This window comes from Alistipes shahii WAL 8301 (assembly GCF_025145845.1).
Lineage (GTDB): Bacteria > Bacteroidota > Bacteroidia > Bacteroidales > Rikenellaceae > Alistipes > Alistipes shahii.
Genome location: NZ_CP102253.1, coordinates 3,510,800 through 3,568,470, shown reverse-complemented (window position 1 = coordinate 3,568,470; position 57,671 = coordinate 3,510,800). Strand labels below are relative to the sequence as shown.

The following is a 57,671-nucleotide window of genomic DNA, read 5'->3' as shown; positions in this document are numbered from 1 at the left end:
TGTCGAGCATCGACTTGGCGATCTCGGCCTCTGTGATGGTGTTGTACTCCGCCAGTACAACCAACGTGTCGTCTTGCATAATTCTTCGGTTTTTGGTTCGGTGTTTAAAGTTAAGCATTTTATCGGTAAAATGCAATAGCCCTGCCATGAATTCTTCAATAAAAAAACATTATCTTCGTCCGGAACCGGAGAGGGGCCGCATCCCGGCAAAACAAGTCGTCCGGCATTTGATTATACCCCCGATTTATATTATCTTTGTCGTAGCAAAATTTTGACGCAATGCCCCAATTCGTACACCTTCACGTACATACGCAATATTCGATCCTCGACGGACAGGCCAGCGTCCAGCGGCTCGTGGACAAGGCCATGGCCGACGGACAGCCCGGCATCGCCGTGACGGACCACGGCGACATGTTCGGCATCAAGGAGTTCTACAACTACGTCCAGAAAGTCAAGGGCAAATGCAAGGACAAGGCCGCCGAGGCGGAGGCCCGCATCGCCGCCCTGCGCGACGGCACGGAGACCTGCGCCGACCCTGCTGCCGAGATCGCCAAATGCGAAAGACAACTGGAGGAGTGCCGGCGCAAACTCGCCTTCAAGCCCATCATCGGCTGCGAGGTCTACGTGGCGCGCCGCCGGCTCCACGACAAGGAGGGCAAGCCCGACCAGAGCGGCTACCACCTGATCCTGCTGGCCAAGAACCTCAAGGGATACCACAACCTCATCAAGATCGTCTCGAAGGCGTGGACCGAAGGTTTCTACATGCGTCCGCGAACCGACCGCACGGAGATCGAGAAATACCACGAAGGGCTGATCTGCTGTTCGGCCTGTCTGGCGGGCGAGGTTCCGCGCGCCATCACGGCCAACGACCTCGAAAAGGCCGAGGAGTCGATCCGATGGCACAAGAAGGTCTTCGGCGACGACTATTACCTCGAACTGCAACTCCACAAGGCCACCGTCGAGCGGGCCAACCACGAGGCCTATCCCATGCAGCTGCACGTGAACAAGCACCTGCGCGAACTGGCCGCGAAGCACAACGTCAGAATGGTCTGCACCAACGACGTGCACTTCGTGGACGAAGACAACGCCGAGGCGCACGACCGGCTGATCTGTCTCTCGACGGGCAAGGACCTCGACGACCCCAAGCGCATGCTCTACTCGAAGCAGGAGTGGCTCAAGACGACGGCCGAGATGGCCGCGATCTTCGGCCAGACCGACCCCGAGGCGATGTCGACGACCGTCGACATCTGCAACCAGATCGAGTGCTACTCGATCGACCATGCGCCGATCATGCCTAACTTCGAGATCCCCGAGGAGTTCGGAACCGAGGCCGAATACCGCGCCCGGCTCACGGAAAAGGACCTTTTCGATGAATTCACGCGCGACGAGAACGGCAACGTGGTGATGTCGGAGGAGGAGGGACTCAAGAAGATTCAGAAATTAGGAGGTTACGACAAACTCTACCGCATCAAGTTCGAGGCCGACTATCTGGCCAAGCTGACGATGGACGGCGCGCACAGGCGCTACGGCGAGCAGCTGACCGAAGAGCAGGAGGAACGGCTGAAATTCGAGCTGCACATTATGAAGACGATGGGTTTCCCGGGCTACTTCCTGATCGTGCAGGACTTCATACGCGCCGCGCGCGAGGAGCTGGACGTGTCGGTGGGTCCGGGCCGCGGATCGGCCGCCGGATCGGCCGTGGCCTACTGCCTCGGCATCACGCAGATCGACCCCATCGCCTACGACCTGCTGTTCGAGCGTTTCCTGAACCCCGACCGTATTTCGCTCCCCGATATTGACGTCGACTTCGACGACGACGGCCGCGGAAGGGTCCTGAACTGGGTGACGCAGAAATACGGCAAGGAGAAGGTGGCGCACATCATCACCTACGGCACGATGGCCACCAAACTGGCCATCAAGGACGTGGCGCGCGTGCAGAAACTGATGCTCTCGGAGTCGGACCGCCTCTGCAAACTCGTGCCGGACAAGATTCCCGACAAGAAGCTCAACTTGCAGAACGCCATCGACTACGTCCCCGAACTGAAAGCCGCCGAACAGTCGGACAACCCGATTCTGCGCGATACGATCCGTTACGCCAAGATGCTCGAAGGAAATGTCCGCAACACGGGCGTGCACGCCTGCGGCACGATCATCTGCCGCGACGACATCACGGACTGGGTCCCCGTCTCGACGGCCGACGACAAGGAGACCGGCGAGAAGATGCTCGTCACGCAGTACGAGGGTTCGGTGATCGAGGACACGGGACTGATCAAGATGGACTTCCTGGGGCTGAAGACCCTTTCGATCATCAAGGACGCCGTGGAGAACATCCGCCTGACCAAGGGCGTGAAGATCGACATCGACGACTTCACGATCATCAACGACCCCGCGACCTACCGCCTCTACGGCGAGGGCCGCACCGTCGGGACGTTCCAGTTCGAGTCCGCGGGCATGCAGAAGTACCTGCGCGAGCTGCAACCCTCGACCTTCGAGGACCTGATCGCGATGAACGCCCTCTACCGGCCCGGCCCGATGGACTACATCCCGGACTTCATCGCCCGCAAGCACGGCCGCAGCCCCATCGAGTACGACATCCCCGTGATGGAGAAGTACCTCAAGGACACCTACGGCATCACGGTCTACCAGGAGCAGGTCATGTTGCTGTCGCGTCTTCTGGCCAACTTCACCCGCGGCGAGTCGGACACGCTCCGCAAGGCCATGGGCAAGAAACTCAAGGACAAGCTGGACCACCTGAAACCCAAGTTCATCGAGGGCGGCAGGAAGAACGGACACGATCCGAAGGTGCTCGAAAAGATCTGGGGCGACTGGGAGAAATTCGCCTCCTACGCGTTCAACAAGTCGCACGCCACGTGCTACTCGTGGGTGGCTTACCAGACGGCCTACCTCAAGGCCAACTACCCTTCGGAGTACATGGCTGCCGTGTTGAGCCGAAACCTCACGAACATCGAGCAGCTGACGCTCTACATGAACGAGTGCAAGCGCATGGGCATCAGCGTCATGGGACCCGACATCAACGAGTCGATGCGGACCTTCTCGTCCAACGCCGCCGGGGACGTGCGCTTCGGCCTCGCGGCGGTGAAGGGCGTCGGTGCGGCGGCCGTGGAGAGCATCATCGCCGAACGCAAGGCCAACGGGCCTTTCAAGGACATATACGACTTCGTCGAGCGCGTGAACTACTCGCTCGTCAACCGCAAATGCCTCGAAAACCTGGCTTACGCCGGGGCGTTCGACTCGATCTCGGATTTCGCACGCTGCAAGTATTTCGGCGTCGACCTGCGCGATTCGAGCGGCATCACCTTCATCGAGCAGCTGATGCGCTACGGGCAGCGGTTCCAGACCGAGCAGAACAACGCCCAGCAGAGTCTGTTCGGCGGCGGCGAGCACGTGGACATCCAGCGCCCGGTGCTTCCGGCCTGCGCCGACTGGAGCCAGTTGGAAAAACTCACGAAGGAGCGCGAAATGGTGGGCCTTTACCTCTCGGCGCACCCGCTCGACGATTACAAAATCATCATCGACCACATGTGCAAGACCCAGCTTTCGGAGCTGGAGAACCTCGACGCCCTCAAGGGGCAGGAGATCGCCGTGGCGGGCATGGTCGTGGGCGTGCAGAACCTGATGACCAAGACCGGCAAGCCGTGGGGCAAGTTCAAACTCGAGGACTACAACGGAGGCCACGAGTTCGCCCTCTTCGGCAAGGACTACGAGAATTTCCGCAAATACCTTTTCCCGGACTATTTCCTCTTCGTCCGGGGCCGCGTGCAGGCCAAGCCCTACAACGACAAGGAGCTGGAATTCAAGATCATTTCGATGGTTCAGTTGCAGGAGATGCGCGACACGATCAAGGAGATGATCGTGCAGCTGCCGATCGAGGAGGTGACCGAAGCGTTCATCCACGACCTGACGGAGAGGGTCCGCGAGTCGAAGGGCGACACGCTGCTGCGCCTGAACGTCTACGACCGCGGAGCGCAGGTCTCGCTGCGCCTCTTCTCGAAAAGCCACAAGGTGAGCCTCTCGCAATCTCTGGTCGGATATTTGGACGACAACAGCATCCACTACTCAATCGCATAAGCATACTTTAATTGATAATCAACAAAAAACTCAAAGCTATGGCATTGGCAATCAACAAAGACAATTTCGAAGCGCTGGTCGCAGGCGATCAGCCGGTGGTCATCGACTTCTGGGCCGAATGGTGCGGTCCCTGCCGCACGATGTCGCCCATCGTGGACGAACTGGCTGCGGAATACGAAGGCAAGGTCGTCATCGGCAAGTGCGACGTCGAGGAGAACGACGACATCACGATGAAGTACGGCGTGAGGAACATCCCGACGATCGTCTTCCTCAAGGGCGGCGAGCTGGTCGACAAGCAGGTCGGCGCATGCCCGAAGGATGCCCTGAAGGCCAAGATCGAGAAGCTTCTCTGATGCTGCGCGCCATCGACTTCCACGGGCTGAAAGGCGTGGAGTTCTCCAAGGGGGAGTATACGGCGCTGCTGATTCCGGAGATGGGGGCCAACCTCGTGCGGCTGGCCAACACCCGGCTGGGCGCGGAGATTCTGCGCACGCCCGGACCCGGGGAGATCGAGACGTTCCGGAGCCGTCCGCAGGTCTTCGGGCTTCCGATCCTGTTCCCGCCCAACCGCATCGCCGACGGCCGTTACGTCTTCGAGGGACGCACGTACCAGTATCCCATCACCATCGAGAGGGAACGGAACTACCACCACGGCGTCCTCAAGAGCGAGGCGTTCCTGGTGTCGAAGGCCCGCGAGACGGACAGGGAGGTGATGATCGAATGCCGTTACTACGCCAATGCGGGGAACGATGCCGTTTACCGCGATTTCCCGCACGAGTTCAAGTGCAAGATCACCTACCGGCTCACGGCCGAAGGGTTGGAGCAGGAGGTGGTGTTCTTCAACCGCAGCGAGACCCGCATGCCCCTGGGCGTGGGTTTTCACACCCCGCTGACGATTCCCTTTGCGGGCGGGACCGACGCCGACTACGTGATGCGCCTGGCTGTCGGGGAAGAGGTCGAACTCGACGGCCGCAACCTTCCGACGGGACGCAGGCTGCCGCTGTCGGAGCAATTTTCCAAATTGCGCCGCGAAGGGCTTCAGGTCACCGGCTGCGGGCCGATCGAGGCGGGTTTTACGCTGCGCGAGATCGACGTGGACGGCAAACCGTTCCGCGGCGCGCTGGTCGAGCACCTGCGCACGGGCGCGAGAACCTGCTACGAGGTCGACGAGCAGACGACCTACTGGACGCTGTGGAACAACGGAGGGCAAGTGCCCTACTGCTGTCCCGAGCCGCAGACATGGACCACGAACGCCCCCAACGCCGCCGATCCCGCGGCCGAAGGGTTTCGGGCCATTGACCCGGGCGAGTCGTGGCGCACGACTTTCCGCCTGTATGCGAAATAGGGGTAAAAAAAGAGGATCGCCAGTCGATCCTCTTTTTTGTCTCAAAACCTCTCGTGGAAGACCGTCGCGGAGAGCGGTTTGCGCAGCGTGTCGTGGCGGTTGGGATCGGCCGCCGGGCCGTCGCCGTAGCCGATCAGCAGGATGTTCACGGGTTCGACGTTCGCCGGAAGGGCGAACTCCTCGCGCACGGCTTCGGGTTTGAACATGCAGATCCACAGCGTGTCGAGGTTCAGCGACGCGGCGGCAAGCATCATGTGGTCGGTGACGATCGACGCGTCGATGTCCGAAATGTTCTTGCCGTCGTACTTGCGGGTCCACGCCTCGGAGGTGTCGGCGCAGACGATGACGGCCGTCGGGGCGCCGAAATCGCGCGTGCAGCGCGCAAGGCGTTCCATGCCCTCCTTCGACTGCACGACCACCAGCCGCTGGGGCTGGCGGTTGGCGCCCGTGGGGGCCACGCGGCCCGCTTCGAGGATCAGCTCCAGTTTCTCCGGCTCCACTTGCCTGGAGAGGTATTTGCGGCAGGCGTACCGCTTTTTCGCCAGTTTCAGAAAATCCATTTGCAAAGGTTTTAATTATATAAAGGTACGGACAGGCCGGGCGATTCGAAACCTCCCGACCGGTAAAAAGGGCCGTTACGCCTCCAAAGGTATAAAAATTCGCGCCGTTATACAACCGGGCGCTCCGTTTTGGCAGGTCCGGCTGACAGAATGGCAGAAAAAAAGTACTGGCACACCGTTTGTTGCAGGAAGGGCAGGAAATCAAATACAACAACAACGATAGCACTATGAAAAACGGAAAAATCGGAGTTACGACGGAGAACATTTTCCCCGTCATCAAGAAATTCCTCTACTCGGACCATGAAATTTTCCTGCGCGAGCTGATTTCGAACGCCGTGGACGCCACCCAGAAGCTGAAAACCCTCTCGTCGATCGGCGAGGCCAAGGGCGATCTGGGCGATGTGACGATCCGCGTCGCCGCCGACAAGGAGAAGAAAACGCTCACCGTGACCGACCGCGGCGTCGGCATGACGGCCGAGGAGGTGGACAAATACATCAACCAGATCGCCTTCTCGGGCGCCGAGGAGTTCATGGAGAAGTATAAGAACCAGGCCATTATCGGACATTTCGGACTGGGATTCTACTCGGCATTCATGGTGTCGGACAAGGTCGAGATTTTCACGAAATCCTATAAAGAGGGTTCTAAAACCGTACATTGGAGCTGCACCGGGTCGCCCGAGTTCGAGATGGAGGAGACTGACGAGGCACGCGACCGCGGCACGACCATCGTGCTGCACCTCTCGGAGGATTCGCTCGAATACGCCGAGGATGCGCAGGTCGAGGCCCTGCTGAAGAAGTACTGCCGCTTCCTGCCCGTGCCCATCGCCTTCGGCAAGGTCAAGGAGTGGAAGGACGGCAAATACGTCGACACCGACAAGGACAACATCATCAACAACGTCGAGCCGCTGTGGACCCGCAAGCCCGCCGACATCACCGAGGAGCAGTACAAGGAGTTCTACCGCGAACTCTACCCGATGAGCGACGAGCCGCTGTTCTCGATCCACCTCAATATCGACTATCCGTTCCACCTGACGGGCATCCTCTACTTCCCGAAGATTCACAACAACTTCGAGATCCAGAAGAACAAGATCCAGCTCTATTCGAATCAGGTCTATGTGACGGATCAGGTCGAGGGCATCGTGCCGGAGTACCTGACGCTGCTGCACGGCGTGATCGACTCGCCGGACATTCCGCTCAACGTATCGCGCAGCTACCTGCAAAGCGACGCCAACGTGAAGAAGATTTCGAGCTACATCACCCGCAAGGTCGCAGACCGCTTGCAGGAGTTGTTCTCGACCATGCGTTCGGACTACGAGGCGAAGTGGGACGACCTGAAAATCTTCATCCAGTACGGCATCCTCACCGACGAGAAGTTCGCCGAGAAGGCCGCCGGGATCATGCTCTGGAAGAACGTCGAAGGCAAATATTTCACCCCCAAGGAGTATGCGGAGAAGGTGAAGGAGAACCAGACCGACAAGAACAAGACGGAGGTGTTCCTCTATGTGGACGATCCCGTGGAGAAGCACACGTTCCTCGAAGCGGCCAAAGGCAAGGGATACGACGTGCTGGTGATGGACGGGCAGCTGGACAGCCACTACATCAACTGGTACGAGTCGAAGAACAAGGAGTCGCGTTTCGTGCGCGTCGACAGCGACGTGGTCGACAAGCTGATCCAGAAGGAGGAGAATGTCAAGATGTCGCTCACCGAGGGCCAGCAGGAGGTGCTGACGCCCGTTTTCGAGAGCCAGATGCCCAAGGACGACAAGATTCACTACAACATCTCGTTCGAGGCCATGTCGCCCGACGAGGCTCCGGTGGTGATCACGCAGAACGAGTTCATGCGCCGCATGAAGGAGATGGCCCAGACGGGCGGCGGGGGCATGAGCCAGTTCTACGGACAGATGCCCGACAACTTCACCATCGCGGTCAACGCCAACCACCCCATCGTCATCGACATCCTCGCCGACGTGGAGAAGTCCTACGGCGACAAACTGAAGTCGATCACCAAGAAGATCGACGCCGCGGTGGCCGAGGAGAAGCGTTTCGACGAGGTCGTGAGGGGCAAGAAGGAGGAGGAACTTTCGTCCGAGGAGAAATCCACGCGCGAGGAGCTGTCGAAGAAGATCGTCACCCTGCGCGACGAGCGCAACCAGCGTCTGCGCGAGATCGGCGGCGAAAACCGCCTCGTCAAGCAGATCATCGACCTGGCGCTGCTGACCAACGGCATGCTCAAGGGCAAGAACCTGACGGATTTCATCCAGCGTTCGATTTCGCTGATCGGAAAATAGTTTTTGAAGGGTTTGCAGAGAAGGGGCCGCACTTTCGGAGTGCGGTCCCTTTTCCGTTCCGGGCCATCCAACCGTTTTTTGCGGAAACAGTTGCAAAAACAGCAAAAAAAGACTACATTTGTTTGTCACTACAAACCCAACCAACCTGCCATGAGAAACCTTCTGTTCCTGATCGCAGCGGCGCTCGGTGCGCTGCTGCCGTCCTGCACCCCGGCCGACCGGGTCGTGGAAAACCCGCTGATCGAAACGGCCAACACCCGGACGCTCGACATCGTGAAAGTCGAATTGAGCGACACGGCGACCGTGCTCCACGTGAACGCCTACTACCGGCCCAAAAACTGGATCGTCATTTCGTCGGACAGCTATCTGCAAATCCCCGCCCGGAGATTCATGCTCACCGGGGCCGAAGGCATAACGCCCGACTCGCTGTTCTGGATGCCGAAGTCGGGCCGCGCGTCGTTCGTGCTGCGGTTTCCTCCCCTGCCCCGCGGAACAAAGTCGTTCGACTTCATCGAATCGGACTGCGACGACTGTTTCAAACTCTACGGCGTGGACCTGACGGGCAAAACGGAGTACCCCGAATTTCCCGAGGGGCTGCCCCGGGAGCTGCGCAAGGCCCCGAAGGACGGTCCGGTGCCCGATCCGATCTTCGCCGTCGGCGAAACGAGGGTCAACATCCACCTGTTAGGATTCCGCGAAGGGATGTACAAGGACATGACGCTTTATATCAATTCGATGCTGACCGGTCACGAGCGCAAAGACGCTCCCATCGACCCCGAGACGGGCGTTGCGACCTTTAAATTCGGGCAATACGGCCCGTCGCTGATCTATGGCAATCCGGCCGGTCCCGGCTCGATGCACCTGAATTTCTGGACGGCTCCCGGGGAAACCGCGGATATTTACGTTGACCTCACAGAGAAGGGCAAATCCATCGTCCAGCGCCGCGGCAAGGAACGAAAAGCCTCACACGACCGTAAGCTGTATGCGACGGGAACCTATGCCGACCTGAATATGCTGTACGACATGAGGGCCGAAAAACAGATCGGGTTCGATTTCTATACGGGCAAATTCGCGGATTACCGGATGACGGCGGACGAATATGCGCAGATGATCGTATCCAAATACAAAATGCTGACCGACAGCGTCGCCCGCAGCGGCATGTCGGAGATGATGAAGGAACTGAACCTGCTCTCGCTCAAGCAGGAGGCTCTCTGTGTCATGGTAACGTGCAGCAGTCTTCTCGAACACAACTACCGCTCGGTAAACAATCTTTGGGACCGCAATGCAAAGATCGACTACAAATTTGCCACACTGGAGCCGAAACATTATGCCGCTGTCTGCGGATTGTTCGACATCAATGACCCGAAACTGCTGATGGGCGAGTTCGAACCCGACTACCGGACAGCCATCAGCTACTCGGCTTTCGACTGGGCGGATATTATCCATGCAGAGAACGGTCTTGTCGTAGATCTGCGCAAAGCCGTTCCGATGGCCGCGAAAGCCGCGAACTGCGAACTCACCGAGGCTGACCTCGCCTCGCTCCGTTCGCTGAAGAATCCGTTCTACGCCGAGGCGTGCGAGGCTATTCAGGCCAGGGTGCGCAGGGAGCTGGCGGCGCTGGAAGGCAAGGTGAAGATCGAAGAGACGCCCGACGTGGCCCCCGACAAGCTTTTCGACGCCATCGTCGCGCCCTGCAAGGGCAAGGTCGTGCTGGTCGATTTCTGGAACACCTGGTGCGGACCCTGCCAGGCGGCGATCAAGGCCAACGAGCCGCTGAAAACCGGGGAACTGAAATCGGACGACATCGTGTGGATTTACCTTGCCAACGAGACCTCGCCGCTGGTGACCTACAAGACCCAGATCGGCAAAATCGCCGGCAAGCATTACCGGCTGAACGAGGAGCAATGGAAATATCTGTGCGAAAAGTTCAAAGTCGACGGCATCCCCTCCTACGTGCTCGTCGACCGGGACGGCAACAGCAAACTGCGCAACGACCTGCGCAACCACGACAAGCTGAAAAAGACGCTCAAAAAGATGATCGAATAACGGAAACGGCCGCCCCTTGCAGGGCGGCCGTTTTGTCTGCGCCAAGGACGGGCGGCACGGAATCCCGAGGGTCCGGGACTTCACAGGCGCGGCGTCTACGCCTTGCGCCGTTCGATTTCGCTGATATTTTCAATTTTCTTCTTCCGGAGGAAACCGTAGACCCCGTCGAGGTGCTCGGTGACGCGGCCGTGGGAGAATTCGTAGATTTTGGATGTCAGCCCGTCGAGAAAATCGCGGTCGTGGGAGACGACGATCAGCGTGCCGTCGAAAGCCATCAGCGCCTCTTTGAGAATCTCCTTGGTCTTCAGGTCGAGGTGGTTGGTCGGCTCGTCGAGGATCAGCAGGTTGACCGGTTCCAGCAACAGCTTGATCATCGCCAGACGCGTCCGTTCGCCGCCCGACAACACCTTTACGAGCTTCTCGCTGGCCTCCTTGCCGAACATGAAGGCCCCCAGAATGTCGCGGATACGGGTCCGGATGTCGCCCACGGCGATGTCGTCGACGGTCTTGAAGACGGTGATCGACTCGTCGAGCCCCGACGCTTCGTTCTGCGCGAAGTAACCGATCCGGACGTTATGGCCGATCCGGATCTCGCCCTCGAAGTCGATCTGCCCCATGATGGCCTTGACCATCGTCGACTTGCCCTCGCCGTTGCGCCCCACGAAAGCCACCTTGTCGCCGCGCCCGATGGTGATCGACACGTCGCTGAACACCCGGTGGTCGCCGTACGCCTTGCCCAGTTCGGAGGTGATGACCGGATAGGAACCCGAACGCGGGGCGGGCGGAAAGCGCAGGTTCAGCGCCGACCGGTCCTCCTCGTCCACCTCGATGAGTTCCAGTTTTTCGAGCATCCGCACGCGCGACTGCACCTGATTGGTCTTCGAATAGGTCCCCTTGAAACGCTCGATGAACTCGCGGGTCTCGGCGATCATCTTCTGCTGGTTGTCGTAGGCCGCCTGCTGCTGCTCGCGACGCTCCCTGCGGAGTTCGAGGTAATGGGAGTAGTTGACCTTGTAGTCGTAGATGCGTCCGCGGGCGATCTCGATGGTGCGCGTGGTGATGTGGTCCACGAAAGCCTTGTCGTGGGAAATGACCATTACGGCCTTGGCGTTGTTCATCAGGAAATCCTCCAGCCACTCGATCGACTCGATGTCGAGGTGGTTCGTCGGCTCGTCCAAGAGCAGCAGGTCGGGTTTCTGCAACAGCAGCTTGGCCAGCTCGATGCGCATGCGCCAGCCGCCCGAGAATTCGGAGGTCTGGCGCGTGAAGTCGCTCCGTTCGAAGCCCAGCCCCAGCAGAATGCGCTCTACGTCTTCCTGATAGTTGGTGAGGTCCACGGCATAGAACTTCTCGGAGATGGCCGTGACCTCCTCGATCAGCCGCATATACGACTCGCTTTCGTAGTCGGTGCGGGTCGTGAGCTGCTCGTTGAGCGCCGCGATCCGCCGCTCGATTTCGAACAGGTGTTCGAAGGCCCGCGACGCCTCCTCGACGAGCGTGCGCCCGTCCTCCACCTGAAGGTGCTGGGGCAGATACCCCACTTTCCCGCCTTCGCCCACGGTCACGCGCCCCCGCGTGGCCGAACGCACTCCGGCGATGATCTTCAGCAGGGTCGATTTGCCCGCTCCGTTTTTGCCCATCAGGGCGATCCGGTCCTTGTCGCCGATCGTGAAGGAGATGTCTTTGAAAAGCGTCGTGCCGCTGAACTCTACGGTGAGGCCGTCTATTGAAATCATAAGTTGTCGCAAATTGAGCCGCAAAGGTACGAATAAGCGATGGCAATGTCAAATTTACTTGAACATTGCCGAGCGGGAGTATCCAAAGGTACGAAACGTCGGGCGCAGAAGCGAACGCCGGTTTGCTTCCGCCCCGACGGAGCGGTCCCGGAATCCGGACTGCGGGGAGGGACTTTCCGGGCGATGAAAATGCCGTCACGGCGCAGAAAAAACCGCTTCGCAGGGCGAAGCGGCATGAATCGGACCCGAAACGGGGCGTCTTATTCGGTCCAGCGGCTGCGGATCAGCTCCAGGAACCATTCCGGACAGCGGCACGGACGCCGCGAATCGCTGTGGATGAAGCCCAGCTGGGTCATGCCCGTATTGAGCAGGTCGCCCCGCTCGTTGTAGATTTCGTAGAAGAAATTGATGCGTGTCGAGGGCATTTCCCGGAGGATGATGCGCACGGTCAGCAGTTCGTCGAAATAGGCCGGCTTGCGGTATTTCGACTGCACTTCGAGGATCGGCATCATAATGCCCCGCCGTTCGACCTCGGCGAACGACATGCCCAGCGCGCGCAGGAACTCGCTGCGGGCGGCTTCGTAGTAGCAGATGTAATTCGAATGGTGGCAAATGGCCATCTGGTCGGTGTGCTTGTACCACACGCGTATCTGACAATCGTGACTTAACATGTTTTCTTTATTTTTCGGTTTGCAGGGAATATCCAAGTAACAATTCGGCCTCTGCGGTTTTCCCCTCATCCAGCAGCCGGCGGATCACGGTCGAACTGACATGCTCGCCGTCGACCCTGCACGGACCCACCTTCACGACGCGGAGCCGTCCCGACGCCGCGAGCGTGTCGCAGTCGATCCGGTCGTGGCCGAAACGGTGGTTGTAGCCCGCGACGAGCGTTTCGGCGCCGACCTTTCCGATCAGGTAATCGTCCGCGAACTCCTCTCCAGACAAGGCGCTGAACGCCCTGTCGAAGGGAATGACGATCACGTTATCCACCCCCAGCTCTTCCAGCAGGGCCGTTTTCTCGTCGAGCGTCGTCAGCAGCCGCAGCCCTTCGGCCTTTCCCAGCGTGATGCGCGGGTGCGGCTCGAAGGTCAGCACGATGCTTTCGCCGCCGTTGGCGCGGGCCTCGGCGATCAGCCGCCCGATCAGGGCGCGGTGGCCCAGGTGCACGCCGTCGTACGACCCGACGGTGACCGCCGGACGGACGAAGTGCGGAAGTGCGTCGAAACCGTGAAATACCCTCATCTCTCTCTCCCTCTCCGGCACACGGTTACGAATTGCTCCCGTCGCTCTCCTTGACGAAGTAGGCGACTTTTTCGAGCAGCGTGGTGATGTCGTAATTCTCGACGATGATCCCCTGCGGGAAGTTCAGCGGCGTGGAGGTGAAATTCAGCACCCCCCGTATGCCGGCATTGATGATCGGCAGCACGAGATTCGGAGCCACCTTCGTCGGCGAGGAGACGATGACGATCGAGATGTCCTTGTCCTCGACCACCTCCTCGAAGGAGTCCATATGGTAGCACGGGATGCCGTCGATCGTCTTGCCGACCTTTTCGGGGTCGACGTCGAACGCCGCGGTGATCTTCAGCTTGAGCCCCTTGCCGTTGAAATATTTGGTGATGGCCTGGCCCAGATGGCCCATGCCCAGCACGGCGATGTTCATGGGCGAGGGGCTGTCGAGGATGCGGCTGATGTACTCGATCAGCACCTGCACGTCATAGCCCTTCTTCGTGTCGCTCGAGAAGCCGATCAGCATCAGGTCGCGGCGCACCTGCACGGCCGTGATGCCGTGGATGCCGGCCAGTACGTGCGAAAAGATATGCGTGATGCCCTGCCGATGGCTGGCGAGCAGCGTGCGGCGGTACTCGCTCAATCGCTCGATGGTTTTCTCGGGAATCGTATTCGTCAAAGTTGCCATGGCTCTGTCATTCGATGGTTATGGTGTAGTCGCTGTTGTAGTTGACCCGCGTCCAGTTGCGGTTGACGTGGTTCTCGCGGCCTTCGTTCTGCCCGAACCGATAGGTCGTCTGCAACGGCGTGTAGCGGCGGTCTTCGAGGTCGTACTCGATGTCGCCGTACATGGCCGGGGCGAAGATCATCGCCGTGTCGTAGCCCCGGTAGGAAAAGAGGGTCGGCAGCGCGCAGAACGAACGGATGTAGGCGTCGTCGAACGCCCGCACGGTCTCCGAGTCGCGTTTGGCGTGGTAGGTCGAGAAGAAGATCACGCGGTTCTTGAAGAACATCGCGCGGTCGACGGTGTTGTAGCGGTTCCAGCGGGTGTTGCCCAGCACCACGAAGCGGGGCGCCGTGCGGCCGCGGCTCGTAAGGCTCGTATCGGCCGAGGCCAGAGCCGCGAGAATGCGGTCGATGTCCACCTCGTTGTCGGAGAGGATGATGAAAACGTTGTCGTCCGTATTCTCCAGCAGCGGCGTGAGGTCGCTCGGGCTGTCGGCCGAGCGGGCCGTGGGATGCTCGTATTTATAGGTATAGCGGCGGTACTCCGAATCGCCCAGCAGCGCGAGCATCTCGCGCTCGAACTCCTTGTCGGCAGACTCGGTGCAGATCAGCGTCACGCGCTTGTCGCCGTTCACCAGATCGCCCGCCTTCTCGTACTTGCGCGAAGGGTCGGGCGCGAGCTGGAACAGCACGTCGCTGTTCATCCCCTCGATATTGGCCAGCGGCGACACCACGGGAATCTTTTTCTCCTCGGCGAAGCGGATCACCGGATACAGCCCCTCCTCGTAGACGGGGCCGACGATCAGGTCGGCTTTCCGGAAGGCGTCGCTTTCGACGATTTCGCGGATGCGCGCCGTGTCGCGGGCCGTGTTGTAGAGGTCCACGTTCACCGAACGTCCGTATTTGAGCTTCACGCTGTCCAGCCCCAGCAGAAAACCCTGATAGAACTCCAGGTAGTTGCCGTTAGGCTCGCCGCCCGTGGCGAGGGGCAGCAGCAGCGCCACGTCGAGCGGGTCGCCGGCCCGGAGCGCCCGGAAGTCGATCTGCACGACCTGCTGCCCGGTCTCCGGCACGCTGTCCTGCCGTTGGAGGCTGTCGGCGCCCTCCGGAATCTGTCCGGCCTCGGGCGCGGGAATCTTGACCATGGCCCCGGCCTTGAGGTCCACGGGTTTCAGTCCGCCGTTGAGCGCGCTGAACTCCGCCTCGGTGATCCCGAAGCGGCGCGAGAGCGAATAGAACGTCTCGCCCGGATGGACGATGTGGTAGGCCGTGCCTTCCTCGGCCACGCTGTTCAGCGACTGCCGGTACTCCTCCCACTGCTCCTTCGTTCCGGCTTCGTCCTCCGAGCCGATCTGTTTCCTGCGGATCAGGATGCGTTCGCCGAGGCGCATGTGCAGCGGGTCGAGGTTCGGGTTGTCCTCCAGAAGGGTTTTCACCGGAATCTCGTACTGCCGCGAAATGGCGTAGAGCGTCTCGCCCTTCGACACGAAATGGAAGTCGAAGGTCTTGCGCAGCTTCTTGTCCGACTTGGGTTCGGGAACGTCGGCCACGAAGGGGATCTTGATATTCTCGGCGGTTTTCAGGCCGCGGGCGATCGAGGGGTTGTTTTCGAGAATCACCTTCTCGCCCACCCCGTAGGTTTTCGAAAGCCCGTAGAGCGTCTCGCCCGCCTGCACCGTGTGGATGTAGTATTTCGCACCGTTGATGTAGACGATCGTTGCGGACTTCCCCGCCGCAACGGCGCAGAAAGCCCACACGATCATCAGAGCTGCGGCACAGAGTCGTTTCATCGTCATTTCATTTTATCGCGCATCCGGATTTCGGTGATGACCTTCTTGGTGTAGAGCGGGAAATCGCCGTTCATCATCCAGGCGTAGTAGCTCGGCTCGATGCGGAACACCTCGGCCACCGAACGGCCCTTGTACTTGCCGAACCCGAAGACCTCCTCGCCCTTCTCGTTGTAGAGGATGCGCCCGGCGTAGTCGGCCGATTCGGCGCGGCACGAGTATTCGGCCAGCTTGTCGATGTCGTTCTCCAGATCGTCGTAACGGTCCAGCTGGGCCTTCAGCACCTCGTAGGTGGCCTTCGTGTCGGCCTCGGCCGAGTGGGCCTCCTCCAGGTCCTTGTCGCAGTAGAACTTGTAGGCCGCGACCAGCGTGCGCTGCTCCTTCTTGTGGAAGATGTTCTGCACGTCGATGAACTTGCGGCGCTTGAAGTCCACGTCCACGCCGGCGCGCAGGAACTCCTCGACCAGCACCGGCAGGTCGAAGCGGTTCGAGTTGAAGCCGCCGAAGTCGCAGCCGCGGATGAACTGTTCGAGCGACCGCGCGACCTGCGCGAACGTCGGGCAGTCCCTCACGTCGTCGTCCGTGATGCCGTGTATGGCCGAGGCCTCCTCGGGGATATGCATCCCGGGATTGAGCCGCCGGGTTTTGGTGATCTCCTCGCCGTCGGGCATGACCTTGACCATCGAGATCTCCACGATGCGGTCCCGGGCGGTGTCCACGCCGGTGGTTTCGAGGTCGAAGAAGATGATCGGTCGTTTGAGGTTCAGCTTCATCTGACGGCCGTTATGCGTTGATCATCATCGGCATCAGCAGCATGAGCGTCGCGCTCGGCTGCTTGTCGTCGTAAACGGGTTTGAAGACGCCGGCGCGGGTCGAGTCGGCCAGTTCCACCACCACCGTCGGGGTATCCATGTTCGAGAGGATCTCGACGAGGAACGTCGACTTGAAGCCGATCGAAATGGGCTGCCCGTCGTAGCTGCACGAGATCGTCTCGTTGGCCGACACCGAGAAGTCGATGTCCTGCGCCGTGAGGGTGATCCGGTTGTCGGCGATGTCCATGCGGATCAGGTTCGTCGTGGGGTTCGAGCAGACGGCCACGCGCTTGATGCCGTTGACCAGCTCGATGCGGTCCACCAGCACCTTGTTGGGGTTGTTGGACGGAATCACGGCGTTGTAGTTCGGGTAGTTGCCCTCGATCAGGCGGCAGACGAGCGTGTGGCTCTTGAGTTTGAACAGGGCGTTCTTCGAATCGAACGCCATTTCGATCGCGTCGTCCTCCTTCAGCAGCACCGACTTGAGCAGGTTGGCGGGCTTCTTCGGGAGGATGAACGACGCCGTCACCTCGTTTTCGGTCTCGGCCTCGTACTTCACGAGTTTGTGCGCATCGGTTCCCACGAACGTCAGCGCGTCGGGCGCCAGATTGATATAGATGCCGTTCATCACGGGGCGCAGTTCGTCGTCCGCCGTGGCGAAAATCGTCTTGTTGATGCCGTTCACGAGGGTGTCGACGTCGAGGCGCAGCTCCTTTTTCTCGGCGTTCAGCTGCGGCACGGCGGGATAGCTGACGGCGCTGGCTCCGGGAATCGAGAGCGATCCGCTCTTCCAGTTGATCTTGATCTCCCAGTTCTTGTCGTTGACCTCGATGGTCAGCGGCAGTTCGGGGAACTCCTTCAGCGAGTCGAGCATCAGTTTGGCCGGCGCGGCGATCGTACCTTCGCTCTCGACGCTGTCCACCTCGATCTGCCCGACGAGCGTCGTCTCAAGGTCCGACGTGGTGACTTGCAGCGTGTTGCCGTTGAGTTCCAAGAGGAAGTAGTCCAGGATGGGCAGCGTGTTCTTATTGCTGATGACCTTGCCGGTGGTAGCCAGAAGCGAAAGCAGGGCCGAGCTTGATACGGAAAATTTCATACGTTGTTTCTGTTTTGTCTGTTTATGGTTTCTTACTCTAAAATTGCCAGTTTGTCGAGGGCCGTTTCGATCATCTTCCGCACGAACGGCTTGTAGTCGGTGTTCACGTCCTGCGCGATGCGCTGGGCGATGATCGTGCAGATCGTGGCGGCGCGGTGACCCATCAGGGCGGCCAGCCCCGCGAGCGCCGAACCCTCCATCTCGAAGTTGGTGATGCGGCGGCCTTCGTAGCCGAACGACTCGATCTTCTCGTTCAGCCGGGCGTCGTGCGGTTCGAGCCGCACCCAGCGGCCCTGCGGGGCGTAGAATCCCGGAGCGGCGATGGTGATGCCCTCGCGCGTGACGTCGCTGAAATGCTCGAACAGGGTCTTGTCGGCGTCGACGAAATAGGGGCGCGGCATCTTCTCGTACCAGCCCGTATGTTTTACGAACGCCTCTTCGAGCGCCAGGTCGCAGACCGCGTCGCGGCCCTTGTAGTAGCTCAACAGGCCGTCGAAGCCGCACGAAGTGCGCGAGAAGACGAATTCACCGACCTTGATGTCGGGCTGAATGGCGCCCGAAGTGCCCAGCCGCACCAGCGTGAGCCGCTTTTTTTCGGCCTTCTCCTGCCGCGTGGCGAAATCGACGTTGGCCAGCGCGTCCAGCTCCGTGACGCAGATGTCGATGTTGCCGATGCCGATGCCGGTCGAGAGGACCGTCATGCGTTTTCCTTTATAGCTGCCCGTCACGGTCTTGAACTCGCGGTTCGAAACCTCGCACTCCTTCGTGTCGAAAAATCCGGCTACGAGGGCCACGCGGCCGGGGTCGCCGACCAGGATCACCGTGTCGGCCAGCTGCCCGGGATGCAGGTGCAGGTGAAAAATCGAACCGTCGTCGTTGATAATCAATTCGGAAGCGGGAATGGTTCTCATAATTGTCGTTTTTTAATTTCCATAATTGGCATAAAAGTAATATATTTACCTCGAATATCAAAACTTCGAAGCGAATTTTTCATAAATATAAGTATCCGTAAAACCGAATAAAACATGACACTCATCAAATCCATTTCGGGCATCCGCGGCACGATCGGCGGACCCGCGGGCGAGAACCTGACGCCTCCCGACGTCGTCAAATTCACCACGGCCTACGTGCGCCTGATCGCCCGCCGCAATCCGGGCAAAAAACTTACCATAGTCGTAGGACGCGACGCCCGTATTTCGGGCGAAATGGTCTCGAACCTCGTGGAAGGGACCCTGCTGGCCTGCGGCGCGGACGTCGTCAACGTCGGGCTGTGCACCACCCCCGGGACCGAGATGGCCGTGATCGGCAAGAAGGCCGACGGCGGCATCATCATCACCGCCTCGCACAACCCCCGCCAGTGGAACGCCCTGAAACTGCTGAACTCCGACGGCGAGTTTCTCAACGACGCCGAGGGCAAGCAGGTGCTGGCCATGTCCGAGGAGGAGGATTACGACTACCCCGCGATCGACGCCATCGGCCATGTGCTGTCGCGCGAGGATTTCAACGACGAGCATATCCGCCGCGTGCTGGCGCTGCCGCTGGTCGACGTCGAAGCGGTGCGCAAACGCCGTTTCAAGGTCGTCGTCGACGCCGTGAACTCGGTGGGCGGCATCGTGATGCCGAAACTGCTGCGCGAACTGGGCTGCGAGGTCGTGGAGCTGAACTGCGAACCCACGGGCGAATTCGCCCACAACCCCGAACCGCTGCCGCAGAACCTCACGGAAATCTCGGAGGTCATCGTGCGCGAGAAAGCCGACCTGGGCATCGTCGTCGACCCGGACGTCGACCGGTTGGCGTTCGTCTCGGAGGACGGCTCGATGTTCGTCGAGGAGTACACGCTGGTGGCCGTCGCGGACTACATTCTTTCCGAAAAGCCCGGCAACACGGTTTCGAACCTCTCCTCGTCGCGCGCGCTGCGCGACGTCACGGAGCGGCATGGCGGCAAGTACTACGCCTCGGCGGTCGGCGAGGTCAATGTCGTGGCGAAGATGAAGGAGGTCGGCGCGGTGATCGGCGGCGAAGGCAACGGCGGAGTGATCTACCCCGAGCTGCACTACGGCCGCGACGCGCTGGTGGGCACGGCGCTCTTTTTAACGTGGCTGGCGAAGAAAGGCATGACGATGACCCGGCTGCGCGCCACCTACCCTTCGTACTACGCCTCGAAGAACAAAATCGAGCTGACGCCCGCCATCGACGTAGATAAAGTGCTGCGTGAGGTGAAGGAGCGTTATGCCGGTGAAAACGTGAACGATATAGACGGCGTGAAGATCGACTTCGCGGAAAACTGGGTGCACCTGCGCAAGTCGAACACCGAGCCGATCATCCGCGTCTACACCGAGGCGAAGTCGATGGACGAGGCCGACGCGCTGGCGCAGCGGTTCATTGCCGAAATCAAGGAGATCTGCAACATTTAAGACCATGAAAGAGAGTTTATTGATCCTCGCCGCAGCCCTCGCGATGGTCTCCTGCGGCGGAAATGCGCAGCAGAAGGCGGCGACAGCCGGGACGCAGCAGACAACGGCAGCGGCTCCCGACATGCACAATGCCGAGACCTCGCTCGACTATCTGGGCGTCTACAAGGGCACGCTGCCTGCGGCCGACTGCCCGGGAATCGAGACGACGCTGACGCTCGCGCCCGACGGTTCCTATGCCCTGCATCTGAAATACATCGACCGCGACTCGGAATTCGACGAGAAGGGCGCTTTCACCGTTAAGGAGAACCTGCTGACGCTGACGCCCTCGGAGGGCGGACAGCCCCAATACTACAAGGTCGAGGAGAACCGCCTGCGCCGCCTCGACGCCGAAAAACAACCTGTGACCGGCGCGCTGGCGGACAATTACACACTGCAAAAAACCACCGAATAAATGAATAAAGCAAAGGTTTATATAAAGGAGAATAAAGAACGGTTTATCAGCGAGTTGCTCGACCTGCTGCGTATCCCGTCGATCAGCGCGCAGTCCGAGCGCAAGCCCGATATGCAGCGTTGCGCCGAGTTTCTCGCGGCGGCGCTCGTGAAGGCCGGGGCCGACCGCGCCGACGTGCTGCCCACGGAGGGCAATCCGGTGGTTTACGCCGAGAAGACCGTCGATCCCGGGGCTAAAACGGTGCTGGTCTACGGCCACTACGACGTGATGCCCGTGGACCCGCGCGACGAGTGGCGCACGGAACCTTTCGAGCCGGTCATCCGCGACGGCCGCATCTGGGGCCGCGGCGCCGACGACGACAAGGGCCAGCTGTGGATGCACGCCAAGGCGTTCGAGGCGATGTGCGCCACCGATTCGCTGCCCTGCAACGTGAAATTCATGCTCGAAGGCGAGGAGGAGATCGGTTCGCCGAGCCTCTACGGCTTCTGCGAGCAGAACAAGGAGCTGCTCAAGGCCAATATTATATTGGTGTCGGACACGTCGATGATCTCGATGCAGACGCCGTCGATCACCTGCGGACTGCGCGGACTGGCCTACATGGAGGTCGAGGTGACGGGACCGGACAAGGACCTGCATTCGGGGCTGTTCGGCGGTGCGGTGGCCAACCCGGCCAACGTGCTGGCGCGGCTGGTGGCGGGACTCGTCGATGAGAACGGCCGCGTGACGATCCCCGGCTTCTACGACGACGTGCGGGAGCTGACGCCCGCCGAGCGCGAGGCGTTCAACAAGGCGCCGTTCAGCCTCGAGGATTACAAGAAGTCGCTGAAAATCGGCGACGTGGAGGGCGAAGCGGGTTACACGACGCTGGAACGCACCGGCGTGCGCCCGTCGCTCGACGTCAACGGCATCTGGGGAGGCTACACGGGCGAGGGGACCAAGACGGTCATTCCGTCGAAGGCTTCGGCCAAGATTTCGATGCGCCTCGTGCCGAATCAGGACTACCGCAAGATCTCGGAGCTGTTCGAGAAACATTTCCGCGCCATCGCGCCCGAGAGCGTGAAGGTCGTGGTGAAATCGCTCCACGGCGGCATGCCCTACGTCGCGCCGACCGACATGCCGGCCTACAAGGCGGCCGAGAAGGCCGTCGAGGCGACTTTCGGCAAAAAGCCCCTGCCCTTCTACTCGGGCGGTTCGATCCCCATTATCAGCGGATTCGAGTCCATCCTGGGCATCAAATCGCTGCTGATCGGCTTCGGTCTGGCCGAGGACGCCATCCACTCGCCCAACGAAAGCTACGGACTCGAGCAGTTCGACAAGGGCGTGGAGACCATTCCGCTGTTCTACAAGTATTTCGCCGAATCCGAATAGCATGTACGACGAACTGCTGAAATTCGCCGTGCAGCTGGCGAAGGCCGCGGGCGGAATACAACTCGCCTACTTCCGGGGCGACAGGCTGTCGATCGAGACCAAATCCAACGTCTACGACGTGGTGACGCGCGCCGACAGGGAGAGCGAGGAACTGATTGCCGGCATGATCGCGGAGCGTTATCCCGACCATGCCATTCTGGGCGAGGAGGGCGGCTGCCGGGGCAACGCCGCGAGCGACTGGCGCTGGGTCGTCGACCCGCTCGACGGCACGACCAATTACAGTCAGGGACTTCCGCTGTTCACGGTTTCGATAGCCCTCCAGTACAGGGGCGAAACCATCGTGGGGGTCGTCTACGCACCCTACCTGAACGAGCTGTTCACGGCGACGAAGGGCGGCGGGGCATATCTGCAATACGCTTCGCGGGAGCCGGAACGCATCCGCGTCGGGGAGAAACAGACGCTCGCCACCTCGGTCATCGCCTCGGGATTCCCCTACGACAAGGACGTGAATCCGGACAACAACAGCGACAACGTCGCACGGATCATCCCCTACGTGCGGGATGTCCGGCGGCTGGGTTCTGCGGCCTACGACATCAGCTGCGTCGCCGCCGGACTGCTGGACGGCTACTGGGAACTGGCGCTGCACGAATGGGACGTCTGCGCCGCCGAACTGATCCTCGCCGAGGCCGGGGGCGTCGTCTGCGACCTGCGCCGCGACCGGGGCATCTCGATCGTCGCGGGCAACGGCGCGATCGTGAAGGAAATCTTGAAGTACGTGCGGTAAATTCACCGAAAACCAAATCGTTGCAAACGTTGCAGCCTATTCTGAATGAGGGCGGGAGTAAATTCCCGCCCTTACACATGTGTGTTTATTAAAATTTTTTCTTATTTTTGACCCGAACAAAAAAACAGAACAACATGTGCGGAATAGTCGGATATGTCGGGCGGCGCGACGCGTGCCCGATTCTGATAAAGGGGCTTCACCGCCTCGAATACAGGGGATACGACAGTGCGGGCGTCGCGCTGGTCAACCCGGACGGGCGTCTCAACGTATTCAAATGCAAGGGCAAGGTCTCCGATCTGGAGCATTTCCTCGACGGAAAGGACCTCGGCGGCAACATCGGCATCGCCCACACCCGCTGGGCCACGCACGGGGTTCCGAACGACGCCAACGCCCATCCCCACTACTCCGAATCGGAGAACATAGCCCTGATACACAACGGCATCATCGAGAACTACCGCGTGCTGAAGGACGCCCTCGAACAGAACGGATACACCTTCCGCAGCAGCACCGACTCCGAGGTGTTGGTGAATCTGATCGAATACGTCCGGGCGACCAGCGGCTGCTCGCTGCCCGAAGCCGTGCGGCAGGCCCTCCGGCAGGTGATCGGCGCCTACGCCATCGCCGTCGTCGAGAAGGGCAACCACGACCGGATCGTCGCCGCGCGGCAGAGCAGCCCGATGGTCGTGGGCGTGGGCGACGGGGAGTTCTTCCTCTCGTCCGACGCCGCGTCGATCATCGAATACACCGAGGATTTCGTCTACGTGGGCGACGGCGAAATCGCCGTGATCGACCGCAACGCCCCGCTGAAAATCGTCACGCTGGACAACCACGACGCGAAGATCGACATCAAGAAACTCCAGCTGTCGATCTCGCAGCTGGAAAAGGGCGGCTATCCCCATTTCATGCTCAAGGAGATTTACGAGCAGCCCCGGACCATCGTCGACTGCATCCGCGGACGCATCAACCCCGACACCTGCGAGGTGAAACTTTCGGGCGTGATCGACCACCGCGACAGGTTCGTGAACGCCCGGCGCATCATTTTCGTGGCGTGCGGCACGTCGTGGCACGCCTCGCTGATCGGCGAACACCTCGTGGAGTCGATCTGCCGCATTCCCGTCGAGGTGGAGTACGCCTCGGAGTTCCGCTACCGCAACCCCATCATCCGCGAGGACGACATCGTCGTGGCCGTGTCGCAGTCGGGCGAGACGGCCGACACGCTGGCCGCCGTCGAACTGGCCCGCAAGGCCGGGGCGTTCGTCTTCGGCATCTGCAACGTCGTCGGCTCGTCGATCGCCCGGGCCACGGATTCGGGGGCCTATATCCACGTGGGGCCCGAGATCGGCGTCGCCTCGACGAAGGCTTTCACCGGGCAGGTGACCGTGATGGCCATGCTGGCGCTGGCCGTGGGCCGCGAGAGAGGAACCGTCACGGAGGCGTATTACAACGAGGTTTCGGCGGCGCTGCTGCATCTGCCCGAGACGATGGAAGAGGTGCTGAAAGTCGCACCGCAGGTCGCCGACCTGGCGAAAATATTCACCTACGCGCACAACTTCATCTACCTCGGCCGCGGGTACAACTACCCCACGGCACTCGAAGGCGCGCTGAAACTCAAGGAGATTTCGTACATCCACGCCGAAGGTTATCCCGCAGCCGAGATGAAGCACGGCCCCATTGCGCTGATCGACGCCGAGATGCCCACCGTGGCCATCGCCACGCCGGACCACACCTACGAAAAAACGGCCTCGAACATCGAGGAGATCAAGGCCCGCGGCGGCAAGATCATCGCCGTCATTGCCCGCGGCGACGAACAGGTGCGCCGCTCGGCCGACTTCGTGATCGAGGTCCCGGTGATCGCCGAGTGCCTGATGCCCATCGTGGTATCGGTCCCGCTGCAACTGCTGGCCTACTACATCGCCGTCTACAAGGGCCGTAATGTCGACCAGCCCCGCAACCTCGCCAAGTCGGTGACGGTGGAGTGATCACGCGCCGCACGGCAAACGAAAATCCGCAGCTTCCGTTGGGTTTCCGAGGATTTACAAAGCAATGCTGTAACTGAATGAGTTACGGCATTGCTTTTTTATGAGGTAATGATTTAGAAACGCAAGTCTCGAATAAACTTACATCGAGGTTCATCCTGTCAAACAACTCTATACAAATATAGTGAATATCTGATAAAAAAAGCAAATATGATTTTTATTACTCCATTTGCCGATTTATGGCGGACATCAGCGTCACCGTCGATCATTTTTTCCTTTGAGCGGACTGGAACGGTCTGGAGCGGACATAGGAATCGTTTTCTGAAGGCTTGGATTATCTTGCACATCCTTAACGCAGAAATCACCTAAACCCTCAGCATTATGGATTGCGTCCTTATGGAAACGAGCGCCTATAAAGAGATGCAGGCGCACCTTCAACGTCTTCTGGAGCGAGTGTCTGCGCTCCATTCCCTCTCCGCCCAACCGACAACTGTCCGGTGGCTTACGGCCGAGGAGGTCTGCAAGGCCTTGAGCATCACCAAGCGAGCCTTGCAATACTATCGCTCCGCCGGCATCATCCCCTATACGGCCTTGGGGAATAAAGTATTGTTCCGGGACGACGACATCCGGCAACTTCTGGAAAAGCACCTGATAAAAAGCCTGTAGCATGACCGAAGAGATCATTACCCGCGACAGCGCCGCGTTCAAGGAACTGCGCCGCGACATCGTCAAAGCCATCCGTGCCGTCGATATTCTGATCGACACGCACCGCCCGACCATCGGAAATGAACTGTACCTGACCAGTGAGGAGATTTGCAGCATCTTCAGCATCTCGAAACGCTCCTTGCAGAATTACCGGGACAACCGCCAAATCCCTTATACTACTCTTGGTGGAAAGATTCTTTATCCGCAGTCATCGCTTTATAAACTGCTGGAACAGCATTATATGAAAGCGCAGCGCTGATGCGGTCTGTGAAAAGGGGAAGATCATCATGAACTGCACCCCAAAAGTTGGACATAACTTTTGGGGTGTTTTATGAAGTACAGTTATGAGGAGAAATTAGCGGCAGTTTTGTCTGTTGTCAATGGCCAACATTCCGTATCGTCCGCCTCCAAGCATTTTGGAATAAGCTATACGCCTTTGTCGCGTTGGATTGCGCGTTATAAAGAGTTCGGCGAAGCAGGTCTTCGTATACGGCAATATACTTACAGCGGCGATTTTAAGTTGTCAGCTATCAGGCACATGCACGAGAATCACTTATCTTTAACGGAAACAACGGCAAAGTTCGGTATTTACAATGAGAGTACGCTGAGCAAATGGGAGCGTATCTATTATGAAGAAGGTGAATCCGGTCTTTACCGTGATAATCGGGGTAAGATGAGAACCAAGCCTAATAAACAGGAACTACAACCACAGGAAGAAAATGACTTGCGAGTCGAAAACCAACGTCTTCGCGCCGAGGTTGCTTACTTAAAAAAATTGAGGATCTTAGTCGAGGAACGCATCGTCCGCGAGAACGGGAGCGGGCAAAAGCCATCGAAGAACTAAGACCGGAACATACCCTTCCCACGCTATTGTTATCATCTGAAGCAGTTAAAGTTCCCCGATAAATACAAACAAGAGAAAAACGAGATTGTAAGTATATACCACGATCATAAGGGACGTTATGGTTACCGCCGTATCACAGTAGAGATGCACAATCGCGGATATTCTATAAACCATAAAACGGTACTGAGGTTAATGAACGAATGTGGAGTTAAATGCCAGGTGCGCCTAAAAAAATATCGTTCATACAAAGGAGAGGTTGGTGCCGTGGTGCCCGACTTGCTGAAACGTAATTTTATGGCGGAACGTCCTAATCAAAAGTGGGTTACAGACCTTACTGAATTTTCTCTGTTCGGCAAGAAGCTTTATCTGTCGCCTATTATGGACTTATATAACAGGGAAATAATAAGTTATAATATAGCTGAACATCCGACCTTTTACCAAACAATGAAAATGCTTGAAGATGCCATAAAGGATCTGCCCGATGCTCCGGAACTTATACTTCACTCGGATCAGGGTTGGCAGTACCAGATGAAACGCTATCAATATCGGCTGCGGGAAAAAGGTATTAGTCAGAGCATGTCTCGTAAGGGAAACTGTTTGGATAATGCGGTTATGGAAAACTTTTTCGGACTGTTAAAATCAGAATTATTATATTTGCAGAAGTTCGAGTCTGTCGATCATTTCCGCAAGGAACTGGAGGAATACATAAATTACTACAATAACAAGCGAATAAAGACCGCTTTAAACAACATGAGCCCGGTACAATACCGAACTCATGCTATCTGAATTATTAATCAGTCCAAACTTTGGGGTGCACATCAATCACTCTTCCCCTCCTTTTTTGGACGTATAGCTAATAAAGTTGCTCGGATGGATCACGCATATCTGCCCGTCCGGTGTTCCGAAATCTATCTTGATCGGATATTTGTACAGCGGCAGATAGTATTTCCGTCCGAAGGATTTGCGGATTGCCTCCGCAGCCAACAGGATTCCCGATTCGGCCGTTATGGGACGATCGTATCCGGGATGTTGCCGCATGATCTCCATGCGACATTTATTGATGTCGTCGAGCGTAAAGACCTCTCCCCGGATGATGCGCAGCAGGCGCAAGGTAAGTTCGTATTCGTGGGACAGACTCCGGCGTCGATCGCCGTTTGCAGCTTCTTCCAACTCTTTCTTCAGCCGTTCGGCTCTTTCTTCGAATGTTGCCATATTTATAGTCCTTTTTGTGTAATGATTCTGTTATCGGCAAGGGGCAGTAAAATTCCGAGGCCTTTGCCGTCATTCATCCTGTGGTAGAAAATCCCGGACGTATTTCTTGGTCGTGTAAATGTCGCGTTCGATGGTAAGTCCGAACGGCAGACGAAGGGATGCCAGTTCGGAGAGCATCAGGTAGCCCCACTCCCATTCGTGGATATGACAATAACCGAACAGGCACCAGTCGTCGCCTTCGCGTTCGGCTTCGGTGATGAGCCATGTGCCCGAGCCGCAGGGGTTGAAATACTTGACGAGGACTTCGGCATCCATTCCTTTCCCATCCTGTGAGTGGATAGGATGTTTCTCGAATTTCGAGATGATCTGTTTTGTGAGCAGTGTCATAGAGAATAAAATTTCAGACTGCCCGGAACGCCCGGACAGCAAGAGCCGAATAGCCGCCGTAAGCGACAAAGACAAGGCATTGCCTTGACGTGTCGCTTACGGCGGCTATTTTGCTGGACGGGTCGGCGTAAGATATATGGTGATTCAATATTAAGACGACGATGATTCACTCCGCAAAACTTGCTCGTTTCGTTCGGATTCGCTATATTTGGATTGATGTAATATATCCGAGATCATTAACAATCCTTATACATTTCTACAATGCCTTTACGTGCTTATATAGAAGACAAAGAAATTGTTTCCATCGATCTTAATGACGAAGAATGGAGTGCTTTGAAAGCCCGTCTTAAGGCCAAAAAAACCGTCTTGATACTGCCGTGTTGCGGACAAGAGGGCTTTTTGAGAATGAGCAGCAAAGGCCTGAAGCATTTCGTTCATCTGAAATCTGCAAATCCATGTGATTGGAAACCCGAGTCTGCAGAGCATCTCAAAGCGAAAGTCGCTATCATGGAGGCTTGCCGGGAGCAAGGATGGGATGCCATCCCCGAATTTTCCGAAGCGGATTGGAGGGCGGATGTTTTGGCTGTACAGGGAGGTAAAAGGATTGCTTTCGAGGTTCAATGGAGCCGGCAGACTTATGAAGAAACCCGCCTCCGGCAGGAACGGTATAAGGCATCGAACGTAAGAGGTTGCTGGTTTTTCCGCATAGCCCCCAAAGAAATGTCGGATTATGACAAAACTTTAGTTGCAGACAAAGAGACTCCTGCGTTCAAAATATTCAAGGACGAAAATTCAAACATACTTGCCCAAGTAGGGAAAGTTCAAATGCCGTTAAAAGCATTGATAAGTAATTTACTGGCGCGTAAGTTGAAATTTTGCGAGCATATCAGATCAGCGCCCAAGCAGAAGGTTACTATCATCTTTTTTGAAATGAAATGCTGGAAGTGCGGGACGCTGCAATACTGCTATACGGTAGAGCCAAGTCTGAAGAGCGTCTGCAACTGCGATTTCGATGTGGAGCGGTCTTCGTGGGACGATCATGATATAGACAAGCATCCTGGGGTCTATGCCGCGGTACAAGATTTCTTACAGACGGAAGAGGGGCGACAACTCAAGGTCGGCCCGGTAAAAAAACGGTATAGCCGGACGGTTGCCGATAGCTACCTATCGCACGGCTGTTATTATTGCGACGCTATTTTCGGCGATTTCCATCTCATAGAAGAAAAGTTGTATGCTTTCACTGGAGTCTATACTATTATTGACAATGCCTTGATGCCAAAACCTAACAGAGTTGTTTGTCGATGCCGCACTCCCGGGCGATGTTTTTCAGGCTGTCGTCGATCGAATCGAGTGTAGACATGGCAAAAACACGTCCGTCGCCGGTCAGACCCCGGTACTTGTTCAGGATGAACAACGCATACGGCAGAAGTTTGACAACGTATCTGGTTTCGGTCTTCTGGCGGTTGCCGCTGATCCACCACTCGCCCTGCGCATCCTGCTCGATCCGGTCATAGGTCAGCGAGGCCATATCCGCATAGCAGATGCCCGTGAAGCAGGAGAACAGGAACATATCGCGGTTATAGTCCTGACGCTTATACCGCAGCTCGGTAGTCATCATACGCCGGAGTTCATCTTCCGTTAAAAAACTACGTTCCGGATTCGGAGCCGTATATTGATAGAGGGAAAAGGGGTTGCGAGGCATCCAGCCGTTGTTGAACGCGATTTTGACAACGTATTTCAGGCATTTGAGATAACCGCTGACGGTCGTAGGCTTGAGCCCCAGATCGGATTTAAGGTAGACGTGGTATTGCTCGATGAACGACTGTTCCAACTCCGCCAACGGCATATCGCTCACGTTATACTCCTTACGCATGAAAGTCCGCAGATGGTCGATGGATTTATAGTAGCGGTTCCATGTACCGTGGCAGCGGTCGATGCCGACACGTTTCTTGAGGTCGCCGGTGAATTTCTCGAACGCTTCGAGAAGCAGCCGGTATTTCTCTCCGAAGCCGAGATAGGCATTCTTGACCTTTTCGGCCGTAACGTATGACTCCCGGTCGCAGATATCCTGATAGTGCTTGCCGATCTGGGTGCGGATGTTGTCCAGATGACGGTTGATGCGATCCGCTTCGAGACTACGGCCTTTGGCGCGGCCGCCGCTGACCTCCCAAAGCGTTTCCGGGACGGAGAGCTTCGCGCTGAACTGCGCGATGCTGCCGTTGACCGTGATGCGACCCATGACAGGGACGACTTTCTGATCTTTGTCTTTGTTCCTTTTAAGGTAGAACAGAACCTTGAACGTGCTACGCATAAACTCTGCTTTTTAGGGGTGCAAAAATAATTTCAGCAGAGTCGTATGTCAAGATGAATAGAGATGCAAGAAACTGAAAATCACGTTTCTATGAATAATAGAGCAAAAGAAACGAGGTAACGATTTGGAAACCGAAACCTCGTTTAACATTACCTTATTCTACTTTTTTTCTAAAACAAAGGTACTGAAGAAAAGTGTATAATTATTTGATTATCTTTTGCTTTACACTTTTTTATACCTCTGTTTTTTATCCCCGGAAATTCGAAAATGAGGCTGCGGATTTTTCATCTGCGGCGGACGCCTAATGCCCGTAGTTGGCGTCGATGTAGTCGGAAATCCCGAAATCCTTCGGAACTGCGGGCGCATCGAGCGGCGTGATGCGGACGTCGGTCACCAGCCGCTGCCGTTTGAAGACCAGCTTTTCGAGAAACGAGTCGATCTCGCCGCGGTTCTCGGTCATCGGCCGCCACGCCATCGAATGATTGGTCTCGGCGACGGAGTAGAACGCGTGCGGAACCCTGCGCCGCGCGAGGTCGTCGGCAATGCTCTTCGAGCCGAACAGCCAGACCCCGTCGACACCGATCGCGCCGTAGGGCACATTGCGGTCGGCGTCGCCGTGGAAAAGCAGCATCGGCGCGGGATCGCGCGCCCAGCGCAGGCTGTCCTGCGTATCGCAAACGGCTCCCGCAAAGGCGATTACCCCGGCGTAGCTAAAGTCCTGCGTGAACTTCCCGGCGGTCAGCGGATGCCCGTTGCAAAGCCAGTACTCGCCCATCAGCACCGTGATGGCCCCGGCGCTCGACCCGCACGTCACGATCCGCGAAGGATCGACGTCCGGCATATGCCGGCAGATATAGGCCGTGGCGTCGTAGAGGTCCTCCGTCGCCATCGAAAGCGTCATGTCCAACGCCTGCGTGAAATGCTCCTCGTCGAGCAGGCCGGCCTGTCTGGCCCGCTTCATCCCCAGCCGGTAGTCGATCGACACGACGACGAACCCCTTGCGGGCGTAGTAGTCGAAGAAGGGGCGGAAACGCCGGTTGTCCCGCGTTCCGGTCATAAAGCCGCCGCCGAAAAGGAACATCAGGCAGGGTTTCGCCCGGCTGTCGGGCGAGAGGAGCGCATAACGGTCCAGCCGCAGCGTGTCGGCATCCCGCACGGCATAGACGAAGGTCTCTTTTTCGATCTTCCGCGGCGTCGCATCGTCGTTCTGCGCCCCGGCCGGCGTCCACAGAAACAGTGCAGCGATCAGAAACAGACGTCTCATGTCACTGCATCTCTTCGTGGGCGTAGCGGATCGCCCGGTTCAGAATGGCGATGAACGGCTGCGTGCGGCGGAACTGCTCGACGGTGCGTTCCAGCAGGTCGGGTGCGAGCAGGAACTCCTCGGCGATGGGCTGTTCGAGGTAGAAATCCTTCAGCTTCAGCATCTCGGCATAGGGGCTGTCGGCCGGGAATCCCGTCGGGACCCGCTTGAGCCTGTTGCCGCTGCACAGCCGGAACCCTTTGGCCTTCCGGATCGCCGCCTCGATCTGCGCGCCGTTGTCGAGCACCTCCTCGCGGATCGACCGCAGCACCGTCGGCTCGATGCACACGGCGCCCGCCGAAAGCAGGTTGCAGCACACCAGCGAGTCGCAGCAGGGTTCGATGTGGAAATAGTATCCCGCGAAACCCGATTTCTTGCCCTTCGGCGCAATGTAAGCCCCGATATAGGTCTTGTAGGGCGACTTGTCGGGCGAGAAACGCGTGTCGCGGGCGATCCGGTAGGTGCAGTCCTGCGGACGCAGGCCGCGCACCTCGGGGTCGAACGACGCGATGCCCTCGATCAGCTGTCCGGTGAAATCGGCGAACCGTCCCTTCACACGGATCCATTCGGCGCGGTGGGCGTCGAACCATTCCCGGGTGTTGTCGTCGTGCAGCCGGCGGAAGAAGTCGATGACCTCCTTCATCTTACCACGCGAAAAGCGGATAGTCGGCCATCAGCGCGTTCACGTCCTTGCGCACGGCGGCGATGTTCGCTTCGTTCTCCGGGTCGTGCAGCACGCGGTCGATCAGCCCGACGATGTAGTCCATCTTGTCCTCCTTCAGGCCGCGCGTGGTGATGGCCGGGGTTCCGAAGCGCAGGCCCGAGGTCTGGAACGGCGACCGGCTGTCGAACGGAACCATGTTCTTGTTGGTGGTGATGTCGGCGGCCACGAGGCACTTCTCGGCCAGCTTGCCCGTCAGTTCGGGGAACTTCGTGCGCAGGTCGACGAGCATCAGGTGGTTGTCCGTGCCGCCCGAGACGATCTTGTAACCGCGCTCGACGAAGGCGGCGGCCATGGCTGCGGCGTTCTTCTGCACCTGCGTCTGATACTCCTTGTAGGCGGGTTCCAACGCTTCGCCGAAGGCTACGGCCTTGGCGGCGATGACGTGCTCCAGCGGACCGCCCTGGATGCCCGGGAAGACGGCCGAATTGAGGATCTGCGACATCATCTTCACGACGCCCTTCGGCGTGGTCTGGCCCCAGGGGTTCTCGAAGTCCTTGCCCATCAGGATGATGCCGCCGCGCGGGCCGCGCAGGGTCTTGTGGGTCGTCGAGGTGACGATATGCGCGTATTTCACGGGGTTCTCCAGCAGCCCCGCGGCGATCAGACCGGCCGTGTGGGCCATGTCCACCATCAGCAGCGCGCCCACCTTGTCGGCGATCTCGCGCATGCGTTTGTAATCCCACTCGCGCGAGTAGGCCGAGGCGCCGCCGACGATCAGTTTCGGCTTGCACTCCAGGGCCTTGCGCTCCATGGCGTCGTAGTCGATCACGCCCGTGGCCTCGTCGAGCTGATAGCCCACGGCCTTGAAATATTTACCCGACATGTTGACCGGCGAACCGTGCGAGAGGTGTCCTCCGTGTGCAAGGTCCAGTCCCATGAACGTATCGCCCGGCTGCATGCAGGCGAAGAAAACGGCCATGTTGGCCTGTGCGCCCGAATGGGGCTGCACGTTGGCGTACTCCGCGCCGTAGAGACGGCAGATGCGCTCGATGGCCAGCGTCTCGACCTTGTCCACGACCTCGCAGCCGCCGTAGTAGCGCGCTCCGGGATAGCCTTCGGCGTATTTGTTGGTCAAGACCGAACCCATGGCCTCCATCACCTGGTCGCTGACGAAGTTCTCCGAAGCGATCAGTTCGATGCCATGCATCTGGCGGTTGCGCTCGGCGGCAATCAAATCGAAAATCTGGGAATCTCTTTTCATATCGTTATAAGGATTTTGGAATGCTGTTTACGGTCGGTAAAGATAAGCAAAAATGCCGAAATTCGCTCCGCGGGCAGGCGATTAAGATATTTTTCCTATATTTGCGAATAAAAATTGGCAGATATTGCCTTAAAAATATAAAAGAATTATGAAATTACTGGATGGAAAAGTGGCCGTTGTGACCGGCGCCGCACGCGGCATCGGCAAGGCCATCGCACTCGAATTCGCCAAAGAGGGCGCCAACGTGGCGTTCACCGACCTTGCGATCGACGAGAACGGCAAGGCTACCGAAGCCGAAATCGCCGCGCTGGGCGTGAAAGCCAAGGGCTATGCCTCGAACGCAGCCAACTTTGAAGAGACGCACGCGGTCATCGACCAGATCATAAAGGATTTCGGCCGTATCGACATCCTCGTGAACAACGCCGGAATCACCAAGGACGGCCTGATGATGCGCATGTCCGAGGCCCAGTGGGATGCCGTGCTGACGGTCAACCTCAAGTCGGCGTTCAACTTCATCCACGCCGTCGTGCCGGTCATGGCGCGCCAGAAAAGCGGCTCGATCATCAACATGTCGTCGGTGGTGGGCGTCAGCGGCAACGCCGGCCAGTGCAACTACTCGGCCTCGAAAGCCGGCATGATCGGCCTTGCGAAGTCGATCGCCAAGGAGATGGGTCCGCGCGGCATTCGCGCCAACGCCATCGCCCCGGGCTTCATTATGACCGAGATGACCGACAAACTGCCCGACGAGGTGAAGGAGGGCTGGTACAAGCAGATTCCGCTGCGCCGCGGCGGCACGCCGGAGGATGTCGCCAAGGTGGCGCTGTTCCTCGCGTCGGACCTTTCGTCGTATGTCAGCGGGCAGGTCATCCACTGCTGCGGAGCGATGAACTGTTAGGAAACGACAGACAACGAGAACGTTGCGGAAAACGATGCAGTCAAGGCGTCGTCTGAAAATGAAAGCGCCCGCCAGGTTCACCTGGAAGGGCGCTTTTGTTTTCGGACAATATTCCGTCGAAATTTTTCTTTTCGAGGCCGAAGCGCCGCCAACAATCACGGCACGAAAGCGCAGCGTGTGCCGTAATTGCCTGAACAGCCTGCGCAACTTGCATCTTTTTTGCTGCCCTCCGGCGTCGCAACGACGCTTCCGGCAGACCGGAAGGTTTCTGCGGACCGGATTTGCTTCCGTCCCGCATTTTACTATCTTTGCAACATGAAACGACTCGTAACCTTGCTCGCGGCACTGGCCGCGCTCCAGACATACGCCCAGAGAATCGAGGCGACGCTTCCCAGCCCCGACGCCAAGTCGCTGGGCATGGGCGGCGTGATGATGACCACCCTTTCCGGTTCGCACGCCATCTACAACAACTCCGCGACGGCCATCTTCTCGCACACGCCGTCGCAGGTCTCCTCCTCCTATTACGGACAGCGGAGCTTCGACTATTACGCCGTGTCGGGATTCTGCCGGTTCGACAACATCAACCTCGTGCAGGCCGGCTGGCGGCAGTTCCTCCGCGAACACGGCAACAACGACATGGCCGTCGACCTGGGTTATGCGCGCCGCATCGGCGACCGGTGGGCCGTCGGCATCGTCGGCCGCTACATGCACCTCAAACGCCCCGACATCTCGGCCGACGCGCTGGCCGTGGATTTGAGCGCCGCGTGGCAGCGGCCGCTGGAGAACGTCGGCAGCTACTCGACGCTGCGCGCAGGCGCCAAGCTGGGCAACCTGGGCGGGTATCTCCGCGATACGGAATACACCCTGCCGATGGATTTCACCGTGGGCGCGGCCCTCGACACGTTCCTCACCGATGCGCACGAAATCACGGTCGGAACTGACCTGGGCTACTATTTCTCGCCCTCCGCGGTCCGCGGTTTCCAGATGTCGCTGGGCGCCGAGTACAACCTGATGCAGCTCGTGCAGCTGCGCACCGGCTACCACTACGGCGAACGGCGCGACTACTACCCGAGCTACTGGACCGTCGGCGCGGGACTGCGCATCCTCCACCTGCGGCTCGATTTCGCCTACCTCTTCGCCAAGAAGCACTCGCTGCTGCGCAACACATACAGCATCAGTTTCGGGTTGGATTTCTGACGTAAAACCGGCAAGCCCGACACGCTCGGGGTTCATCCCGGGCCGAACCTGCCGACTCCACACCGGGCCGCGGCGTCATTCATTCCGGCAATCCCTCCGGGTCTCCCTCGTCAAAGGGAGACTTTTCATTTTCCGTTTTCGGAGAGATATTCCAGAATCCCCTCGCAGCCGTCTTCCAGCATGTCGAGCACCAGTTCGAAGCCCTCGTGGCCCTCGTAGTAGGGATCGGGCACGTAGGTGCGGTCGGGATGGCGGCGGCAGAACTCCGCCATGCGGAAAATCTTCCGCGCAGCCTCGCGCGACGGAGCCAGCCGGTTGAGCGACTCGTAGTTCATGTCGTCCATCGCCACGATCATGTCGAAGCGGTCGAAATCCTCCTCCCGGACCTGCCGCGAACGGTGCGTCAGCGCATAGCCGCGGCGCGAGGCCGCGCTGCGCATGCGCGGATCGGGCAGTTCGCCGCGGTGTCCCCCATAGGTTCCCGCGGAGTCGATCCCGAACGTCCCGGACAGGCCGCGTCGCTCCACGATGCGGTGCATGATGCCCTCGGCGGCCGGAGAACGGCAGATATTGCCGAGGCAGACAAACAATATTCTCGTTTTCATATGGTTGAAATTTCAGATGCTTTCCGGACCGACGCCCCGCAAGGAGCCGGAAAAAGGGCGGTTCATGGCCTGCCGTCATTGTCCGTTCCGGCAAATGCAGCCCGTCAGATGGTCGTTGACGAACCCCGAGGCCTGCAAATGGGCGTAACAAATCGTGGGGCCGAAAAATTTGAAACCCCGTTTTTTCATGTCCCGGCTCATGGCGTCGGATTCGGGTGACGACGCCGGAATCTCGTTCAGGGAGCGGAAATGGTTGGTGATCGGCTTTCCGCCGGGAAAGAACGACAGCGTGTAGTCCCTGAAACTGCCGAACTCCTCCTGCACGGCGAGGAACAGCCGCGCATTCGTGATGGTCGCTTTGATTTTCAGCCGGTTTTTCACGATGCCGTCGAAGTGCATCAGCCGTTCGACATCGTCATCGGTCATCCGCGCCACCTTCCCGGCGTCGAAATTGCAAAAGGCCTTGCGGTAGCCCTCCCGCTTCCGGAGAATCGTTATCCAGCTCAACCCGGCCTGGGCGCTCTCCAGCACGAGGAATTCGAACAGCTTCCCGTCGTCGGTCACCGGTCTTCCCCACTCCTCGTCGTGGTATTTCACATACAGCCCGTCGGTTCCGCACCAACCGCAGCGTCCGTCTATCATATCCTGCATCGTCGTCCCGTTTGGAATACACCGCCAAAGGTAGCAAAAAGTCGGATGGATGCAAAATCGGGCCGCCCCGGTCGGCAAAACCTTCCGACCTGTGAAAAATGTCGTCACGGCGCCGGGGGCGGCGGAACTTCCGGAACGCGAATTGCAGGGAGCCGGGGCATGGGAAAACGAATTTCAGACTGGATCGGACAATACAGGTGCATGGACTGGGCGGTGCTCTACCTGCGGCTGTTCACGGGGGCTTCGATGCTGTTTCACAACATCGGCAAAATACAGAACTACAACGAGATAATCAGTTCATATCCATCGCCGCTTTACATCAATCCGCCGGCCGTGTTCGTCATCGTGACGGTCGCCGAGGCGCTGCTGGCCGTGCTGATCATCATGGGTCTCTGGGTGCGGATGTCGGCCCTCGTCATGTCGCTGGGCATCCTCCTGATGTTCGCCTGGGGCGGATTCGGAGCCGGAGAGCCGGAATTCGCGTGGCTCGGGATCTACGTATTCCTGATCGTTTCGGGCGGCGGACTGTACGCCTTCGACGCGGCTCTGACCCCGTCCGACCGAAAAAAATGACCAATCGAACAATAATATGCACCCCCGCAATCTCCATTTTCGGAGAAATATTGTAACTTTGTCACGATTTGTTTTCATTAAAAACCAACAAAATCAGAACGTAATGAAGATGAAAGTGATTGCAATGCTGGCCGCCTTCGCGCTGACCGCATCGGCCGTTCAGGCACAGGAACTGCCCCGCAAAGTGCAGAACGTCGAGGTGCTCGATCTGGACGGCAAGCCGGCCAAGCTCCCCTATTTCGGCGAAAAGAACCTGATGATATTCTACGTGGACCCCGACCGGCACAAGCAGAACGAGGATTTCACCATCGAACTGGAGCAGAACCACCGCGCCGAAAGCGACAATATCCACGGCTTCGGCGTGATGAACCTCAAGGACGCCCCGATGGTCCCCAACGGCATGGCCCGCAACATGGCCAAAAAACGCACGGCCAAGAACGGCGCCACGGTCCTCGCCGACCAGAACCGCATTTTAAGCACGGCGTGGGCGCTGGGCGACTGCAACAACCAGTTCGTGCTGATGATCGTCTCGAAGGAGGGGGAGCTGGTGTTCCTGCGCAAGGGCGAGCTTTCCGACGCCGACAAGGAGGCCTTCTACGAAACCATCGAAAAGTACAAATAGGCCCGGATGCTGCGCCGCCCCGCCGTTCTGCTCCTCATAAGCGCAGGCATGCACCTCACGGCGCATGCCCAGGAGACCGCCATCCGCTCCTCCGACGGCGACTCGCTCCGCTACTCCTACACCCCGCTGCCGCCGCAGGCTCCCGAAAAGAGACCCTTTCTGCGGCGCGTCGTCGATTATTTCGGGGAGTCGACCACCGACAAGACCTTCGAGAAAAAGATAGATTTCACCTTCGCCGGAGGTCCCAGCTACTCGAAGAACACGAGTTTCGGCATCGGGCTGCTGGCTGCGGGACTCTACCGCCTCGACCGCACGGACTCGATCACGGCGCCGTCGGACGTCTCGATCTTCGGCAACGTCTCGGTGTCGGGCTTCTATGCGCTGGGCGTGACGGGAAACAACATTTTCTCGCACAACAAACGCCGCATAAACTATACGGTGATGTTCGCCTCGGCGCCCCGCAGTTTCTGGGGAATCGGTTACGACGCCGGGCGGTACAATCCCGAGAGCACCTACTCCGAAAAGCGTTATCTGGTCGAAGGGCGCTACCTGCACGAGTTCCTGCCCCACGCCTACATCGGAGGACTGGTGAGCTTCGAGCATGTGCGGGGGCTGAAATTTTCAGACCCGGCCTACCTCGCAGGGCAGAAACAGCGCTATACGGCCACGGGCGTCGGCGCAATTCTGGAATACGACTCGCGGGACTTCATCCCCAGCCCGTTCCGGGGCGTCTACGTGAGTTTTCAGGAGACGCTGTTCCCCAAGGGGCTGGGCAACTGCGGCAAGACGCTGTGGCGCACGACCTTCACGGCCGACGCTTACGGGCAGGTCTGGAAAGGCGGCGTTCTGGCTGCGGATCTGTATGCCGTATTCAACTCCGACGGCACTCCGTGGCCGATGCTCGCCCGCATGGGCGGAGGCCAGCGGATGCGCGGCTACTACCAGGGCCGCTATACGGACAACGACATGATCACCGTGCAGGTCGAACTGCGCCAGCGCATCTGGAGGCGGATCGGATGCGCGGTATGGGGCGGCGCGGGCAACGTTTTCCCCTCGCTGTCGCGATTCGACTGGTCGCAGACGCTGCCCAACTACGGCGCAGGACTCCGGTGGGAACTGAAAAAACGGGTGAACGTGCGCCTCGACTACGGATTCGGCAAGAAAACGAGCGGTTTCCTGCTGAACATCAACGAGGCTTTTTAAGAGAATTTGTATGAATGCCGATCTGAATAACGCGAATAAGACGAACCGCCGGAGGACGGTCAAGACCCGCAGCCGCTTCACGACGCTGCTGACCGTCTATTTCTTCGTGGCGCTGATCATCCCCAACTGCGTGCTGGCCAATACGGAGCCTTACTCGGTGTGGACCGTCGAGGCGCTGATCCTCATGCCGCTGGGATTCTACATAATGTGGAGCGTGGCGCTGCGGCGTTCGGGCGTGATGATCTGGCTGGCCTTCCCGTTCATCTTCTTCTGCGCCTTCCAGATCGTGCTGCTGTACCTGTTCGGCAACTCGATCATCGCCACGGACATGTTCACGAACCTGCTGACGACCAATCCGGGCGAGGCGGGCGAACTGCTGGGCAACATCTATCCGTCGGTGGTTCTGGTCTGCGTCATCTACCTGCCGCTGCTGTGGCTCGCGGCCCGCGAGATCGGACACAAACGCTACATCACGCGCACGGCGCGCATGAACATCGGTCTGACCGGGGCGGCGCTCTTCGCCGTGGGCCTGCTGGCCCTGTGGCCCGCCTACCACGTCAGCGAGGAGCGGCACGTGCTGCGCGACGAGATTTTCCCGCTCAACATCATGTACAACCTCGGGTTGAGCGGCTCGGAGTTCCGCAAGTCGTACAACTTCCACAAAACCTCCGAGGGCTTCACCTACGAGGCCGAACGCACGGCCGAAGCTCCGGGACGCGAGGTCTACGTATATATCATCGGGGAGGCGTCGCGCGCGATGAACTGGCAGCTCTACGGCTACGGGCGGGAGACCAATCCCCTGCTCTCCGGAGTCGGCGATCTGGTGGTTTTCCGCGACGTGCTGACCCAGAGCAACACCACCCACAAGAGCGTGCCGCTGATCCTCTCGTCCGTAGCCACCGGCGAACACGAGGAGCTGTACCGCCGCAAGGGCCTTCCGGCGCTCTTCAACGAGGCGGGATTCGACACGTGGTTCATCTCCAACCAGTCGCCGCAGGGCGCGATGATCGACCACCTGGCCCACGACGCCAGACACGTGATCTACATCCGCTCGCCGCGCCACGACACGCAGCTGCTCGACGAGATGCGCAAGGCGCTCGAAAGAAGCACGTCGCAGAAACTCCTTTTCGTGCTCCACTGCTACGGTTCGCACTTCAGCTACCACCAGCGCTATCCGCGCGAGTTCGCCCATTTCCAGCCCGACAACGACGTGGCGATCGCCCGGCAGCACCGTCCGATGCTCGTCAACGCCTACGACAACTCGATCCGTTACACGGATTATTTCCTCGCGCAGACCATTGATTACCTGCGGTCGCTGAAAGGCACTTCATCGGCCCTGCTCTACTGCGCGGACCACGGCGAAGACCTGATCGACGACGACCGCGAACGCTTCCTGCACGCCTCGCCCACGACGACGGCCTATCAGCTCTACGTGGCGTCGCTGGCCTGGTTCTCGGAGGATTACCGGACCCATTTCCCCGAAAAGGCCGCCGCCGCCGAGGCCAACGAGACGGCTCCCGCGACGACCCACGCGCTGTTTCACACGATGGCCGACATGGCTTCGATCCGCGGACGGTTCCTCACGACGAAGGTCTCGCTCGTAAGCCCCGATTTCGACCGCACGGCTCCGCGCCGCTACCTGAACGACCACAACGAAGCCGTGCCCTTCCGCAAGACGGGCCTGCGGCACGAGGACATGGAGGTGTTCCGGAAATACGGAATCGAACTTTAGGTTCCGATTTCAGACGGCTATTTCCGCACATCCCCCGTTTTCGATTTCAGAGACGCCTATTCGCGCCTGAACGAAACGCGGCACGGATGGGCAGTATAAAAACACCCATTCGTACCGCGTGAGAGCAAGTGCGAAGACGCCCTATAAAACCGGAAACGATAAAGGCTGCCCCGAAGGACAGCCTTTATCGTTGTGCGGAACTCAATTATTTCGCAGCTTCTACGGAAACCTTGCGGAACTCCTTCATCAGCTTCGAAATTTCGAGAGCCGATTTGCGGGCGCGCGTGCCGGCAGCCTTGTTGTTCTTCTCTACCTGGGCAGCTGCGTTGGCTGCAAACACCTCAAACTCTGCGTTGATCTTTTCTACTAATTCTTTCATAGTTTTATTTATTAAATTGGGTTTGTTATCAACGCAAAGATATAAAAATATTCTAAACAACATCATTCGGAACGGGAAAAACAGTTTTTTTTGCAGGAAAAACCCTATTTCAAGGGGCTGACGGTACGTTTTTTGCCTTTCCTGCGGTGTAAAACATACCCTTATGGACAGACTTTTTCCCGCCGCATGTCTTTTCGCCGCGCTCCTCACGGGCTGCGCGCAACATACGCCGAAACAGGCGGCGCCTCCCCTGCGGGTCGGGGTGGCCGAAGCCGCCGTCGACAGCGTACCCAACCGCATGAGTTTCATCGGTTACCTCGCGAGCAACTTCGACGCCGTGATCCAGCCGCGCGTGAACGGCTACCTCTCGTCGAAGCAATACGGCAACGGCATGCCCGTACGGCGCGGCCAGCTGCTGTTCACCATCGACCCCGACCAGCTGTCGACCTCGATGCTGGCGGCCGAAGCCGAACTCGAATCGGCCCGTGCGCAGGCCCTCGAAGCCCGCAACAACTACGACCGCGCCGTGCCGCTGGCGCGCATCGACGCCATCAGCCAGTCGCAGCTGGACCAGTACACGGCCCAATGGAAGGCCGCCGAGGCCTCGGTGCGCTCGGCGGAGCAGTCGCTGCGCAACGCCCGCATGAACGTGGGATACACCGAGCTGCGCTCGCCCATCGACGGCATCATCGAGCACACGGCGGCGCACGTGGGCGACTACGTGGGTCCCGGCACGCAGTTCAGCGTGCTGACGACCGTGTCGAACATCGACACGCTGACGGTCGACGTGGCGATTCCGATGTCGCAGTACCTGCGCTATGCGGGCGACCGGACTTCGATCTACGACAACGAAGGGCTGCTGTCGGACATCCGTCTCGTGCTGGCCGACGGCTCGCGATACCCGCTCGGAGGAATCTACGACTACACGCGCAAGGATGTCTCGTCGACCACCGGGACGCTCGTCGTGGTGGTGATGTTCCCCAATCCCGACGAGACGCTGAAGCCCGGACAGTTCGCCCGCGTGGAGGCCAGCGTGGGCCCCGTGCGGCCGCGCGTCGTCGTGCCCCAGCAGGCCGTGAGCCAGACGCAGGACATCGCGTCGGTGTGGGTCGTGGAGGCCGACAGCACGGTGCACTACCGCCGCGTCACCCCGGGCGACACCTACGGCGCGATGTGGTGCATCGACGAGGGACTCGACCGGGGCGAACGGGTCGTGGTCGCCGGGCAGCAGAAACTGCACGACGGCGCAAAGGTGATCCCCGAAAACCCGACTGCGCGGAGGACTGAACAGGCCGCCGCTGCGGAGCAGGCGGGCAAGCGTCTCGAAAAACGGTAGTCCTATGGAAAAATTCTTTGTTTCGCGCCCGATTTTCGCCATTTCGCTGGCCATCGTCATCGTGCTCGTCGGCCTGATCTCGATCATGGGGCTGCCCATCGAACAGTACCCCGACATCACGCCTCCGGTCGTGGAGGTGTCGGCCACCTACGACGGCGCCGACGCCGAGACGGTCAACAACGCCGTGGCGACGCCCGTGGCCCAGGCCGTGATGGGCGTCAGCGACATGCTCTACATGCAGGCCACCTCGGCCAACGACGGTTCGATGGTCCTGCAGGTCACCTTCGACATTGGCTCCGATCCCGACCTCGACGCCATCTTCACCCAGAACAACGTCTCGTCGGCCACGGCCGAACTCCCCGCGACGGTCACCCGGCAGGGGGTCACGACACGCAAGACCATGACGGGATTCCTGATGGTCTACTCGCTGCACAGCGACGGCCGCTACGACGGGGAGTTCCTCTCGAATTACGCCTACATCAATCTCCAGAACGAGCTGCTGAAGATCGACGGCGTGGGCAAGGTCTCGATCATGGGCGCGGGCGAATACGCCATGCGGGTGTGGCTGCGGCCCGACGTGCTGAAATACTACGGCATCGCCGTCGGCGAGGTGACGGCCGCCATCGAGAAGCAGGGCGGCATCTACCCTGCCGGGCAGTTCGGCGCCGAGCCGGCTCCCGACGGCGTGGCCTACACCTATACGGTGACCATGCCGCCGCAGATCTCCACCGCCGCGGAGTTCGCCGACATCGTCGTGCGGACCACCTCCTCGGGCGAACAGATCCGTCTGGGCGACATCGCCGAGGTGTCGCTCGGCAGCCAGACCTACGGCGTAAGCTCGTCCTACGAGAGCGACCCGACGGCCATGATCGTCATTTACCAGCAGCCGGGCAGCAACGCCGTGGCCGTGGGCGGCAAGGTCAAGGCCGCGATGGAACGCCTCTCGCAGCGGTTTCCGGACGGCGTCGAGGCCGCCACGATCGTCGACAGCACCACGAGCATCGACGCCGGCGTGAAGGACATCTTCCGCACGCTCGTCATCGCCCTCATACTCGTCATCTTCATCATCTTCCTCTTCCTCCAGGACTGGCGCGCGACGGTCATCCCCCTGGTGGCGATCCCCGTGTCGCTCGTCGGCGCCTTCGCGCTGTTCCCGCTGCTGGGATTTTCCATCAACATCATCTCGCTGCTGGGACTGGTGCTGGCCATCGGCCTTGTGGTCGACGACGCCATCGTCGTCGTCGAGGCCGCGCAGGTCAATATCGAACGGGGCATGAAACCCCGCGAGGCGGCGCTGGAGGCCATGCGCAACGTGGCCTCGCCGATCGTCGCCACGACAGTCGTGCTGCTGGCCGTATTCATCCCCGTGTCGTTCACCGGCGGCATCACGGGGCGGCTGTTCCAGCAGTTTTCGGTGACGATCGCCGTTTCGGTGGTCATCTCGGCCTTCAACGCCCTGACGCTCTCCCCGGCGCTCTGCGCCCTGCTGCTGCGACGCCGGGAACCGTCGCAAAAGGGATTTTTCGCCGCCTTCAACCGCTGGTTCGCACGGCAGATGGACCGTTACACGGCCTTCACGCCGACGCTGATGCGCCACGTCGCCCGCACGGGCGTGTTCGTGGCCGTGGTCCTCGGGGTGATCTTCGTCGTGTGGCGCAAACTGCCCGCGGGATTCCTCCCCGAGGAGGATCAGGGCTACGTGATGGTGATGGTCTCGACGCCCGAAGCCTCGTCGCTGCAAGTGACCCGACAGGCGATGGCCGATGCCGACGCTGTGATCCGCACGCTTCCCGAGGTCGCCTCGACGTCGTTCGCCGCGGGATTCAACATGATGGCCGGCATCGCCTCGACGTCGAGCGGCATCATCTTCGTCAAACTCGTCGACTACTCCGACCGCAGGCTCTCGGCCATGCAGATCGCCCAGCGGCTCACCGGAGAGCTTTACGTCGCGGTTCCGGGGGCCGAATGCTACGCCTTCATCCCGCCTTCGATTCCCGGACTGGGCGTCACCTCGGGCGTCTCGGTCGAGGTGCAGGACCTCGAAGGGCGCGGCACGGCCTACCTGATGGAAAACGCCGGGCGGCTGATGGATTCGCTGCGCAAAAATCCCGCGATCGCCTCGGTCACCACGCAGTTCGACGCCGGGGTTCCCCAGCGGCGGCTGCGTATCGACAAGCAGCAGGCGCTGGCCGCCGGCGTGGACCTCGGGACGCTCTACGGCGAGCTGACCACCCTGCTGGGCGGCGCGTACATCAACAATTTCACACGCTTCGGCAAACTCTACCAGACCTACATCCAGGCCGCGCCCGACTACCGCCTCGACCGGCGGTCGCTGGACAGCTACTACGTCACCTCGGCCTCGGGCGAGAGCGTTCCCGTGGCATCGCTGATCGACGTGGCGGACACCGTGGGCGTGGAGTACGTCTCGCAGTTCAACCTCTACCGTTCCGTCTCGCTCACCGTCACCCCCGCGGCGCGGGCCTCGACGACGACCGTCATGCGGGAGATCACCGCCACGGCCGCCGAAACGCTGCCCGACGACATCGGCACGGCGTGGAGCGGAACCTCCTATCAGGAGGCCAACGCCTCGAAGACCGGCGGGCTGGTCTACGCGCTGGCCCTCGTGTTCGTGTTCCTCGCGCTGGCGGCCCTCTACGAATCGTGGGGGCTGCCGCTGGCGATCCTGATGAGCGTGCCGGTGGCGGTGCTGGGCGCGGTGCTGTTCGTCGGCGGCACGCACCTGATGAACAGCCTGTACGTCAACGACATCTACATGCAGATCTCGCTCGTCATGCTGATCGGGCTGGCGGCCAAGAACGCCATTCTGGTCGTCGAATACGCCGACCGGCTGTTCCGCGAGCAGGGCGCCTCGCTGATGGACGCCGCCATCGGAGCCGCGAAACTGCGCGTGAGACCGATCATTATGACCGCCTTCGCCTTCATCCTGGGCGTCATGCCCCTCGTCTTCGCCAGCGGCGTCTACGCCACGGCCCGCAACATCATGGGCGTGGCCCTCGTGGGCGGCATGCTCTTCGCCACGCTGCTGGGCATTTTCGTCTACCCCGCGCTCTACTATTTCGTCGGGAAGATCGGCCGCTTCGAACAGCGCCGCGAACTTAAAAAACAGGAGGAGAACGCATGAAAACGCAACTTACGATAGCCGCCGCCGTGCTGACGCTGGCCGCCTGCACCCCGAAATTCTACCCGCCGCAGGTCGCGACGCCCGAAAGTTACGTCTACGGCGCGGGCTTCTCGTCCGACACGACGGGCGTGGGCGAACGCTGGTGGGAACTCTTCGGCGACACGACGCTCGACGCGCTGGTCGAACAGGCGTTGGCGAACAACCGCGACGTGGCCGTAGCGGCCGCGCGCGTCCAGCAGGCCCGGGCCAACCTCAAGACCGTAAGGGCGCAATACCTGCCGCAGATCGGCGCGGAAGCCACCGCCGAGGGCGAATATACGCCCGAGACGAAAATCGTGCAGTCGTATGCCGTCGAACCGACCCTCTCGTGGGAACTGTCGCTGTTCGGGGCGCTGCGCAACGCCAAACGGGCCGCAAAGGCCGAAATCGCGGCCTCGGAGTGGGCTTTGGCGGGCGTCAGGCTCTCGCTGGCCGCCGAGGTCGCCACGACCTACTTCACGCTGCTGGAGTATGAACGCGACCTCTCGATCGCCCGCCAGACCCTCCGGCTGCGGCGCGAATCGGCCGCGCTGATCGACTCGATGTTCCGCTACGGCATGTCCGACGGCGTGGCGCTGGAGCAGGCCCGGAGCCTGGTCTACACCGCCGAGGCGGACATTCCGCAGTACTGCCGCGCCGTGGAGCAGACGTGGCTTTCGATGGGAATTCTGTTAGGCGAGACGCCCTCCCGGGCGCGGCTTTCCGGAGCGGGGCTGCGACTGCTGACCGACTACCGCCCCGCGGACATTCCCGTGGGACTGCCCTCGGAGCTGCTCAAACGCCGCCCCGACATCCGCCAGGCGCATTTCAACATGTTGCAGGCGGCGGCGCAGGCCGGGCAGGCTCGGAGCGCGCGATTCCCGTCCATCTCGCTGACTGCCAAAGGAGGAGTTGTATCCAGTTCAATCAAAGGTTTAACTGCGGCGAACCCCTGGGCGTGGGATGCGCTGGGTTCCGTCGCCGAGCCGATTTTCGGATTCGGGAAACTGCGCAACGCCGAGCGCGCCGCGATGGCGGCCTACACCCAGTCGGCCAAGACCTACGAGCAGACCGTGCTGACGGCGTTCGCCGATGTGGAAAAGGCATTGGTGGCCATCGCCACCTACCGCAGCCAGACCGAGCGCACGGGCGAACTGGTGCTCTCCAACGACCGCATCGCCACGATGACCCGCGCGCTCTACCGCAGCGGACTGTCCGACTACCTCGACGTGATCGACGCCGAGCGCAGTCTCTACCAGTCGCAGATGTCGCACGTCAACCTCGTCGTGCAGCAGTATATCAACTACGTCACGCTCTGCAAGGCGCTGGGCGGAGGATGGGTTGCCGCAGTGCAGAATTAAGGATATACCTACTTATGAGGATTGCGCAAGTCGCCGCAAAATCGTATCTTTGGGCGCAAAAATACAGTAGAAAAAATGCGCTTATCCGAACTGAAGACCGGCGAATCGGCGACGATTGTCAAAGTGATGGGCCACGGAGGCTTTCGCCGCCGCATCATGGAGATGGGTTTTGTCCGCGGACAGCGGGTCGAAGTGATTCTGAACGCCCCCCTGAAGGATCCGATCGAGTATAAAATCATGGGCTACGACATCTCGCTGCGGCGCAGCGAGGCCGATATGGTCGTCGTGCTCACCGACGACGAAGCCGGGGAGTACCTCGCGCGGCGCGAACACCACCGCCATCACCGCCACGCACACTCCGGGGAGTGCGGATGCCCCGCGGCGGAGACTGCGCCCGCGGAAATCCGGACGGAGGAGTTCGGCGCGACGGAATCCGACGAGGCGTGCTGCGCAAGCATCGACGAGGTCGTGGCGCGCCACTCCCGCACCATCGCCGTCGCGCTGGTGGGCAACCCCAACAGCGGCAAGACCTCGCTTTTCAACGCCATATCGGGCGGCCACGAGCATGTGGGCAATTACAGCGGCGTGACCGTCGGGGCCAAGATCGGCCACCGCACCTACCGCGGCTACCGTTTCGAGGTCACCGACCTGCCCGGAACCTACGCCCTCTCGGCCTACACGCCCGAGGAGCGTTACGTGCGTCACCACCTCGCCACGAAGACCCCCGACGTGGTGATAAACTCGGTAGTCGCCTCGAATTTAGAGCGAAACCTATACTTAACTACCGAACTGATTGATATAAACCCGCGCATGGTCGTGGCGCTCAACATGTTCGACGAGTTGCAGGACAGCGGCGCGAAACTCGATTACGACAGTCTGGGCCGCATGCTGGGCGTGCCGATGGTTCCCGTAGAGGCGCGCAACAACCGCGGCATAGAGGCTCTGCTGGACACGGTGATCGACGTTTTCGAGAACCGCGACGAGCGCGTGCGCCACATCCATATCAACATGGGCCCCGTGATCGACGAGGGGCTGCGCAAACTCAACGGCGACATGAGCGCCTTCCGCGACGAACTCCCGAAAAACTTCCCGCCCCGCTACTACGCGATGAAGATGCTCGAGGGCGACCGGCAGGCCGAAGAGAGCCTCCGCGGCTGCGAGCGTTACGGGGTGTGGGCCGAAATCCGCGACCGCGAGGCCCGGCGCATCGCCGGGGAGCTGGGCGAGGATGTCGAAACGGCCTTCGCCAACCAGAAATACGGATTCATCCAGGGTGCGCTGAAGGAGACCTTCACCCCCGGACGGCGCGAGGAGGTGACGACGACAGCCATGATCGACACCTTCGTGACGCACAAGCTGTGGGGATTCCCGATCTTCTTCGCGCTGATGTGGCTCATGTTCTGGTGCACGTTCAGCCTCGGAGCCTATCCGCAGGAGTGGATCGACGCGCTGGTGGGATGGATCGGCGGCGCGGCGGACGCGCTGCTGCCCGCGGGGCCGCTCCGCGACCTGCTGGTCGACGGCGTTATCGGCGGCGTGGGGGCCGTGATCGTCTTCCTGCCCAACATTATGATCCTTTACCTCTTCATCTCGTTCATGGAGGATTCGGGCTACCTGGCCCGCGCGGCGTTCATCATGGACCGCGTGATGCACCGCATCGGAGTGCACGGGAAATCGTTCATCCCGCTGATCATGGGCTTCGGCTGCAACGTGCCCGCGATCATGGCCTGCCGGACCATCGAAAGCCGCAGCAGCCGCCTGATAACCATACTCATTACGCCGTTCATGTCATGCAGCGCGCGAATTCCGATCTACCTCCTGCTGGCGGGCACGTTCTTCGCCGCCGACGCCGGGACGGTGATGCTGGGCCTCTACGCGCTGGGGATCGTGCTGGCTGTCGTTACGGCGCGGCTGATGCGGCGGTTCCTCTTCCCGGTGGACGAGACGCCGTTCGTGATGGAGCTGCCGCCCTACCGCCTCCCGACGTGGAAAACCACGTTCAGCCACATGTGGGACAAGTGTGCGCAGTACCTCAAGAAGATGGGCGGCATGATCCTGATCGCTTCGGTCATCGTGTGGTTTTTGAGCTACTACCCCCGCACGGACGCCGCCGCCGGAACCGAGGCGCACTACGAAAATTCCTACCTCGGACGGCTCGGCAAGGGCTGCGAGCCGGTGTTCAGCCCCCTGGGATTCAATTGGAAAGCCGGCGTGTCCCTGCTGTCGGGCCTCCCGGCCAAAGAGATCGTGGTGTCGACGCTCGGCGTGCTCTACTCCGAAGGCGCCGCGACCGCTCCCGCAGAGCAGGAGGCCGTGATCGGCGATGCGGACGGCGCGACGGAAATCATCGTGAAAACGGACGATCCGACGCCGGCAAAGGCATTCCGGACCGCGGAAGAGGAGGAGGCGGACTCGCTCTCGCAGCGGCTGCTCGCGAGCGGCGACTTCACGACGGCCTCGGCGCTGGCGTTCCTCATCTTCATCCTGCTCTACATGCCCTGCATCGCCACGGTGGCCGCCATCGGCGCCGAAGCCGGGTGGAAATGGGCTGCGGCGTCGGTGGTTTACAACACGACGCTGGCCTGGTTCGTGGCGTGGATCGTATATCGGATCGCACTGATATTCTGAACGATGGACTGGCAGGATTACATCGTCGCAGCCATCGGGCTGGCGGTTGCGGCCATTGTCGCGAGGCGGCTGTGGTGTTTCGCGCGCGGACGGCGGCGGGGAGGATGCGCGTCGTGCGCGTCGGCGCAATGCCCGCTCAAGAAGCGCACCGGCAGGAATTGATTTGCCGGACACGGGCTGCGCCGGGGAGATTCTCCAAATAAATTTGGCATTGCACCCGGCATGCACTATATTTGTCGCCGCAAACGGCGGCAGGGTTCCGGGACCGGCTGAAAAGTCCGGTCCCGAACGTTCAAGGCCCGCCGCCAAAGTCGAACGACGATGACAGGACTTTTTCAGATTCTTCTTTTCTGGCTCATAGGCAATGCGTTGAGCCTTATCACCGGAGGTTACGTGTCGGGCAACATCATCGGCATGATCCTGCTCTTTGCTGCGTTGTGCCTGCGCTGGGTGCGGGCCGAGACGGTGCGCCCCGCGGCGCGGTTCCTGTTGGGGGCCATGGCGCTCTTTTTCGTGCCCTACGGGGTGGGGCTGATGGACTCCTACCGGGTGATCCTCGAAAACCTCTGGGCCATCCTCGTCTCGGGAATCGTCTCGACGATCCTCGTGCTGATCGTCGCCGGCCAGACCTTCCAGAGCCTGAACCGCCGCGCCCGCCTGCGGCACATCAAACAACTCCGCCACGATGCCTGACGCCTCATTTCTCTCCTCGGACCTCTTTCTGCTGACCCTCACCGTGGGGCTTTACTGCCTCGGAGGGATGATCTACCGCCGTACGCGGCTGCCGCTGCTGCATCCCGTGCTGCTGACGTTCGTCGCCGTGATCGTCTTCCTGCGCTGCGCCGGAATCGGCTACGAGCGTTACCGCGACGCCACGGGCATCCTCAATTTCGCCCTCGGCATGTCGGTCGTGGCGCTCGGGTATCTGCTCTACGAACAGTTGGAACGCCTGCGCGGAAGCCTGCTTCCCGTGGGCATGGCCACGCTCGCGGGATGCGTCGTCGGGGTGTTGAGCGTCGTCTATATCGCCATGGCGTTCGGCGCCGAGCGGCAGATTCTCAACTCCATAGCCCCCAAGTCGGTCACGGTGCCCATCGCCGTGTCGGTCGCCGGACCGCTGGGCGGCAACGTCTCGGTGACGTCGGTCGTGGTCTTCTGCGTGGGGATTTTCGGCAGCATCTTCGGCGAATGGATTCTGCGCCGCTGCGGGGTCCGCGACCCCGAGGCCCGGGGATTCGCCCTCGGAGCCGCAGCCCACGGCATCGGCACGGCCCGCGCCATCGAAATAGGAGCCGCCGAAGGGGCTTTGAGCGGTCTGGCCATGGCCCTGATGGGGCTGGCGACGGCGCTGCTCATGCCGCTGATGGAGAAATATCTGTATTAGACGCAAGGCCCTGTGCGCATGCGGCGAAGAAACGAGGCGCGGAGACGTCCGGTTCGCCTTGCAGCGCAGACCGGGGAATTAATGCTCAATTTTTAATTCTTAATTTTTAATTTTATTATTATTTCCCTATCTTTGCCCGGAAAGCATAATCCCAAACATATTCAAGCTATGGCAAAAGCAGTCAACATCGCCCGTTCGCACCGGTTGGACGGCATCGGAGAGTACTATTTTTCGCGCCGTCTGCGCGAGATCGCCGAGATCGAAGCGGCCACCGGCCGCCAGATCGTAAAACTGGCCATGGGCAGCCCCGACCTGCCGCCCCACCAGTCCGTGATCGACCGCCTGGCGAAAGAGGCGCAGCGTCCCGACGTACACAAATACATGTCTTATCAGGGTGAACCCATCCTGCGCAAGGCTTTTGCCGACTGGTACAAGAAATGGTACCGCACCGAGCTGGACTTCAAGTCGGAGGTGCTGCCGCTGATCGGCTCGAAGGAGGGTATCATGCACATCTGCATGACGTTCCTCAATAAGGGCGACAAAGTCCTCGTCCCGAACCCCGGCTACCCCACCTACTCGGCGGCCGTGCGTCTGGCGGGCGGCGAAATGCTCCCCTATGCGCTAAACAAGCAGACCAACTTCTACCCCGACTTCGACGCCATCGAAAAGGCCGGGCTGGACGGTGTGAAGATGATGCTCGTCAACTACCCCAATATGCCGACGGGACAAACCCCCTCGATGGAGCTGTTCCAGAAGATCATCGACTTCGGAGCCAGGCACAACATCCTGATCGTGCACGACAACCCGTACAGTTTCATCCGCAACGCCGAACACCCGATCTCGATCATGGAGGCCGAGGGCGCGAAGGACGTGGCGCTGGAGATGAACTCGCTGTCGAAAGGCCACTCGATGGCCGGCTGGCGCGTGGGCGTCGTCGTGGGCAAGAAGGAGTGGATCGACTCGATCCTCACGTTCAAGTCGAACATGGACTCGGGTATGTTCTACCCCATTCAGGCCGCTGCCGACACGGCGCTGGCGCTGGGCGAGGAGTGGTTCAAGGAGCTGAACGACATCTACTACGGCCGCGAGAAGCAGGCTTACGAACTGCTCGACGCGCTGGGATGCCGCTACCGCAAGGGACAGGCGGGCCTGTTCGTGTGGGCCGAGCTGCCCGAGGGCTACGAGGGCGACAGCTTCGCATTCTCGGACGAAGTGATGGAGAAGACCGACGTGTTCCTGACCCCCGGCGGCATCTTCGGTTCGGAGGGCAACGGCTACATCCGCATCACGCTCTGCTGCCCCGAGGCGCTGCTGAAGAAGGCCACCGAGAAGATCAAAGCCGCTTTCGGCAAGTAGAGGCGAAATCACGGCCTTACAGAAACAGCCGCCCCCAAAGGGCGGCTGTTTCTCGTTCACGCCTCTCCCGGCATCTCTGCGCGTTGGGCGGAAGCCATTCGCCGCAAAACAGGAAGGTCCCCTCCAGAACGAGGGGACCTTCCCGTATGGCGGAACGAACCGCAACCTACTTCATCAGCCAATGCCGCTTGAGCCACTCGCGGACGGGCAGGTCGTAGAGTTTCAGGCAGGCCCAGGCCAGACCGACGGCAAGCAGGAAAATCGCGACATTCACGAAAATGCCCGTGCCGAGCGGAGCGTCGGGATTCCCGGCCACCCAGGCCATCTGCATATAGACCAGCGGGTAGTGGGTGATGTAGAGCGGGAAGGAGATTTCGCCGAGGAACGTGCAGACGGCCACCGACCGGGCGCCGGCGACACGGCTTCCGGCCCCCATCGAGACGATCAGCGGGAAGACGAACAGGATGACCAGCGCCTGATAGCCACCGTCGATCCACGGGGCCGAAACACTCCCGACATGGGGCATGACCAAAGCGGCCGCGATCAGCAGCGAGCACCACCAGAATCCGCCCCGCACGCGGATCGCCGCATCGAGGCGCGAGAGCAGCAGCCCCGCGAAGAAGGGATACAGCAGACGCGAGAAGCCGATGTAGATTTGTTCCGGGGTGACGCTCCAGCCGCCGATGACGGTGTAGGCCGCAGAGCGGTCGGCGGAAAGCAGGCCGAACAGGTCGAGATTCAGCGTGAGGTCCAGCGTCAGCACCGCGGCCCCGGCCACGAACAGCCCCAGCACGAATTTCGGGAAGCGCCGGATGACGAGGGCATAGAGGATATTGGCGATGTATTCGTAGAGCAGCGACCATGCGGGTCCGTTCAGCGGGCTGGTCTCGCCCCAGCCGCGGATGTCCCACGACGGCAGCGCGGGCAGCATCGTACAGCCCAGCAGGCAGATCAGCAGCACCTCCCACCACTGTACGCCGGCGATCATCGGGAAGGCCGCGGACCCGAAGTAGAAGAACAGCGCGCCGATGAGAGACCCCATGATGACCATCGGATGCAGACGCACCAGGCGGCGCTTGAAGAAGCCCTTGAGCGACATGCAGTTCCAGCGGTCGTCGTAGGCGTAGCCGATCACGAAGCCCGAGAGCACGAAGAAGAAGTCGACGGCCAGATAGCCGTGGTTGAGCACCTGGTAGGCAGGGCCTTTGGAGTAGGTTTCCAGCAGGTGGAAGGCCACCACGATCATCGCCGCCACGCCGCGCAGTCCGTCGAGGATTTCGTAGCGCGGCTTCGAGGCCAGGTAACCGGTTGCGGTCGCAGACATGGGGATCGGACGGGATTCGTTACTCCTCGACGATGCGGATCGAAAGAATCTTGTCGCCCGGGCGGATGTCGTCGATCACGTCCAGCCCTTCGACCACCTGCCCGAAGCAGGTGTGGCGGCCGTCGAGATGCTGCGTATTCTCGCGGTTGTGGCAGATGAAGAACTGCGAACCGCCCGTGTCGCGCCCGGCATGGGCCATCGACAGCACGCCGCGGTCGTGGCGCTGGCGCGGGGCCGACGTCTCGCACTTGATCGTGTAGCCCGGACCTCCCGTGCCGTCGCCCCTGGGGCAGCCGCCCTGGATCACGAAGTCGGGAATCACACGGTGGAAGGTCAGCCCGTCGTAGAAGTTGTGTTCGGCCAGTTCGACGAAGTTGGCCACGGTTCCGGGGGTCTCGTCGGCATACAGCTCGGCTTTCATCGTCCCCTTTTCGGTCGAAATAATTGCGTACTTTTTCATGGATCGGTTTTATGGTCCGGTTCCGGCTGAACGGCCCGCGGTTTTCGCGGGTCGCTCGCGGCCGGGAAGCCGGAGTTGTCGTTATTCGGTGACTTTCACTTTTGCGGCGGCGGCGCAAACCCGTTCGCGCAGGGCTTCGAGGCTGCTGCCGTGGGGTTCGTAGCCCACGACGACGCCCATGCGGCGGTTCACGCGCGCCGAGGGTTTGCCGAAGATGCGGATGTCGGTGCGGGGATCTCCGGCGACGGCCTCTTCCACGCCCTCGTAACGCGGCGCGGAGGTCTCCACGCCCGAGAGGATCACCGCGCTGGCGCCCATGCGCTCGAAGGTGACCGCCGGAATGGGAATCCCCAGCACGGCGCGCAGGTGCAGTTCGAACTCATTGAGGTTCTGCGTCCCGGCCAGCGTCACCATGCCCGTGTCGTGCGGCCGGGGCGACAGTTCGGAGAAATAGACCCCGTTGTCGCGGCTCAAAAAGAACTCCACGCCCCACAGTCCGGCCCCGGTGAGGGCTTCGGTGACGGCGGCGGCCATGCGCTGCGCCTCGGCAAGGTGTTCGGGTGCGATCACGGGCGACTGGAAACTCTCGCGGTAGTCGCCGCCCTTCTGCACATGGCCGATCGGCGGGCAGAAAAGCGTCGGGCCGTCCTTCTGGGTGACGGTCAGCAGCGTGATCTCGCTGTCGAAGCGGATGAACTCCTCGATGATCAGTTCGCGGATGTCGCCGCGCGACCCTTCGCAGCCGTAATGCCAGGCGCGTTCCAGCTCGTCGGGACCCTTGACCAGCGACTGCCCCTTGCCCGAAGAGGACATCAGCGGCTTGACCACGCAGGGGAAGCCGATTTTCGCGGCGGCCTCGCGCAGTTCGCCGAGCGATGCGGCGTAGAAATACCGCGCCGTCTTCAGCCCCAGTTCCTTCGCCGCGAGGTCGCGGATGGCCTTGCGGTTCATCGTGAAATTCACGGCCCGGGCGCTCGGTACGACCTGGACGCCCGCCCGCTCGAACTCGTAGAGCCGTTCGGTGCGGATGGCCTCGATCTCGGGAACGATGATGTCGGGGCGGTGTTTTGCGACTGCAGCGGCCAGCGCGTCACCGTCGAGCATGTCGAAGACCTCCGCGGCGTCGGCCACCTGCATCGCGGGAGCGCCCGCATACTTGTCGCACGCCACGACGGTCTGTCCCAGCCGCTGTGCCGCAATCGCGAACTCCTTGCCCAGCTCGCCGGAACCCAGAAGAAGAATGGTTTTCATATCAGCATGTAGTTTAGTTACAGTATCGTTTAGTCGTTCTCATGGTCAATCTCCTGCGGCCTTTGGCCACATTTGCAAATCTGACCCTCCCCTAAATCCCCTCCTCGGAGGGGACTTATCGCATGCGACCGGATTGTCAACCAAAATGCGGGCACCGCTTATCGGGAATAGTCCCCCTGTTTTTTGCAACGCAAAGATAGCTTTTTCCGCTGAATTTCGTATCTTGTAACGACAAAACTGCGCAAGCCCAATGAAATGCTCCAAAATCCTGCTGTGCTTCGGCGCGCTGTGGGCGTCGTCGGCATTCCCGGCCCCGGCTCCCTGCGACACGCTCCGCGTCGCCTTTCTGACCGACATCCACGTGACGCCCGGCAACGTGCAGGATTCGCTGTTCCGCGTCGCGGTGGACGAAATCAACGCCTCGCCGTGCGACATCGTGATCTTCGGCGGCGACCTCACCAACCTGGGCAGCGACGCCGAACTGGAATATGTCCACGGGCTGATCTCACGGCTCGAAAAACCGTGGCACGCCGTGCCGGGCAACCACGAGACCACGTGGTCCGAAAGCGCCTGCACGACCTTCGCCCGGATCTTCGGCCACGACGGGCGCACCGCCTTCCGGGCCGGGGACTACCTCTTTCTGGGCTACGCTTCGGGACCTTTTATGAAGATGGCCATGGGAGCGGTGCGCACCGAGGACCTCGCGTGGCTGGCCGCGGAGGCCGCCAAGGCCCGGCCCGGCCAGCGCATCGTGAGCCTCTGCCACTATCCGCTGAACAACGACCTCACGAACCGCACGGAGGTGACGGCGACGCTCCGGCGGCTGGATATCCCGCTCACGCTGTTCGGCCACTACCACCGCGCACCCTCGCTGTTCAACTTCGACTCCATAGCAGGCATTCAGGGACGCGCCCTGCGCGGCAAGAGCGATTCCGACGCGGGCTACACACTGCTCGACTTCTGGGGCGACTCGGTCCGTGTGCGCGAAAAGACGCTGGGCGCGGAGCCGCGCACCCGCTTCACGATCCGCATGCAGGACGACCCGCAAACGCTGGCCCTCGCCTCCGACCCGACGCCCCCGGTTCCCGACTACAAGGCGCATGCGCAGCTTGTGTTGCAGGACAGCGCCACAATCTACACCGGAGCGGCCTTTTACAAGGACCTGGTGTATTACGGCACGACGCAGGGCGTGCTGCGGGCCTACGACACGCGCCGCAACCGCGAGGTGTGGCGTCAGCGTTTCGGCGGGGCGCTCTACACCACGCCCCTCGTGGCCGAAGGGCTGGTCATCGCGGGCACGACCACCGACGGACTGCGCGCCTACGACGCCCGCACGGGCCGCGAGAGGTGGCACATCGACACCCCGACGCCGATCGTCGGGCAGGGACTCGTCGCGGGCCGCGGACCCAACGCCGTGCTCTACATCGGTCTGGGCAACGGCACGATGGCCAAAATCGCGGTGAGCGACGGGCGGATTCTGTGGCGTTACGACTACGGACGCGGCCAGTCGCAGGGGCAACCCGCGCTGGCGGACGGGAAACTGGTTTTCGGAGCCTGGAACGGGCATCTTCACTGCCTCGACGCCGCGACGGGAAAACTCGGCTGGAAGTGGACCAACGGCTCGAAAAGCCTCTTCCTGTCCCCGGGCAACATCGTTCCCCGGATCGCCGGAGGCCGCGTGTTCATCGACGCGCCCGACCGCGCCGTCACCTGCCTCGACCTCGCCTCGGGAAGCGTCGTATGGCGCTGCACCGACTACAAGGCCCGCGAAGCATCGGGCATGAGCGCCGACGGCAAACGCTTCTACGTCAAAACCATGGACGGCGAACTGCTGGCCATCGACACGGCCCCGGACGCCTTCCGCCGGCTGTGGATCACCCCCGCGGGCTTCGGCTACGACTACACGGCCTGCCCGGTGACCGTGAGCGGCGGCATAGCCTACCTCGCCGACCGCTCGGGCAACGTCGCCGCCGTGCGCGAGGACGGCACGCCGCTGTGGTGCGTCAAGTGCTGCAACTCGGCGGCGAACTTCATCACCGAGGCTCCCGACGGCTCGCTGTGGGCGACTTTCGCCGAAGGTAAGATCTTCCGCATCCCTCCGCACGCACCCGCAGGGCACAAAAAGAAAATCCCGTAATTCTCAGAATTACAGGATTTTTCTC

General features: G+C 60.3%; 49 protein-coding genes and 2 pseudogenes (1 of these 51 cut by a window edge). 29 read left to right on the top strand and 22 right to left on the bottom strand.

The window, feature by feature from the left end; all coding sequences use genetic code 11:
- A protein-coding gene (locus NQ492_RS15140; protein ID WP_015546100.1) for a putative signal transducing protein crosses the window boundary here: on the bottom strand, positions 1 to 79 show its 5' portion. Its footprint begins 131 nt before the window's first position; 79 of the gene's 210 nt are visible here — the first part of the coding sequence; its start codon is at positions 77 to 79; its stop codon lies off the left edge, out of view.
- Positions 80 to 279: 200 nt separating this feature from the next.
- Between NQ492_RS15140 and dnaE the strand changes: the two genes are divergently transcribed.
- The 3 genes from dnaE to NQ492_RS15125 are packed head-to-tail and all read left to right on the top strand — an operon-like array spanning position 280 to position 5,434.
- Positions 280 to 4,089, top strand: coding sequence for a DNA polymerase III subunit alpha (gene dnaE, locus NQ492_RS15135; protein WP_015546099.1), 3,810 nt, complete (start codon positions 280 to 282; stop codon positions 4,087 to 4,089).
- Between the two features lie 38 nt (positions 4,090 to 4,127).
- Complete coding sequence (trxA, locus tag NQ492_RS15130; protein ID WP_022061499.1) at positions 4,128 to 4,442, top strand: thioredoxin; 315 nt, start codon at positions 4,128 to 4,130, stop codon at positions 4,440 to 4,442.
- A complete protein-coding gene (locus NQ492_RS15125) occupies positions 4,442 to 5,434 on the top strand; it encodes an aldose 1-epimerase (RefSeq protein WP_015546098.1) in 993 nt (330 codons plus the stop codon). The genes trxA and NQ492_RS15125 overlap by 1 nt, the downstream gene beginning before the upstream one ends.
- A 41-nt stretch (positions 5,435 to 5,475) precedes the next feature.
- On the opposite strand, the gene NQ492_RS15120 is transcribed toward NQ492_RS15125, so the two are convergent.
- Complete coding sequence (locus NQ492_RS15120) at positions 5,476 to 5,994, bottom strand: nitroreductase family protein (protein ID WP_015546097.1); 519 nt, start codon at positions 5,992 to 5,994, stop codon at positions 5,476 to 5,478.
- Between the two features lie 227 nt (positions 5,995 to 6,221).
- Here NQ492_RS15120 and htpG point away from each other — a divergent pair, with 227 nt between their 5' ends.
- Positions 6,222 to 8,282, top strand: coding sequence for a molecular chaperone HtpG (htpG, locus tag NQ492_RS15115; protein WP_044054679.1), 2,061 nt, complete (start codon positions 6,222 to 6,224; stop codon positions 8,280 to 8,282).
- A gap of 150 nt (positions 8,283 to 8,432) precedes the next feature.
- Positions 8,433 to 10,328, top strand: a complete 1,896-nt coding sequence (locus NQ492_RS15110) for a thioredoxin domain-containing protein (RefSeq protein WP_015546096.1) — start codon at positions 8,433 to 8,435, stop codon at positions 10,326 to 10,328.
- Positions 10,329 to 10,423: 95 nt separating this feature from the next.
- Here the strand turns inward: NQ492_RS15110 and NQ492_RS15105 are convergent, their stop codons facing one another.
- The 8 genes from NQ492_RS15105 to NQ492_RS15070 all read right to left on the bottom strand — a co-directional run bounded on the left by NQ492_RS15105 (position 10,424) and on the right by NQ492_RS15070 (position 18,623).
- Positions 10,424 to 12,064 carry an ABC-F family ATP-binding cassette domain-containing protein gene (locus NQ492_RS15105; RefSeq protein ID WP_015546095.1) on the bottom strand — a complete coding sequence of 547 codons (1,641 nt, stop codon included), beginning with the start codon at positions 12,062 to 12,064 and terminating at the stop codon, positions 10,424 to 10,426.
- Between the two features lie 260 nt (positions 12,065 to 12,324).
- On the bottom strand, positions 12,325 to 12,735 hold the full coding sequence (locus NQ492_RS15100) for an acyl-CoA thioesterase (RefSeq protein WP_022061873.1): 411 nt from the start codon (positions 12,733 to 12,735) through the stop codon (positions 12,325 to 12,327).
- 7 nt (positions 12,736 to 12,742) lie between these two features.
- Positions 12,743 to 13,306: an FAD synthetase family protein gene (locus NQ492_RS15095; RefSeq protein ID WP_015546094.1), complete on the bottom strand. Its 564-nt coding sequence runs from the start codon at positions 13,304 to 13,306 to the stop codon at positions 12,743 to 12,745.
- Positions 13,307 to 13,331: 25 nt separating this feature from the next.
- Complete coding sequence (locus tag NQ492_RS15090; RefSeq protein WP_022061871.1) at positions 13,332 to 13,979, bottom strand: redox-sensing transcriptional repressor Rex; 648 nt, start codon at positions 13,977 to 13,979, stop codon at positions 13,332 to 13,334.
- A 7-nt stretch (positions 13,980 to 13,986) separates the two neighbouring features.
- Positions 13,987 to 15,813, bottom strand: coding sequence for an amino acid ABC transporter substrate-binding protein (locus NQ492_RS15085; RefSeq protein WP_015546093.1), 1,827 nt, complete (start codon positions 15,811 to 15,813; stop codon positions 13,987 to 13,989).
- Positions 15,810 to 16,577, bottom strand: a complete 768-nt coding sequence (locus tag NQ492_RS15080; protein ID WP_015546092.1) for a 3'-5' exonuclease — start codon at positions 16,575 to 16,577, stop codon at positions 15,810 to 15,812. Before NQ492_RS15080 ends, NQ492_RS15085 begins: the two co-directional genes overlap by 4 nt.
- A gap of 10 nt (positions 16,578 to 16,587) precedes the next feature.
- Positions 16,588 to 17,712, bottom strand: coding sequence for a DNA polymerase III subunit beta (gene dnaN / locus NQ492_RS15075; RefSeq protein WP_015546091.1), 1,125 nt, complete (start codon positions 17,710 to 17,712; stop codon positions 16,588 to 16,590).
- 32 nt (positions 17,713 to 17,744) lie between these two features.
- Complete coding sequence (locus NQ492_RS15070; protein ID WP_015546090.1) at positions 17,745 to 18,623, bottom strand: nucleoside phosphorylase; 879 nt, start codon at positions 18,621 to 18,623, stop codon at positions 17,745 to 17,747.
- A gap of 114 nt (positions 18,624 to 18,737) precedes the next feature.
- Here NQ492_RS15070 and glmM point away from each other — a divergent pair, with 114 nt between their 5' ends.
- From glmM to NQ492_RS15025, 9 genes and pseudogenes are all read left to right on the top strand, one after another.
- Positions 18,738 to 20,126 carry a phosphoglucosamine mutase gene (gene glmM, locus NQ492_RS15065; protein WP_015546089.1) on the top strand — a complete coding sequence of 463 codons (1,389 nt, stop codon included), beginning with the start codon at positions 18,738 to 18,740 and terminating at the stop codon, positions 20,124 to 20,126.
- 4 nt (positions 20,127 to 20,130) lie between these two features.
- Positions 20,131 to 20,577, top strand: coding sequence for a copper resistance protein NlpE (locus tag NQ492_RS15060; protein ID WP_044053969.1), 447 nt, complete (start codon positions 20,131 to 20,133; stop codon positions 20,575 to 20,577).
- Positions 20,578 to 21,945, top strand: coding sequence for a dipeptidase (locus NQ492_RS15055; protein WP_015546088.1), 1,368 nt, complete (start codon positions 20,578 to 20,580; stop codon positions 21,943 to 21,945).
- A 1-nt stretch (position 21,946) separates the two neighbouring features.
- Positions 21,947 to 22,729 (top strand): inositol monophosphatase family protein, encoded by a 783-nt coding sequence (locus NQ492_RS15050; RefSeq protein WP_015546087.1) that lies wholly within the window; start codon positions 21,947 to 21,949, stop codon positions 22,727 to 22,729.
- 134 nt (positions 22,730 to 22,863) lie between these two features.
- On the top strand, positions 22,864 to 24,708 hold the full coding sequence (gene glmS, locus NQ492_RS15045; RefSeq protein WP_015546086.1) for a glutamine--fructose-6-phosphate transaminase (isomerizing): 1,845 nt from the start codon (positions 22,864 to 22,866) through the stop codon (positions 24,706 to 24,708).
- A 378-nt stretch (positions 24,709 to 25,086) separates the two neighbouring features.
- Positions 25,087 to 25,371 carry a helix-turn-helix domain-containing protein gene (locus tag NQ492_RS15040; RefSeq protein WP_217729050.1) on the top strand — a complete coding sequence of 95 codons (285 nt, stop codon included), beginning with the start codon at positions 25,087 to 25,089 and terminating at the stop codon, positions 25,369 to 25,371.
- Position 25,372: 1 nt separating this feature from the next.
- Positions 25,373 to 25,669, top strand: coding sequence for a helix-turn-helix domain-containing protein (locus tag NQ492_RS15035; RefSeq protein ID WP_009598243.1), 297 nt, complete (start codon positions 25,373 to 25,375; stop codon positions 25,667 to 25,669).
- Positions 25,670 to 25,741: 72 nt separating this feature from the next.
- Positions 25,742 to 26,254 carry a helix-turn-helix domain-containing protein gene (locus NQ492_RS16340; protein WP_259872911.1) on the top strand — a complete coding sequence of 171 codons (513 nt, stop codon included), beginning with the start codon at positions 25,742 to 25,744 and terminating at the stop codon, positions 26,252 to 26,254.
- Positions 26,255 to 26,260: 6 nt separating this feature from the next.
- A pseudogene (locus NQ492_RS15025) lies at positions 26,261 to 27,040 on the top strand (IS3 family transposase); the annotation flags it as partial.
- 36 nt (positions 27,041 to 27,076) lie between these two features.
- Here the strand turns inward: NQ492_RS15025 and NQ492_RS15020 are convergent.
- Both NQ492_RS15020 and NQ492_RS15015 read right to left on the bottom strand, forming a co-directional pair.
- On the bottom strand, positions 27,077 to 27,466 hold the full coding sequence (locus NQ492_RS15020; protein WP_044053968.1) for a hypothetical protein: 390 nt from the start codon (positions 27,464 to 27,466) through the stop codon (positions 27,077 to 27,079).
- Between the two features lie 69 nt (positions 27,467 to 27,535).
- Entirely contained in the window at positions 27,536 to 27,853 is a 318-nt protein-coding gene (locus tag NQ492_RS15015) for a DUF2958 domain-containing protein (protein ID WP_015546085.1), read from the bottom strand.
- A 261-nt stretch (positions 27,854 to 28,114) separates the two neighbouring features.
- On the opposite strand from NQ492_RS15015, the gene NQ492_RS15010 reads away from it, so the two are divergent.
- A complete protein-coding gene (locus tag NQ492_RS15010; protein WP_259873175.1) occupies positions 28,115 to 29,209 on the top strand; it encodes a competence protein CoiA in 1,095 nt (364 codons plus the stop codon).
- Here the strand turns inward: NQ492_RS15010 and NQ492_RS15005 are convergent.
- The 4 genes from NQ492_RS15005 to glyA form a co-directional block, all read right to left on the bottom strand.
- Positions 29,136 to 30,164 (bottom strand): site-specific integrase, encoded by a 1,029-nt coding sequence (locus NQ492_RS15005; RefSeq protein ID WP_259873168.1) that lies wholly within the window; start codon positions 30,162 to 30,164, stop codon positions 29,136 to 29,138. The two genes, NQ492_RS15010 and NQ492_RS15005, sit on opposite strands and share 74 nt — an antisense overlap.
- 301 nt (positions 30,165 to 30,465) lie before the next feature.
- The gene (locus tag NQ492_RS15000; protein WP_015546084.1) at positions 30,466 to 31,428 is read right to left on the bottom strand and encodes an alpha/beta hydrolase family protein; all 963 of its coding nucleotides are present in this window, start codon (positions 31,426 to 31,428) and stop codon (positions 30,466 to 30,468) included.
- Between the two features lies 1 nt (position 31,429).
- The gene (locus tag NQ492_RS14995) at positions 31,430 to 32,110 is read right to left on the bottom strand and encodes a DUF2461 domain-containing protein (protein ID WP_015546083.1); all 681 of its coding nucleotides are present in this window, start codon (positions 32,108 to 32,110) and stop codon (positions 31,430 to 31,432) included.
- Between the two features lies 1 nt (position 32,111).
- The gene (gene glyA, locus NQ492_RS14990; protein WP_015546082.1) at positions 32,112 to 33,392 is read right to left on the bottom strand and encodes a serine hydroxymethyltransferase; all 1,281 of its coding nucleotides are present in this window, start codon (positions 33,390 to 33,392) and stop codon (positions 32,112 to 32,114) included.
- 148 nt (positions 33,393 to 33,540) lie between these two features.
- Between glyA and fabG the strand changes: the two genes are divergently transcribed.
- Together fabG and NQ492_RS14980 are read left to right on the top strand one after the other, a co-directional pair.
- Positions 33,541 to 34,287 carry a 3-oxoacyl-[acyl-carrier-protein] reductase gene (gene fabG, locus NQ492_RS14985; RefSeq protein ID WP_015546081.1) on the top strand — a complete coding sequence of 249 codons (747 nt, stop codon included), beginning with the start codon at positions 33,541 to 33,543 and terminating at the stop codon, positions 34,285 to 34,287.
- A gap of 315 nt (positions 34,288 to 34,602) precedes the next feature.
- Positions 34,603 to 35,484, top strand: a complete 882-nt coding sequence (locus NQ492_RS14980; protein WP_044054677.1) for a PorV/PorQ family protein — start codon at positions 34,603 to 34,605, stop codon at positions 35,482 to 35,484.
- A gap of 125 nt (positions 35,485 to 35,609) precedes the next feature.
- Here the strand turns inward: NQ492_RS14980 and NQ492_RS14975 are convergent, their stop codons facing one another.
- Both NQ492_RS14975 and NQ492_RS14970 read right to left on the bottom strand, forming a co-directional pair.
- Positions 35,610 to 36,089 (bottom strand): low molecular weight protein-tyrosine-phosphatase, encoded by a 480-nt coding sequence (locus NQ492_RS14975; protein ID WP_044053967.1) that lies wholly within the window; start codon positions 36,087 to 36,089, stop codon positions 35,610 to 35,612.
- A 75-nt stretch (positions 36,090 to 36,164) separates the two neighbouring features.
- Positions 36,165 to 36,740 carry a DNA-3-methyladenine glycosylase I gene (locus tag NQ492_RS14970; RefSeq protein ID WP_015546080.1) on the bottom strand — a complete coding sequence of 192 codons (576 nt, stop codon included), beginning with the start codon at positions 36,738 to 36,740 and terminating at the stop codon, positions 36,165 to 36,167.
- Between the two features lie 159 nt (positions 36,741 to 36,899).
- Between NQ492_RS14970 and NQ492_RS14965 the strand changes: the two genes are divergently transcribed.
- The 4 genes from NQ492_RS14965 (at position 36,900) to NQ492_RS14950 (ending at position 40,870) form a co-directional block, all read left to right on the top strand.
- On the top strand, positions 36,900 to 37,313 hold the full coding sequence (locus tag NQ492_RS14965; RefSeq protein WP_044053966.1) for a DoxX family protein: 414 nt from the start codon (positions 36,900 to 36,902) through the stop codon (positions 37,311 to 37,313).
- A 103-nt stretch (positions 37,314 to 37,416) separates the two neighbouring features.
- Positions 37,417 to 37,935 (top strand): hypothetical protein, encoded by a 519-nt coding sequence (locus NQ492_RS14960; protein ID WP_015546078.1) that lies wholly within the window; start codon positions 37,417 to 37,419, stop codon positions 37,933 to 37,935.
- A gap of 6 nt (positions 37,936 to 37,941) precedes the next feature.
- Positions 37,942 to 39,138 carry a BamA/TamA family outer membrane protein gene (locus NQ492_RS14955; protein ID WP_015546077.1) on the top strand — a complete coding sequence of 399 codons (1,197 nt, stop codon included), beginning with the start codon at positions 37,942 to 37,944 and terminating at the stop codon, positions 39,136 to 39,138.
- Positions 39,139 to 39,148: 10 nt separating this feature from the next.
- On the top strand, positions 39,149 to 40,870 hold the full coding sequence (locus NQ492_RS14950) for a lipid A phosphoethanolamine transferase (protein ID WP_015546076.1): 1,722 nt from the start codon (positions 39,149 to 39,151) through the stop codon (positions 40,868 to 40,870).
- A gap of 205 nt (positions 40,871 to 41,075) precedes the next feature.
- Here NQ492_RS14950 and NQ492_RS14945 read toward each other — a convergent pair whose 3' ends face one another.
- Positions 41,076 to 41,249: a histone H1-like protein Hc1 gene (locus tag NQ492_RS14945; RefSeq protein WP_022061855.1), complete on the bottom strand. Its 174-nt coding sequence runs from the start codon at positions 41,247 to 41,249 to the stop codon at positions 41,076 to 41,078.
- 163 nt (positions 41,250 to 41,412) lie between these two features.
- On the opposite strand from NQ492_RS14945, the gene NQ492_RS14940 reads away from it, so the two are divergent.
- The 7 genes from NQ492_RS14940 to NQ492_RS14910 all read left to right on the top strand — a co-directional run bounded on the left by NQ492_RS14940 (position 41,413) and on the right by NQ492_RS14910 (position 52,474).
- Complete coding sequence (locus NQ492_RS14940; protein WP_015546074.1) at positions 41,413 to 42,585, top strand: efflux RND transporter periplasmic adaptor subunit; 1,173 nt, start codon at positions 41,413 to 41,415, stop codon at positions 42,583 to 42,585.
- A gap of 4 nt (positions 42,586 to 42,589) precedes the next feature.
- The gene (locus tag NQ492_RS14935; protein WP_015546073.1) at positions 42,590 to 45,727 is read left to right on the top strand and encodes an efflux RND transporter permease subunit; all 3,138 of its coding nucleotides are present in this window, start codon (positions 42,590 to 42,592) and stop codon (positions 45,725 to 45,727) included.
- Positions 45,724 to 47,106 (top strand): efflux transporter outer membrane subunit, encoded by a 1,383-nt coding sequence (locus NQ492_RS14930; protein ID WP_015546072.1) that lies wholly within the window; start codon positions 45,724 to 45,726, stop codon positions 47,104 to 47,106. Before NQ492_RS14935 ends, NQ492_RS14930 begins: the two co-directional genes overlap by 4 nt.
- 75 nt (positions 47,107 to 47,181) lie before the next feature.
- A complete protein-coding gene (feoB, locus tag NQ492_RS14925) occupies positions 47,182 to 49,734 on the top strand; it encodes a ferrous iron transport protein B (RefSeq protein ID WP_015546071.1) in 2,553 nt (850 codons plus the stop codon).
- A gap of 321 nt (positions 49,735 to 50,055) precedes the next feature.
- Positions 50,056 to 50,427, top strand: a complete 372-nt coding sequence (locus tag NQ492_RS14920; protein WP_015546070.1) for a CidA/LrgA family protein — start codon at positions 50,056 to 50,058, stop codon at positions 50,425 to 50,427.
- Positions 50,420 to 51,118: an LrgB family protein gene (locus tag NQ492_RS14915; RefSeq protein ID WP_015546069.1), complete on the top strand. Its 699-nt coding sequence runs from the start codon at positions 50,420 to 50,422 to the stop codon at positions 51,116 to 51,118. Before NQ492_RS14920 ends, NQ492_RS14915 begins: the two co-directional genes overlap by 8 nt.
- Before the next feature lie 168 nt (positions 51,119 to 51,286).
- Positions 51,287 to 52,474, top strand: coding sequence for a pyridoxal phosphate-dependent aminotransferase (locus NQ492_RS14910; RefSeq protein ID WP_015546068.1), 1,188 nt, complete (start codon positions 51,287 to 51,289; stop codon positions 52,472 to 52,474).
- Between the two features lie 166 nt (positions 52,475 to 52,640).
- Here NQ492_RS14910 and NQ492_RS14905 read toward each other — a convergent pair whose 3' ends face one another.
- The 3 genes and pseudogenes from NQ492_RS14905 to purT form a co-directional block, all read right to left on the bottom strand.
- Positions 52,641 to 53,798, bottom strand: coding sequence for an acyltransferase family protein (locus NQ492_RS14905; RefSeq protein WP_015546067.1), 1,158 nt, complete (start codon positions 53,796 to 53,798; stop codon positions 52,641 to 52,643).
- A gap of 19 nt (positions 53,799 to 53,817) precedes the next feature.
- Complete coding sequence (locus NQ492_RS14900; RefSeq protein WP_015546066.1) at positions 53,818 to 54,258, bottom strand: peptidylprolyl isomerase; 441 nt, start codon at positions 54,256 to 54,258, stop codon at positions 53,818 to 53,820.
- Between the two features lie 81 nt (positions 54,259 to 54,339).
- Positions 54,340 to 55,518 (bottom strand): annotated as a pseudogene (purT, locus tag NQ492_RS14895) (formate-dependent phosphoribosylglycinamide formyltransferase); the annotation flags it as partial.
- Positions 55,519 to 55,759: 241 nt separating this feature from the next.
- Here purT and NQ492_RS14890 point away from each other — a divergent pair.
- Complete coding sequence (locus NQ492_RS14890; RefSeq protein ID WP_015546064.1) at positions 55,760 to 57,646, top strand: outer membrane protein assembly factor BamB family protein; 1,887 nt, start codon at positions 55,760 to 55,762, stop codon at positions 57,644 to 57,646.
- Positions 57,647 to 57,671 lie beyond the last annotated feature (25 nt).

Bases quoted from the DNA above. Each gene is read 5' to 3' on its own strand.
- NQ492_RS15080 (WP_015546092.1), bottom strand. From the start codon at position 16,577: ATGAAGCTGAACCTCAAACGACCGATCATCTTCTTCGACCTCGAAACC.
- dnaN (WP_015546091.1), bottom strand. From the start codon at position 17,712: ATGAAATTTTCCGTATCAAGCTCGGCCCTGCTTTCGCTTCTGGCTACC.
- NQ492_RS15050 (WP_015546087.1), top strand. From the start codon at position 21,947: ATGTACGACGAACTGCTGAAATTCGCCGTGCAGCTGGCGAAGGCCGCG.
- NQ492_RS14950 (WP_015546076.1), top strand. From the start codon at position 39,149: ATGAATGCCGATCTGAATAACGCGAATAAGACGAACCGCCGGAGGACG.
- NQ492_RS14960 (WP_015546078.1), top strand. From the start codon at position 37,417: ATGAAGATGAAAGTGATTGCAATGCTGGCCGCCTTCGCGCTGACCGCA.
- NQ492_RS15010 (WP_259873175.1), top strand. From the start codon at position 28,115: ATGCCTTTACGTGCTTATATAGAAGACAAAGAAATTGTTTCCATCGAT.
- trxA (WP_022061499.1), top strand. From the start codon at position 4,128: ATGGCATTGGCAATCAACAAAGACAATTTCGAAGCGCTGGTCGCAGGC.
- NQ492_RS15085 (WP_015546093.1), bottom strand. From the start codon at position 15,813: ATGACGATGAAACGACTCTGTGCCGCAGCTCTGATGATCGTGTGGGCT.
- NQ492_RS15060 (WP_044053969.1), top strand. From the start codon at position 20,131: ATGAAAGAGAGTTTATTGATCCTCGCCGCAGCCCTCGCGATGGTCTCC.
- NQ492_RS15100 (WP_022061873.1), bottom strand. From the start codon at position 12,735: ATGTTAAGTCACGATTGTCAGATACGCGTGTGGTACAAGCACACCGAC.
- NQ492_RS15090 (WP_022061871.1), bottom strand. From the start codon at position 13,979: ATGGCAACTTTGACGAATACGATTCCCGAGAAAACCATCGAGCGATTG.
- NQ492_RS14975 (WP_044053967.1), bottom strand. From the start codon at position 36,089: ATGAAAACGAGAATATTGTTTGTCTGCCTCGGCAATATCTGCCGTTCT.
- NQ492_RS15120 (WP_015546097.1), bottom strand. From the start codon at position 5,994: ATGGATTTTCTGAAACTGGCGAAAAAGCGGTACGCCTGCCGCAAATAC.
- NQ492_RS15040 (WP_217729050.1), top strand. From the start codon at position 25,087: ATGGATTGCGTCCTTATGGAAACGAGCGCCTATAAAGAGATGCAGGCG.
- NQ492_RS14915 (WP_015546069.1), top strand. From the start codon at position 50,420: ATGCCTGACGCCTCATTTCTCTCCTCGGACCTCTTTCTGCTGACCCTC.
- NQ492_RS14900 (WP_015546066.1), bottom strand. From the start codon at position 54,258: ATGAAAAAGTACGCAATTATTTCGACCGAAAAGGGGACGATGAAAGCC.
- NQ492_RS14945 (WP_022061855.1), bottom strand. From the start codon at position 41,249: ATGAAAGAATTAGTAGAAAAGATCAACGCAGAGTTTGAGGTGTTTGCA.
- NQ492_RS14920 (WP_015546070.1), top strand. From the start codon at position 50,056: ATGACAGGACTTTTTCAGATTCTTCTTTTCTGGCTCATAGGCAATGCG.
- htpG (WP_044054679.1), top strand. From the start codon at position 6,222: ATGAAAAACGGAAAAATCGGAGTTACGACGGAGAACATTTTCCCCGTC.
- feoB (WP_015546071.1), top strand. From the start codon at position 47,182: ATGCGCTTATCCGAACTGAAGACCGGCGAATCGGCGACGATTGTCAAA.
- fabG (WP_015546081.1), top strand. From the start codon at position 33,541: ATGAAATTACTGGATGGAAAAGTGGCCGTTGTGACCGGCGCCGCACGC.
- NQ492_RS15070 (WP_015546090.1), bottom strand. From the start codon at position 18,623: ATGAGAACCATTCCCGCTTCCGAATTGATTATCAACGACGACGGTTCG.
- NQ492_RS15035 (WP_009598243.1), top strand. From the start codon at position 25,373: ATGACCGAAGAGATCATTACCCGCGACAGCGCCGCGTTCAAGGAACTG.
- NQ492_RS14995 (WP_015546083.1), bottom strand. From the start codon at position 32,110: ATGAAGGAGGTCATCGACTTCTTCCGCCGGCTGCACGACGACAACACC.
- NQ492_RS15005 (WP_259873168.1), bottom strand. From the start codon at position 30,164: ATGCGTAGCACGTTCAAGGTTCTGTTCTACCTTAAAAGGAACAAAGAC.
- glmS (WP_015546086.1), top strand. From the start codon at position 22,864: ATGTGCGGAATAGTCGGATATGTCGGGCGGCGCGACGCGTGCCCGATT.
- NQ492_RS15125 (WP_015546098.1), top strand. From the start codon at position 4,442: ATGCTGCGCGCCATCGACTTCCACGGGCTGAAAGGCGTGGAGTTCTCC.
- NQ492_RS15055 (WP_015546088.1), top strand. From the start codon at position 20,578: ATGAATAAAGCAAAGGTTTATATAAAGGAGAATAAAGAACGGTTTATC.
- dnaE (WP_015546099.1), top strand. From the start codon at position 280: ATGCCCCAATTCGTACACCTTCACGTACATACGCAATATTCGATCCTC.
- NQ492_RS15095 (WP_015546094.1), bottom strand. From the start codon at position 13,306: ATGAGGGTATTTCACGGTTTCGACGCACTTCCGCACTTCGTCCGTCCG.
- NQ492_RS14940 (WP_015546074.1), top strand. From the start codon at position 41,413: ATGGACAGACTTTTTCCCGCCGCATGTCTTTTCGCCGCGCTCCTCACG.
- NQ492_RS15020 (WP_044053968.1), bottom strand. From the start codon at position 27,466: ATGGCAACATTCGAAGAAAGAGCCGAACGGCTGAAGAAAGAGTTGGAA.
- NQ492_RS14980 (WP_044054677.1), top strand. From the start codon at position 34,603: ATGAAACGACTCGTAACCTTGCTCGCGGCACTGGCCGCGCTCCAGACA.
- NQ492_RS14930 (WP_015546072.1), top strand. From the start codon at position 45,724: ATGAAAACGCAACTTACGATAGCCGCCGCCGTGCTGACGCTGGCCGCC.
- NQ492_RS14955 (WP_015546077.1), top strand. From the start codon at position 37,942: ATGCTGCGCCGCCCCGCCGTTCTGCTCCTCATAAGCGCAGGCATGCAC.
- NQ492_RS14910 (WP_015546068.1), top strand. From the start codon at position 51,287: ATGGCAAAAGCAGTCAACATCGCCCGTTCGCACCGGTTGGACGGCATC.
- NQ492_RS14905 (WP_015546067.1), bottom strand. From the start codon at position 53,798: ATGTCTGCGACCGCAACCGGTTACCTGGCCTCGAAGCCGCGCTACGAA.
- NQ492_RS15015 (WP_015546085.1), bottom strand. From the start codon at position 27,853: ATGACACTGCTCACAAAACAGATCATCTCGAAATTCGAGAAACATCCT.
- NQ492_RS15000 (WP_015546084.1), bottom strand. From the start codon at position 31,428: ATGAGACGTCTGTTTCTGATCGCTGCACTGTTTCTGTGGACGCCGGCC.
- NQ492_RS14935 (WP_015546073.1), top strand. From the start codon at position 42,590: ATGGAAAAATTCTTTGTTTCGCGCCCGATTTTCGCCATTTCGCTGGCC.
- NQ492_RS15105 (WP_015546095.1), bottom strand. From the start codon at position 12,064: ATGATTTCAATAGACGGCCTCACCGTAGAGTTCAGCGGCACGACGCTT.
- NQ492_RS14970 (WP_015546080.1), bottom strand. From the start codon at position 36,740: ATGCAGGATATGATAGACGGACGCTGCGGTTGGTGCGGAACCGACGGG.
- glmM (WP_015546089.1), top strand. From the start codon at position 18,738: ATGACACTCATCAAATCCATTTCGGGCATCCGCGGCACGATCGGCGGA.
- glyA (WP_015546082.1), bottom strand. From the start codon at position 33,392: ATGAAAAGAGATTCCCAGATTTTCGATTTGATTGCCGCCGAGCGCAAC.
- NQ492_RS14965 (WP_044053966.1), top strand. From the start codon at position 36,900: ATGGGAAAACGAATTTCAGACTGGATCGGACAATACAGGTGCATGGAC.
- NQ492_RS14890 (WP_015546064.1), top strand. From the start codon at position 55,760: ATGAAATGCTCCAAAATCCTGCTGTGCTTCGGCGCGCTGTGGGCGTCG.
- NQ492_RS16340 (WP_259872911.1), top strand. From the start codon at position 25,742: ATGAAGTACAGTTATGAGGAGAAATTAGCGGCAGTTTTGTCTGTTGTC.
- NQ492_RS15110 (WP_015546096.1), top strand. From the start codon at position 8,433: ATGAGAAACCTTCTGTTCCTGATCGCAGCGGCGCTCGGTGCGCTGCTG.